The 57,671-nt window shown below is 70.8% G+C and carries 49 protein-coding genes (1 of these 49 running past the window's edge); 22 read left to right on the plus strand and 27 right to left on the minus strand.

The features are described 5' to 3' along the window. Positions 1-57 precede the first annotated feature (57 nt). Both xylB and E9998_RS15105 read right to left on the minus strand, forming a co-directional pair. Complete coding sequence (gene xylB / locus E9998_RS15100) at positions 58-1,446, minus strand: xylulokinase (protein WP_136530535.1); 1,389 nt, start codon at positions 1,444-1,446, stop codon at positions 58-60. Beyond that, complete coding sequence (locus tag E9998_RS15105) at positions 1,447-3,744, minus strand: TIM-barrel domain-containing protein (RefSeq protein ID WP_136530536.1); 2,298 nt, start codon at positions 3,742-3,744, stop codon at positions 1,447-1,449. A 266-nt stretch (positions 3,745-4,010) separates the two neighbouring features. On the opposite strand from E9998_RS15105, the gene E9998_RS15110 reads away from it, so the two are divergent. Then, complete coding sequence (locus tag E9998_RS15110; RefSeq protein WP_136530537.1) at positions 4,011-4,481, plus strand: Dps family protein; 471 nt, start codon at positions 4,011-4,013, stop codon at positions 4,479-4,481. A 68-nt stretch (positions 4,482-4,549) separates the two neighbouring features. On the opposite strand, the gene E9998_RS15115 is transcribed toward E9998_RS15110, so the two are convergent. Beyond that, positions 4,550-5,953: an endo-1,4-beta-xylanase gene (locus tag E9998_RS15115; protein ID WP_204745459.1), complete on the minus strand. Its 1,404-nt coding sequence runs from the start codon at positions 5,951-5,953 to the stop codon at positions 4,550-4,552. A gap of 203 nt (positions 5,954-6,156) precedes the next feature. Next, a complete protein-coding gene (gene leuS, locus E9998_RS15120; protein WP_136530538.1) occupies positions 6,157-8,973 on the minus strand; it encodes a leucine--tRNA ligase in 2,817 nt (938 codons plus the stop codon). 387 nt (positions 8,974-9,360) lie between these two features. On the opposite strand from leuS, the gene E9998_RS15125 reads away from it, so the two are divergent. The 6 genes from E9998_RS15125 (at position 9,361) to E9998_RS15150 (ending at position 19,240) form a co-directional block, all read left to right on the plus strand. Further along, the gene (locus E9998_RS15125; protein ID WP_240037632.1) at positions 9,361-10,365 is read left to right on the plus strand and encodes an AAA family ATPase; all 1,005 of its coding nucleotides are present in this window, start codon (positions 9,361-9,363) and stop codon (positions 10,363-10,365) included. 2 nt (positions 10,366-10,367) lie between these two features. After that, the gene (locus E9998_RS15130; RefSeq protein ID WP_136530540.1) at positions 10,368-11,612 is read left to right on the plus strand and encodes a DUF58 domain-containing protein; all 1,245 of its coding nucleotides are present in this window, start codon (positions 10,368-10,370) and stop codon (positions 11,610-11,612) included. Next, on the plus strand, positions 11,609-13,969 hold the full coding sequence (locus tag E9998_RS15135; RefSeq protein ID WP_136530541.1) for a transglutaminase TgpA family protein: 2,361 nt from the start codon (positions 11,609-11,611) through the stop codon (positions 13,967-13,969). The genes E9998_RS15130 and E9998_RS15135 overlap by 4 nt, the downstream gene beginning before the upstream one ends. A 10-nt stretch (positions 13,970-13,979) precedes the next feature. Continuing rightward, a complete protein-coding gene (locus tag E9998_RS15140; RefSeq protein ID WP_136530542.1) occupies positions 13,980-15,764 on the plus strand; it encodes a DEDD exonuclease domain-containing protein in 1,785 nt (594 codons plus the stop codon). A gap of 328 nt (positions 15,765-16,092) precedes the next feature. Further along, complete coding sequence (locus tag E9998_RS15145; protein WP_136530543.1) at positions 16,093-17,499, plus strand: zinc ribbon domain-containing protein; 1,407 nt, start codon at positions 16,093-16,095, stop codon at positions 17,497-17,499. Positions 17,500-17,512: 13 nt separating this feature from the next. Continuing rightward, positions 17,513-19,240: a RelA/SpoT family protein gene (locus E9998_RS15150; RefSeq protein ID WP_136530544.1), complete on the plus strand. Its 1,728-nt coding sequence runs from the start codon at positions 17,513-17,515 to the stop codon at positions 19,238-19,240. Between the two features lie 148 nt (positions 19,241-19,388). On the opposite strand, the gene qcrB is transcribed toward E9998_RS15150, so the two are convergent. The 4 genes from qcrB to ctaE form a co-directional block, all read right to left on the minus strand. Continuing rightward, positions 19,389-20,975, minus strand: a complete 1,587-nt coding sequence (gene qcrB / locus E9998_RS15155; RefSeq protein ID WP_136530545.1) for a cytochrome bc1 complex cytochrome b subunit — start codon at positions 20,973-20,975, stop codon at positions 19,389-19,391. After that, positions 20,972-22,093, minus strand: a complete 1,122-nt coding sequence (gene qcrA, locus E9998_RS15160) for a cytochrome bc1 complex Rieske iron-sulfur subunit (protein ID WP_136530546.1) — start codon at positions 22,091-22,093, stop codon at positions 20,972-20,974. The genes qcrB and qcrA overlap by 4 nt, the downstream gene beginning before the upstream one ends. Further along, positions 22,090-22,899, minus strand: a complete 810-nt coding sequence (gene qcrC, locus E9998_RS26785; RefSeq protein ID WP_275669517.1) for a cytochrome bc1 complex diheme cytochrome c subunit — start codon at positions 22,897-22,899, stop codon at positions 22,090-22,092. Before qcrC ends, qcrA begins: the two co-directional genes overlap by 4 nt. Positions 22,900-23,079: 180 nt before the next feature. Continuing rightward, on the minus strand, positions 23,080-23,682 hold the full coding sequence (ctaE, locus tag E9998_RS15170; protein ID WP_136530548.1) for an aa3-type cytochrome oxidase subunit III: 603 nt from the start codon (positions 23,680-23,682) through the stop codon (positions 23,080-23,082). Between the two features lie 264 nt (positions 23,683-23,946). Here ctaE and E9998_RS15175 point away from each other — a divergent pair, with 264 nt between their 5' ends. Further along, on the plus strand, positions 23,947-24,306 hold the full coding sequence (locus E9998_RS15175) for a hypothetical protein (RefSeq protein ID WP_420842444.1): 360 nt from the start codon (positions 23,947-23,949) through the stop codon (positions 24,304-24,306). Positions 24,307-24,329: 23 nt separating this feature from the next. Further along, a complete protein-coding gene (gene trpD, locus E9998_RS15180) occupies positions 24,330-25,391 on the plus strand; it encodes an anthranilate phosphoribosyltransferase (protein ID WP_136530550.1) in 1,062 nt (353 codons plus the stop codon). Positions 25,392-25,583: 192 nt separating this feature from the next. On the opposite strand, the gene E9998_RS15185 is transcribed toward trpD, so the two are convergent. The 3 genes from E9998_RS15185 to E9998_RS15195 form a co-directional block, all read right to left on the minus strand. Then, entirely contained in the window at positions 25,584-26,366 is a 783-nt protein-coding gene (locus tag E9998_RS15185; RefSeq protein WP_136530551.1) for a zinc ribbon domain-containing protein, read from the minus strand. Position 26,367: 1 nt separating this feature from the next. After that, a complete protein-coding gene (locus E9998_RS15190; protein WP_136530552.1) occupies positions 26,368-27,192 on the minus strand; it encodes a Nif3-like dinuclear metal center hexameric protein in 825 nt (274 codons plus the stop codon). A 155-nt stretch (positions 27,193-27,347) separates the two neighbouring features. Then, the gene (locus E9998_RS15195) at positions 27,348-28,586 is read right to left on the minus strand and encodes a helix-turn-helix domain-containing protein (protein ID WP_136530553.1); all 1,239 of its coding nucleotides are present in this window, start codon (positions 28,584-28,586) and stop codon (positions 27,348-27,350) included. A gap of 466 nt (positions 28,587-29,052) precedes the next feature. On the opposite strand from E9998_RS15195, the gene E9998_RS15200 reads away from it, so the two are divergent. Further along, a complete protein-coding gene (locus E9998_RS15200; protein ID WP_136530554.1) occupies positions 29,053-29,310 on the plus strand; it encodes a hypothetical protein in 258 nt (85 codons plus the stop codon). A gap of 295 nt (positions 29,311-29,605) precedes the next feature. Here the strand turns inward: E9998_RS15200 and E9998_RS15205 are convergent, their stop codons facing one another. Then, positions 29,606-30,400: a metallophosphoesterase gene (locus tag E9998_RS15205; protein ID WP_158299822.1), complete on the minus strand. Its 795-nt coding sequence runs from the start codon at positions 30,398-30,400 to the stop codon at positions 29,606-29,608. A gap of 187 nt (positions 30,401-30,587) precedes the next feature. On the opposite strand from E9998_RS15205, the gene E9998_RS15210 reads away from it, so the two are divergent. Further along, positions 30,588-32,609 carry a M3 family metallopeptidase gene (locus E9998_RS15210; RefSeq protein ID WP_136530686.1) on the plus strand — a complete coding sequence of 674 codons (2,022 nt, stop codon included), beginning with the start codon at positions 30,588-30,590 and terminating at the stop codon, positions 32,607-32,609. Between the two features lie 46 nt (positions 32,610-32,655). On the opposite strand, the gene E9998_RS15215 is transcribed toward E9998_RS15210, so the two are convergent. The 7 genes from E9998_RS15215 to E9998_RS15245 form a co-directional block, all read right to left on the minus strand. Next, positions 32,656-34,377, minus strand: a complete 1,722-nt coding sequence (locus tag E9998_RS15215; RefSeq protein WP_136530556.1) for a stealth family protein — start codon at positions 34,375-34,377, stop codon at positions 32,656-32,658. A gap of 232 nt (positions 34,378-34,609) precedes the next feature. After that, the gene (locus E9998_RS15220) at positions 34,610-35,308 is read right to left on the minus strand and encodes a 2'-5' RNA ligase family protein (RefSeq protein ID WP_136530557.1); all 699 of its coding nucleotides are present in this window, start codon (positions 35,306-35,308) and stop codon (positions 34,610-34,612) included. A gap of 99 nt (positions 35,309-35,407) precedes the next feature. Beyond that, positions 35,408-35,629, minus strand: coding sequence for a hypothetical protein (locus E9998_RS15225; RefSeq protein ID WP_136530558.1), 222 nt, complete (start codon positions 35,627-35,629; stop codon positions 35,408-35,410). Position 35,630: 1 nt separating this feature from the next. Continuing rightward, complete coding sequence (gene cydC / locus E9998_RS15230) at positions 35,631-37,421, minus strand: thiol reductant ABC exporter subunit CydC (RefSeq protein WP_158299823.1); 1,791 nt, start codon at positions 37,419-37,421, stop codon at positions 35,631-35,633. Next, positions 37,418-39,142, minus strand: coding sequence for a thiol reductant ABC exporter subunit CydD (gene cydD / locus E9998_RS15235; RefSeq protein ID WP_136530560.1), 1,725 nt, complete (start codon positions 39,140-39,142; stop codon positions 37,418-37,420). Before cydD ends, cydC begins: the two co-directional genes overlap by 4 nt. Beyond that, positions 39,142-40,137, minus strand: coding sequence for a cytochrome d ubiquinol oxidase subunit II (gene cydB, locus E9998_RS15240; RefSeq protein ID WP_136530561.1), 996 nt, complete (start codon positions 40,135-40,137; stop codon positions 39,142-39,144). Before cydB ends, cydD begins: the two co-directional genes overlap by 1 nt. Positions 40,138-40,149: 12 nt before the next feature. Next, entirely contained in the window at positions 40,150-41,562 is a 1,413-nt protein-coding gene (locus tag E9998_RS15245; protein WP_136530562.1) for a cytochrome ubiquinol oxidase subunit I, read from the minus strand. Between the two features lie 208 nt (positions 41,563-41,770). Between E9998_RS15245 and proC the strand changes: the two genes are divergently transcribed. From proC to E9998_RS15260, 3 genes are all read left to right on the plus strand, one after another. After that, positions 41,771-42,577 (plus strand): pyrroline-5-carboxylate reductase, encoded by an 807-nt coding sequence (gene proC / locus E9998_RS15250; protein ID WP_136530563.1) that lies wholly within the window; start codon positions 41,771-41,773, stop codon positions 42,575-42,577. A 197-nt stretch (positions 42,578-42,774) separates the two neighbouring features. Beyond that, positions 42,775-43,716: an NAD-dependent epimerase/dehydratase family protein gene (locus E9998_RS15255; protein ID WP_136530564.1), complete on the plus strand. Its 942-nt coding sequence runs from the start codon at positions 42,775-42,777 to the stop codon at positions 43,714-43,716. A 64-nt stretch (positions 43,717-43,780) separates the two neighbouring features. Next, positions 43,781-44,224: a GNAT family N-acetyltransferase gene (locus tag E9998_RS15260; RefSeq protein WP_204745461.1), complete on the plus strand. Its 444-nt coding sequence runs from the start codon at positions 43,781-43,783 to the stop codon at positions 44,222-44,224. A 38-nt stretch (positions 44,225-44,262) separates the two neighbouring features. On the opposite strand, the gene E9998_RS15265 is transcribed toward E9998_RS15260, so the two are convergent. From E9998_RS15265 to E9998_RS25400, 5 genes are all read right to left on the minus strand, one after another. Continuing rightward, positions 44,263-45,873 carry an endo-1,4-beta-xylanase gene (locus tag E9998_RS15265; RefSeq protein ID WP_136530566.1) on the minus strand — a complete coding sequence of 537 codons (1,611 nt, stop codon included), beginning with the start codon at positions 45,871-45,873 and terminating at the stop codon, positions 44,263-44,265. Positions 45,874-46,107: 234 nt separating this feature from the next. Next, on the minus strand, positions 46,108-46,590 hold the full coding sequence (gene bfr / locus E9998_RS15270) for a bacterioferritin (protein ID WP_136530567.1): 483 nt from the start codon (positions 46,588-46,590) through the stop codon (positions 46,108-46,110). Between the two features lie 160 nt (positions 46,591-46,750). Continuing rightward, positions 46,751-46,936, minus strand: coding sequence for a (2Fe-2S)-binding protein (locus E9998_RS15275; RefSeq protein ID WP_136530568.1), 186 nt, complete (start codon positions 46,934-46,936; stop codon positions 46,751-46,753). A 138-nt stretch (positions 46,937-47,074) separates the two neighbouring features. Continuing rightward, positions 47,075-48,085 carry a threonine aldolase family protein gene (locus E9998_RS15280; RefSeq protein WP_136530569.1) on the minus strand — a complete coding sequence of 337 codons (1,011 nt, stop codon included), beginning with the start codon at positions 48,083-48,085 and terminating at the stop codon, positions 47,075-47,077. Positions 48,086-48,119: 34 nt separating this feature from the next. Then, positions 48,120-49,130 carry a TY-Chap domain-containing protein gene (locus E9998_RS25400; protein ID WP_158299824.1) on the minus strand — a complete coding sequence of 337 codons (1,011 nt, stop codon included), beginning with the start codon at positions 49,128-49,130 and terminating at the stop codon, positions 48,120-48,122. Positions 49,131-49,243: 113 nt separating this feature from the next. Here E9998_RS25400 and E9998_RS15290 point away from each other — a divergent pair, with 113 nt between their 5' ends. The 8 genes from E9998_RS15290 (at position 49,244) to E9998_RS15330 (ending at position 53,848) form a co-directional block, all read left to right on the plus strand. Next, on the plus strand, positions 49,244-49,921 hold the full coding sequence (locus tag E9998_RS15290) for a DUF3159 domain-containing protein (protein ID WP_136530570.1): 678 nt from the start codon (positions 49,244-49,246) through the stop codon (positions 49,919-49,921). 99 nt (positions 49,922-50,020) lie between these two features. Beyond that, complete coding sequence (locus E9998_RS15295) at positions 50,021-50,698, plus strand: Crp/Fnr family transcriptional regulator (RefSeq protein ID WP_136530571.1); 678 nt, start codon at positions 50,021-50,023, stop codon at positions 50,696-50,698. Then, positions 50,695-50,928, plus strand: coding sequence for a hypothetical protein (locus tag E9998_RS15300; RefSeq protein ID WP_136530572.1), 234 nt, complete (start codon positions 50,695-50,697; stop codon positions 50,926-50,928). Before E9998_RS15295 ends, E9998_RS15300 begins: the two co-directional genes overlap by 4 nt. Positions 50,929-50,970: 42 nt before the next feature. Further along, on the plus strand, positions 50,971-51,489 hold the full coding sequence (locus tag E9998_RS15305) for a hypothetical protein (protein WP_136530573.1): 519 nt from the start codon (positions 50,971-50,973) through the stop codon (positions 51,487-51,489). A 64-nt stretch (positions 51,490-51,553) separates the two neighbouring features. Then, entirely contained in the window at positions 51,554-52,066 is a 513-nt protein-coding gene (locus E9998_RS15310) for a Pycsar system effector family protein (RefSeq protein ID WP_136530574.1), read from the plus strand. Positions 52,067-52,076: 10 nt separating this feature from the next. Then, positions 52,077-52,643 (plus strand): hypothetical protein, encoded by a 567-nt coding sequence (locus E9998_RS15315; RefSeq protein WP_136530575.1) that lies wholly within the window; start codon positions 52,077-52,079, stop codon positions 52,641-52,643. A 105-nt stretch (positions 52,644-52,748) separates the two neighbouring features. Continuing rightward, entirely contained in the window at positions 52,749-53,306 is a 558-nt protein-coding gene (locus E9998_RS15325) for a CDP-alcohol phosphatidyltransferase family protein (RefSeq protein ID WP_136530576.1), read from the plus strand. Beyond that, complete coding sequence (locus tag E9998_RS15330; protein WP_136530577.1) at positions 53,303-53,848, plus strand: hypothetical protein; 546 nt, start codon at positions 53,303-53,305, stop codon at positions 53,846-53,848. Before E9998_RS15325 ends, E9998_RS15330 begins: the two co-directional genes overlap by 4 nt. Positions 53,849-53,859: 11 nt before the next feature. Here E9998_RS15330 and E9998_RS15335 read toward each other — a convergent pair whose 3' ends face one another. The 3 genes from E9998_RS15335 to E9998_RS25900 form a co-directional block, all read right to left on the minus strand. After that, positions 53,860-55,848 carry a beta-galactosidase gene (locus tag E9998_RS15335; RefSeq protein WP_204745463.1) on the minus strand — a complete coding sequence of 663 codons (1,989 nt, stop codon included), beginning with the start codon at positions 55,846-55,848 and terminating at the stop codon, positions 53,860-53,862. A 102-nt stretch (positions 55,849-55,950) separates the two neighbouring features. Next, a complete protein-coding gene (locus E9998_RS25895) occupies positions 55,951-57,003 on the minus strand; it encodes an ABC transporter ATP-binding protein (RefSeq protein ID WP_204745464.1) in 1,053 nt (350 codons plus the stop codon). Next, positions 57,000-57,671, minus strand: partial view of an ABC transporter ATP-binding protein gene (locus E9998_RS25900; protein ID WP_204745465.1) — the 3' portion only. It continues 369 nt past the right edge of the window; the window shows 672 of its 1,041 coding nt (coding positions 370-1,041); its start codon lies beyond the right edge, outside the window; the stop codon is at positions 57,000-57,002. The genes E9998_RS25895 and E9998_RS25900 overlap by 4 nt, the downstream gene beginning before the upstream one ends.

Raw genomic sequence — 57,671 nt, forward strand, 5'->3', positions numbered from 1 at the left:
GAGAACTTGTCCTCGGGCACCGGTGCGAAATCGTCGTTCATCTGCTGTCCTTTGCTGTTAACGGTGCTTGGCCCAGGACGAGGTCTCGTCCCTGAGGGTCGCGTACTGGTCGGCAACCGGGCCGGCGGTGCCGGTGTACCGCTCGGTGCCGCCCGTCTTCCACTGTGGCGGTTCGGCCGCGCCCGTGAGCGCCCACGCCGCCTGCTTGGCGGCGCCGAGGGCCACGTACTCGGCCGAGGGGGGGACTTCGACGTCGACGCCGAACACGGTGGGGGCGATTCGGCGGACTGCTTCGGAGGCGGCGGCGCCGCCGATGAGGAGGACCCGGGAGGCCTCGAGGCCCTGGGCGGCCATCGCGGCGAGCCCGTCGGCCTGGGCCGAGAGCATCCCTTCGACGGCGGCGCGGGCGAGGTCGGCGCGGGTGGCGCCGGTGGTGATCCCGGAGAGGACGCCGGTGGCGTTCGGCCGGGCGGGGGTGCGTTCGCCGTCGAGGTACGGCAGGAGGGCGAGGCCTCCGGCTCCGGACGCGGCGGCGAGCGCGAGCGCGTCGAACTCGGCATGGTCCACACCGAGGAGGTTACGGAACGTGTCGAGGACGCGGGCCGCGTTGAGGGTGCACACCAGCGGCAGGAAGCGGCCGGTGGCGTCGGCGAACCCGGCGACGAGCCCGGAGGGGTCGTTGGCGGGGACCTCGGAGACGCCGAAGACGGTGCCGGAGGTGCCGAGGGAGACCGCGACGTCGCCGGGGCCGAGCCCGAGGCCGAGGGCGGCGCCGGCGTTGTCGCCGGTGCCGGGGGCGACGGCGGCGCCCCAGGTGGAGCGGCCGACGACCTCGTTCGGGGCGGCGACGCGCGGGAGCGCGAGTTCGCGGCCGAAGGCCTGGACGAGGCGGTCGGTGACGTAGGCGCCGGTGCGCGGGGACCAGTAGCCGGTGCCGGAGGCGTCGGAGCGGTCGGTGGTGGCCTCCGTGTGGGGGACGCCGCGGAGCTTCATGGTGAGCCAGTCGTGCGGGAGCATGACGGCGGCGGTGCGGGCGGCGTTCTCGGGCTCGTGCTCGGCGAGCCAGGCGAGTTTCGTGGCGGTGAAGGAGGCGGCGAGGACGAGGCCGGTGTCGGCGGCCCAGGCCTCGGCGCCGCTCTCGGCGGTGAGGCGCTCGGCCTGGGGGGCCGAGCGGGTGTCGTTCCACAGCAGGGCGGGCCGGACCACGTCGCCTTCGGCGTCGAGGGCGACCATGCCGTGCTGCTGGCCGGCGACGGCCACGGCGTCGGCGCGTTCGAGGAGGCCCTTGCCGGCCTCTTGGAGGGCCTCCCACCAGGCCTCGGGCGGGCATTCGGTGCCCTCGGGGTGGGAGGCCCGGCCGGAGTCGACGATCTCGCCGGTCTCGGTTTCGACCAGGAGGACCTTCGTGGACTGGGTGGAGGAGTCGACTCCGGCTACAAGGCTCATCTATTTACGCTCCAGCTCGGCCTTCACGGGCTTACCGACGACGTCGATGACGCTCACATTAGCGAGGTCCGCGGGACCGCTCGAAACCAGGGTCACAACAGTTTCTGAAACAGTTTCTACAGTGATGACGGTGTCGCCGTCGACGTCGGAGAGCACGATCCCCTCGGTCGGCGTCCCCCACACTTCGAGCGTGACGCCCTCGAAGGGCCCGTCGCCGAAGGTCGCGCCGGGCGCGACGCGCGGGAGGATCGCGCCGTAGCGCACGAAGACCGGGAAGGTCTCCAGGCCGTGCTTCGTGTCGATGTACCGGCCGCCCTCGTGGACCTCCTTGGTCCAGAAGTCGATCCACCGGCCCTCGGGCAGGTAGACCTTGCGCTCGCCCGACGGGTCGTTGACCGGGGCCACGAGCAGGTCGGTGCCGAAGCGGTACTCCTGGTCGGCGGTCCACGAGACCGGGTCGGCCGGGTCGTCGACGTTGAGCGCGCGCAGCACCGGCTCGCCGGTGCGCGAGGCGCGCACGGCCGCCGAGTAGATGTAGGGCGCCAGCGAGTAGCGCAGCTTCAGGGCCTCGACCGCGAGGCGCTCGGCCTCCTCGGAGAACTCCCACAGCTCGCGCGTGGTGGTGCCGTGGTAGCGCAGCAGCGGCGAGAGCGCGCCGAACTGGGCCCAGCGGATGTACAGGTCGTCGGTGGGGCGGCCGTTGAAGCCGCCGGTGTCGTGCGACCAGAACGGGACGCCCGACAGGCCGTGCGAGAGGCCGCCGCGGATGGTGCCGCCCAGGCCGGCCCAGGTGGTCTGGACGTCGCCGGACCACTGCGCGGGGTGGCGCTGGCCGCCGAGGAACGACGAGCGCGCCCACACGAAGTCGTACCCGTGGATCTCGCGGGTCACCTCGCAGACCGCGTCGTTGTACAGCAGCGTGTACACGTTGTGCAGCTCGGTGCCGGTCATGCCGTTGTGCGCCACCGCGTCGGCGGGCACGCCCTCGGCGAAGTCGGTCTTGTACAGGGCCGCACCGTCGCGCAGGGGCCCGCGCAGCAGGTCCTTCCACCACGCGGTGGCCTCGGGGTTGGTGAAGTCGACGATGCCGCAGGCGGGGAACGAGCCGTGCCAGGTGTCGGCCACGTACGTCTCGCCCTTGGCGTCCTTGAGGAAGTAGCCGGCCTCGTCGGCGACCTTGAACAGCGGGGACTTGTGGGAGATGTAGGAGTTCATCCACAGGCAGACCTTGAAGCCCTGCTCGGCCAGCTCGGCCATGAGCGAGGGGGCCTCGGGGAAGTTCTCGGGGTCCCACTGCATGTCCGACCAGTGGCCGTCGGTCTGCCAGAAGGTGTCGAGGTGGAGCACGTCGCAGGGGATGCCGCGACCGCGGATCTTCGCGGCCCGCTCCAGGACCTTCTCGCGGCTGTCCTCGAAGAAGCCCGAGGAGATCCAGGTGCCGAAGGCCCACTTGGGCGGCAGCGCCGGGCGTGAGGTGAGCCCGTCGTAGCGGTCGATGACCTCCAGCGGCGTGCCGCCGAGCACGAAGTACTCCAGGACGTCGTCGGGGACGAGGATCTCGACGGCCGCGTGGGTCTGCTGGGCCATGTCGAACTCGACGGGGGCGCCGGAGTTGACCAGGACGCCGTAGCCGCGGTCGGAGACGTAGATCGGGATGTTCTTGTAGGCGCGGATGGACTCCGAGCCGAACGCGTCGAAGTTCCACATGAGCGGGCGCTGGCCGCGCGCGTTCAGGGGCGCGAAGCGCTCGCCGAACCCGGCGAAGGCCTCGTCCGGTGCGGCCGTGAAGGACTCGTGGTAGGCGACGGGGGCGCCGTCGACGATGGAGCGGCCGAAGGGGAGCGTGCGCAGGCGGCCCGAGATGTCCTCTTCGCCGGGGTTCTGGGCGACGAGGGTGCGGCCGTCGGCGTCGGTGTAGCGCAGCGACCAGGGTTCGAGGGTGGCGACGGCGCGCACGGAGCCGGCGTCGACGACGACGGTGCCGTCCTCGGCGGTCACGGTCGCGTCGGCGTAGGTGCCGGCGTGGACCATCTCGATGATCCGCTCGGAGGCGGGGCGGGCCTGCGGGTCGGCGGACAGGCGCGCGCGGACGACGCCCTCGGCGACGGCGGTGAGGCTGACGTACAGCTCCTCGCCGGCGCTCGTGGCGGCCTTGAGGAGGACCGAGGCGGACTCGCGGGCCGCGACCTCGGCCCGCTGGACGGCCGACAGACCCTGCTCGCCCGGGGCGCGCTGGGGCAGCTCCGGGGGGTCGGCGACGAAGAACTCGCGGGCGACCAGCGGCGGGCGATAAGGCATTCGGTGCTCCTGCCTGTTCAGGGTGCGTACGGCGGCCGGGCCGGTGCGGCGCGACGTCCGTTAGTTTATCGACTAATCCAACAAATTGCGACCGGGGGCGATGGCTCTCAGTATTATCGGCGCCGCGGTCCGTCGCGGGGCCGTTTCGCCGCGCGCCGCCGAACCGGACCGCCCCGGCTGTCGCGGTTCGCCTCCGGACGGGCGCAGGACGACTAACCTGGTCGGTGCAACTGCCGGACCACGAGCGATTCCTGCGAGGTACTGAGATGTCGACCGTCCGCTCCAGTCTTTCCGACGAGAACCGCGATATCACCGCCGAGGCCCTCCAGGGCGCGCTGGTCGACCTCATCGACCTCTCGCTGGTCGGCAAGCAGGCGCACTGGAACGTCTACGGCAAGAACTTCCGCTCGCTCCACCTCCAGCTCGACGAGATCGTCGTGTCGGCGCGCAACGCCACCGACCTGGTCGCCGAGCGGGCCATCGCCATCGGCGTGAGCGCCGACGGCAGGGCCGCCACGGTCGCCGAGCACTCCTCGGTCCCCAAGATCCACGACGGCACCATCAGCGACACCGAGGTCGTCTCGCTGTTCATCGAGGCCTACGGGTCGATCATCGCCAACATGCGCGAGCGCATCGAGGTCACCGAGTCGGCCGACCCGGTCACCCAGGACCTCCTCATCGGCGTCACCGCCGAGCTGGAGAAGCAGAGCTGGATGTTCCAGGCCGAACTCGGCTGAGGGCTTCGCAGCCGGGGCCGGAACGCCGTCGCGTTCCGGCCCCGGCCTTTTTCTGCGAAGAGCAGGGTCTAATCGGCGGTGCAGGTGACCTGCGGGGCGGCGCTGGAGCCGGAGCCGACGAAGCCCCAGGCGTTCATCGTCTGCCCGGCCGCGATGTTGGCGTTCCAGCCCACGTCGCTCGCGGTCACCGAGGACCCGCTGGAGGTCACGGTCGCGTTCCACGAGCTGGTGATGGACTGGCCCGAGGGCCAGGTCCACGTGAGCGTCCAGCCGTTCACCGCGCCGTTGTCGGCGGTGATGAGCACGTTGCCCTGCCAGCCCGAGCCCCAGTCGTTGACCACGTCGATCTCGGCGGTGCAGTCGCCGTCGCCGGTGGGCGGCGGGGTCGTGGTGCCGGGGTCGGTGGTGGTGGGCTCCTCCGAGCCGTCGCCGCCGAGGGCCTCCAGCACCGCGTTGTAGGCCGGCTTCTTGCCGAAGTTGTCGTCGAACAGCAGCGGGGCGCCGTAGCCGGGGAAGACGCCGGGCACCCAGGAGTCGGCGTCGCGCAGGCCCCACACGGTGACGCCGGAGCAGTCGGCCAGCTCGGCGCAGATCGAGACCACGCGCTCGTAGTCGTTCGCCTGCTGCTGGAGCTCGTTGGCGTCGGCCGGCGTCTGGATGCGGATGTCGAGCTCGGTGATGCGGACCTTCAGGCCGAGGTCGATGAAGCGCTGGAGGTTGGCCTCCATGGTCGAGGGGACCTGGCCGAGGATGAGGTGCGACTGGAAGCCGACGCCGTCGATGAGGTTCTGGGAGTTCAGGCCCTGCGCGATCGTGTAGATCCGGTCGGACTTGGCGTTGTCGCCCTCGATCGAGTAGTCGTTGATGTAGAGGTCGGCGTTAGGGTCGGCCGCGCGGGCGGTCTGGAACGCGGTGGTGATGTAGCCGTCGCCGAGGGTGTTGCGCCAGAACGAGTCGCGCATGGCGCCGTTGTTGTCGCTCACGACCTCGTTGACGACGTCCCAGGAGTCGACCCGGCCCTCGTAGCGGTTGGCCAGCGTGTTGATGTGGTCGACCATGGCCGCCTGCATCGCCGAGGCCGAGAGGTTCTGGACCCACTGCGGCGTCTGGCTGTGCCACACGAAGGTGTGGCCGTGGACGGTCTGGTCGTTGTCCTCGGCGAAGTCGACGATGGCGTCGGCGCCCGAGAAGTTCCAGGAGTTGTCGCTCGGTTCGGTGGCGTCCCACTTCATCGCGTTCTCGGCGGTCAGCGAGTTGAACTCGGTCGCCACGAGGTTGCGGTAGGTCGCGTTGTTCTGAAGCTGGTTGGCGTCGACGGCGATGCCGATGTCGATCCCGGCCTCGTCGGCCGCGCCGCGGAGTGTGGTCTGTGCGCTCGCGAACTGGGTCGAGAGCCCGATGCCCAGGGCCGCGGTCGCGACGGTGACGACCCCCGCGATCAACGCACGGCGGCGTTTACGAGTGTGCAGCACTAATAGCTCCTCAGTCTGTGGCCGCGCGTGAGGGAACGAGGCTGTCGCAAAGGGGAGCGGAGCGCTCCCAAGGTAGGGCACAGCCTAGCGAATGTATAGACACGCGTCAATACTGAGGTGCGGTCGTCCCAGCACGCAGGCGCGGACCCGGATCGCTCCGGGTCCGCGCCTGTGGCCATATAGGACGAATCAGCGGAGGGCGGTCACTTCGCCACGATCGAGACCATCCGGCCGGCGACGACGATGACCTTCTTGACGTCCTTGCCCTCCAGGTTCGCCGCGACCCGCTCCTCCGCCAGCGCGGCGGCCTTGACGGCCTCCTCGCCGGCGTCGGCGCCGATCTCGATGCGCCCGCGCACCTTCCCGTTGATCTGGACCGGGTAGGTCACGGTGTCCTCGACCAGGTACCGCTCGTCGACCTCGGGGAAGGGCGCGTAGGCGATGCCGCCCTCGTTGCCCATGCGCTCCCACAGCTCCTCGGCGATGTGCGGGGCGATCGGCGCGACCATGGTCACCAGGGCCTCGGCCGCGGCGCGCGGCACCGGGTGCAGGCCGGTCACGTGGTTGTTCAGAGTGATGAGCTTGGCGACGGCGGTGTTCATGCGCAGGTGCTCGTAGTCCTCGCGGACCCCGGCGACGGCCTTGTGGATCTCGCGCAGGGTGGCGGCGTCCGGTTCGGCGTCGGCGACGGTGACCTCGCCGGTCTCCTCGTCGACGATGTTGCGCCACAGGCGTTGCAGGAACCGCTGGGAGCCGACGATGGCGCGGGTCTCCCAGGGCTTGGAGTCGGCCAGCGGGCCCATGGACATCTCGTAGACGCGGAAGGTGTCGGCGCCGTAGGCCTCGCAGACCTCGTCGGGGGTGACGACGTTCTTCAGCGACTTGCCCATCTTGCCGTACTCGCGGTTCACCTTCTCCCCCTTGTAGGTGAAGACGCCGTCGGTCTGCTCCTCGACCTCTTCGGCCGGGACGTAGACGCCGCGGTCGTCGGTGTAGGCGTAGGCCTGGATGTAGCCCTGGTTGAACAGGCGGCGGAAGGGCTCGCGGCTGGAGACGTGGCCCAGGTCGAACAGGACCTTCTGCCAGAAGCGGGCGTACAGCAGGTGCAGGACGGCGTGCTCGACCCCGCCGATGTACAGGTCGACGCCGCCGACGTCCTCGGCGTCGCGCGGGCCCATCCAGTAGGACTCGTTGGCCGGGTCTGCCAGGACCGCGGCGGCCTTGGGGTCGGTGTAGCGCAGCTCGTACCAGGAGGAGCCGGCCCAGTTGGGCATGGTGTTCAGTTCGCGCGTGTAGGTCCTGGGCCCCTCGCCCAGGTCGAGTTCGACCTCGACCCAGTCCTTGGCGCGGCCCAGGGGCGGCTCGGGGGCGGAGGCGGCGTCCTCGGGGTCGAAGGTCTTGGGCGAGAAGTCGTCCAGGTGCGGCAGTTCGACCGGCAGGTGGTCCTCGGTCAGGGCAACGGGCAGGCCGGTCTCGTCGTAGACGATCGGGAAGGGCTCGCCCCAGTAGCGCTGGCGGCTGAACAGCCAGTCGCGCAGGCGGAAGGTGGTGGCGCCCTCGCCGCGGCCGTGCTCGGCCAGCCAGTCGATCATGCGGGCCTTGGCGTCGGCGACGCTCATGCCGTCGAGGAACCCGGAGTTGACGGCGGTGCCGGCGGTGCTCGACAGGACCGCCTGGCGGTCCCAGTCCGTGCCGTCGGTGATGACCTGGACGACGGGGATGCCGAAGGCGGTGGCGAAGTCGAAGTCGCGCTCGTCGTGGGCGGGCACGGCCATGATCGCGCCGGTGCCGTAGCCGGCCAGGACGTAGTCGGCGATGAACACCGGGACGGTGTCGCCGTTGACGGGGTTGGTGGCGAAGCCGCCGGTGAAGACGCCGGTCTTCTGCTTGGCGTCGGCCTGGCGCTCCACGTCGGTCTTGGCGGCGGCCTGGGCGCGGTAGGCGGCGACGGCGGCGGCGGGCGTGTCGTGACCGCCGGTCCAGGCGGCGGGGGCGTCCGCGGGCCAGGACTCGGCGGTCAGCGCGTCGACCAGCGGGTGCTCGGGGGCCAGGACCATGTAGGTGGCGCCGAACAGCGTGTCGGGGCGGGTGGTGAAGACCCGGATGTCCCCCGCGTAGGTCGCGAAGTCGACGAACGCGCCGACGGACTTGCCGATCCAGTTGCGCTGCATGGACTTCAGCGACTCGGTCCAGTCCAGGCCGTCGAGGTCGGCCAGCAGCCGGTCGGCGTAGGCGGTGATGCGCATCATCCACTGCTTCAGGGTGCGCGTGTAGACCGGGAAGTTCCCGCGCTCCGAGCGCCCCTCGGAGGTGACCTCCTCGTTCGACAGGACCGTGCCCAGCCCCGGGCACCAGTTCACGGGCGCCTCGGTGACGTAGGCCAGGCGGTGGCCGTCGATCGTCCGGCGGCGCTCGACGTCGCTCAGGTCGGCCCAGGCCCGCCCGTCCTCGACGGTGCGCTCACCGGACTCGAACGCGGCGACGAGCTCGGCGATCGGGCGGGCCCGGTCGGCCTCGGCGTCGTAGTAGGAGTTGAAGATCTGCAGGAAGATCCACTGGGTCCACTTGAAGTAGTCGGGGTCGGTGGTCGCGAAGTCGCGGCGGTTGTCGTAGCCCATGCCGACCATGCGCAGCTGGCGCCGGTACCGCTCGATGTTCTCGGCGGTGATCTCGGCGGGCTGGCGGCCCGTGGCGACCGCGTACTGCTCGGTCGGCAGGCCGAACGCGTCCATGCCCAGCGGGTGCAGGACGTTGAACCCGGCCATGCGCAGGTACCGCGAGTACGCGTCGGTGGCGATGTACCCCAGCGGGTGGCCCACGTGCAGGCCCGCGCCCGAGGGGTAGGGGAACATGTCCATGACGAACTTCTTGGGCGCACCGGCGCGCGGGTGGTCGGGTTCGGCGAGGGCGCCGGCCGGGTTGGGCGCGCGGAACGTCTCCTCGGCCTCCCATCGCGCCTGCCAGCGCGGCTCGATCGCGTTGGCCAGCTTGGCGTCGTAACGGTGTGCGGGTTCGCTCATGACTCGTCCTGTGGTCCTGGATGCGGCTTCGGTGTGGGCCGGCGTTGCCCCGGAACGACCCTAGACAGCAAAAAACCCCTGGCATGCAGGGGTCGCCGTGCGGGTTCGATCCGACACGGCTAGATAAGAAGCTCGAAACGCCGAGACATGGCCACCATTGTACCGGAGCGCGCTTTCGGTGGCGCGCGACATGACGAGTGGGCGCGCACGGGTACGATGGCGAACAAGAGACAGTTACGGCGCACGGCGTTTCACGACGCGGCGTCCCGCGCATCCGGTACGCGGGGCCGGCGCCTCGCCGCACGGCGGTCCGCGGCGTCGTCCAGGCGCCGAGGCGGGTCTCGCCGCGGTGTCCCACCTCAAAAAAATTCGATCCCGGGAGGACCTTTGACCTTCGAGTCGTCCCCAGCTCAGCAGCCGCAGGGTCCGACGCCGCTCTCCCCTCAGGAGTTCAAGGCGACGGCCGAGGCGATCCTGACCAACGTCGAGTGGGTGATCGAGGGCAAGTCCCACACGATCAAGCTCGCGCTGGCGGTCATGCTGGCGGAGGGCCACCTGCTGCTGGAGGACGTTCCCGGTGTCGGGAAGACGCAGCTGGCGAAGGCGCTGGCCCGCTCGGTGGACTGCTCGGTGCGCCGCATCCAGTTCACACCGGACCTGCTGCCCTCCGACGTGACCGGCGTGAGCATCTTCGACCCCGAGAAGCGCGACTTCGTGTTCAAGCCCGGGGCGATCTTCGGCAACCTCATCCTCGGCGACGAGATCAACCGCGCGAGCCCCAAGACGCAGTCGGCGCTCCTGGAGTGCATGGAGGAACGCCAGGTCACCGTCGACGGGAACACGTACAAGCTGCGCAGCCCGTTCATGGTCATCGCCACCCAGAACCCGGTGGAGATGGAGGGGACCTACCCGCTGCCGGAGGCGCAGCGCGACCGCTTCACCGCTCGCCTGGGCATCGGCTACCCGGACATGAAGGCCGAGCTGGAGCTGCTGGACCGGCGCGAGGAGTACAACCCGCTGGACGCGCTGCGGCCGGTGGCCGACGCGGAGATGATCGTGCGGATGATCGCCGCCGCCCGCGCGGTGCACCTGGCGCCCGAGCTCAAGCGGTACGTGGTGGAGCTGGTGACGGCGACACGCACGAACGCGCAGGTGCGCCTGGGCGCGAGCCCGCGCGCGACGCTCCAGCTGCTGCGGTGCACGCAGGTGCTCGCCGCGATGGACGGGCGCGACTTCGCGCTGCCCGACGACGTGCAGCAGCTGGCCGTCCCGGTCCTGGCGCACCGGCTCATCCCGACCGCCGAGACGACGATGGGCGGGGGCGACACGAAGGCGATCGTCTCCGAGATCCTCAGGCACGTCCCGGTGGTGTCCCACCCGGGGAGGTTCTAGGCGTGGAGCTCACCGGACGCGGCAAGACGCTGCTGGCGGTGAGCGCGGTCGTCGGGCTCACCGCACTGGCGGTGGGCGAGGGCGACCTGCTGCGCGCCGCGCTCCTGGCCGCCGTCGCCCCGCTCGGCGGCCTGCTGATCCTGCGGTGGACCCGGCCCTCACTGGAGTCCAACCGGGTGCTGAACCCGCCGCAGGTCGAGGCCGGGCAGCCCACGCAGGTGCGCCTGGGCATCCAGAACATCGGCAGGCGGCGCCCGCCGGCGCTCATGCTGGAGGACCGCATCCCCTACCGGCTGGGCAACCGGCCGCGCCTGGTGCTGGAGCGCCTGGCCCCCGGGGCGAGGAGCGTCGTCAACTACACGATCACGCCCGGCACGAGGGGCGCCTACGAGCTGGGGCCGCTGACGGTGCGCACGGCCGACCCGTTCGGCCTGGCCGTCTCGGTGCAGGAGTTCCCGGTGACGACCGAACTGGTGGTGACCCCGCGCATCCAGCCTTTGACGAGCCTGCTGCTGCCGGGCGGCGCGGGGATGTCCTCAGGCGAGTCGGCCGCGCACGCGGTCGCGATCACCGGCAACGACGACATCGCCGTGCGCGAGTACCGGCACGGCGACGACATGCGCCGCGTCCACTGGAAGGCCAGCGCCCACCGCGGGCAGCTCATGGTGCGCCGCGAGGAGCAGCCGTGGGACAACAACGCGGCCGTCCTGCTGGACGTGCGGCGCGGGGCCCACCGCGGTGAACTGTCGAGCTTCGAGTGGATGGTGGACGCGGCCGCCTCGGCGACGGTGCGCCTCGCGCGCGACGGCATCGACCCGTGGCTCATCACCGCGCACCGCGACTTCGAGTGCCGCCAAGGCGACTACAGCCAGGCGATGCGGTACCTCGCGACCGTCGCCGCCGCCCCCGAGGCGCCGATCGCGCACATGGTCGAGAAGGCGCAGCGGCCCCGGTCGGTGTCGGGCATCATCGCGCTGCTGGGCCACCTGACGCCGGAGGAGGCCGCGGCGCTGGGGCGCCTGGCGCGGCGCGGCGGGGCCTGCACGGCCCTGATCGTCGACCCCGTGCGGTGGATTCCGAAGGCCCCGACCGGCCGGGTCGACCCGCGCGAGCAGGCCTTCGCCGAGCAGCACCGGGCCGCGGTCCTGGCGCTGTCGAACGCGGGCTGGCAGGTGATCCCGGTCGTGGCCGGGACGGAGCTGCGCCGGGTGTGGACCCGCCTGGGCGCGTGGAGGACCCTCGCATGAGCGGACAGCGGCACGCCACCATGGTCGCGGCCGTCACCCTGGCCTTGACGCTGACGCCGCTCCTGGGCGTCTTCGACGGCCTGGGGTGGACGTTCCCGGTGCTCCTGGAGATCACCGTGATCGCCGTGACCGGCTCGCTCCTGCGCGGGGCGGGGCGCGGCCAGGGCCTCCAGACCCTCGCGATGCTCGGGGCGCTCCTGGTGGTGCTCACCGCGGGCTTCGGCGGCGGCACGGCGCTGCTGGTGATCATCCCGACGCCGGGCACGTTCGAGCACTGGTTCGAGCTCGTCGGCACGGGCGTGGCCGACATCGTCGTGAACGCCCCCCCGGTCGCCCCCGAGGGCGGCATCCTCTTCCTCACGATGGTCGGGGTCGGGATCGTCGCGGTCCTGCACGACATGTTCGTGGTCGGTCTGCGCACCCCGGCGCTCGCGGGCCTGACGCTGCTGACGATGTACCTGGTGCCGGTCTCGGTCGCCCCCGAGGCGACCGCCTGGTTCTGGTTCATCCTCCCGGCCGTGGCGTACCTGTGGATCCTCGCCGACGACAACCTGCGGCGCGTCTCGGCGTTCGGGCACCGGTTCACCGGGACCGGGCAGCTGGTCGGGCAGGGCTTCCCGTCGCCGATGGCGCGGTCGGCGCGCTGGTCGGCGACGGCGTTCGTGACGGCGACGCTGGTGGTGCTGGCCGTGATCCCGGTGGACACGGACGGCCTGGTCGACCGGGTCGCCAGCGACTTCGGCGGCGGCGAGAACTACGGGCTCGGCGACGTCAACCCCTGGGCGCAGCTGTCGGGTTCGCTCAACCGCCCCGAGGCGGTCGACGTCCTGCGGGTCACCACGACCGACCCGAGTCCGCGCTACCTGCGGATGCACGTCCTCGACGAGCTGACGAACGACGGGTTCGGGCCTAACGAGTACGACGGCGAGGAGGACCTCGACGAGCTTCCCGGCGCCGGCGGCGAGGAGGAGTACGAGGCCGTCATCGAGAACCTCCAGCTGGAGGCCCCGGTCGTGCCCGTCTACGGCAGGCCCACGGACATCGACATCGACGGGGACTGGAACGTCGACGCCGACACCGACGTCATCGTCGGCGACGGCTCCGACATGGGCGACGTCGACTCCTACACCGTCACCTACACCGACGCGACGCCCGAGACCGCCGTGCTCGCCGCCTCCGGCGGCATGGACCCCGACGATCCGCGGTGGGCGGCCAACACCGACCACCCCGACGTCCCCGACCTGGTCGAGACGGTGGACGGCGTGGTCTCCGGCGCCGACTCGGTGCACGAGAAGGTCATGGCCGTCCTCGACTTCCTGTCGGTGGAGAACGGGTTCCGCTACTCGCTCCAGACCGCCGACGCGGGCTCGGACGAGGCCATCCTGGACTTCCTGGAGACCCGGGCCGGGTACTGCCAGCAGTACGCGGCCGCGATGGCGTGGATGCTCCGCGAGGCCGACGTGGCCGCCCGCGTGGTCATCGGCATGTCGCAGGGCAGCAGGGACGGCGACTCGTGGGTGCTGACGAGCCACGACTACCACGCGTGGGTCGAGGTCTACTACGACGGCCCCGGCTGGGTCACCTTCGACCCGACGCCCGCGGCGGGCGTGGCCGGCTCGGTGTCGTTCCCGTGGGCGGCCGAGCCCGCCGAACCGGTGGAGCAGCCGACCGACGAGACCGGCGCGACCGTCGAGCCCACCGAGGCCCCCTCGGAGGCCGACCCGTCGGCCGACGGCGCGAGCCCGCCGGCCGAGGGCGAGCCGACCGACGGCCCGACCGCGGCGGCCGCCGACGGCACCGGCGCCTCGGGGTCGACGTTCAACCCGGCCTGGCTGGCCCTGCTGCTCCTGCTCGCGGTGCCGTTCATGCCGGCGCTGTGGCGCGGTGGCATACGCCGCTCCCGGCTCGACCGAGGGCACCTGAACGCACAGTCGGCGTGGGCCGAGGCGACCGACCTGGCCGCCGACTACGGGGTGGTCCTGTCGGACTCGCTCACGCCCAGGCAGGCCGGCGGCGTGCTCGCGCAGGCCGCCCCCGGCGCCCGCGCGGCGGCCACCGCGCTCGGCTCGGCGCTCGCGCAGGACCGCTACTCCCCCAGGGACGCGCCCACCGAAGGGCTCGGCGACGCCGTCGAGGACCTGCGTACCGAACTCCACCGCCTCGCCGAGCCGCGGCAGCGGCTGCGGGCGCGGTTCTGGCCCGCGTCCCTGGCGGCGAAGTTCGCCCCCAGGCCGGTCGAGGGCGGGTCGGCGTTCGCACGCGGCTCCGCGAAGGCCTCGGCCACAATGCGGTCGGCGATGCGGCGGAAGCGACGTTCGAACAACCGCGGGGGCGGATCTGTCACAGGCCGCCCATAGAGTTGCCGACATGTTTGGAAGCGGTGCGGTCGGCGGCGGTGCGGCCCGAGCGGTCGGGGACGGGACGGCGTTCACGCAGCCGACCCTCGACAGCCTCGGGACGCCACTGTCCGAAGTGACGTTCTGCGTGGTCGACCTGGAGACCACCGGTCTGGCCGCCGACGCGTGCGGCATCACCGAGATCGGCGCGGTCAAGGTCAAAGGCGGCGAGGTCCTCGGCGAGTTCGGGACCCTCGTCAACCCCGGCGAGTCGATCGACCCGCGGGTGACGCGCCTGACCGGCATCACCGACGCGATGGTCGCCGACGCGCCGGGCATCGAATCGGTCCTGCCCGCGTTCCTGGAGTTCGCCCGCGGCGCCACGCTCGTGGCCCACAACGCCGGCTTCGACATCGGGTTCCTGCGCCACGCCTGCGAACTCACCGACACCCGCTGGCCCCGGCCGCCGGTGATCGACACGGTGGTCCTGGCGCGGCGGCTCACCGAGAAGAGCGAGGTCCCCAACCGGCGCCTGGGCACGCTCGCGCGGCTCTTCGGCTCCCCGGTGACCCCGAACCACCGCGCGCTCGACGACGCGCGCGCCACCGTCACGGTCCTCCACGGCCTCATCGAGCGCGCCGGCGGGCACGGCGTCGTCACCGACGCCGAACTCGTCGAGTTCTGCCGCGCCATCCCCTCCGAGCTCCAGCGGCGCAAGCGCCACCTCGCCGACGGCCTGCCGCACTCCCCCGGCGTGTACATCTTCCGCGACGCCGACGACCGGGCGCTCTACATCGGCGTCTCGGTCGACGTGGCCGCGCGGGTGCGCAGCTACTTCTCGGCCGCCGAGCAGCGCCGCCGCCTGCGCGACATGCTCGCCTCGGCCGAGCGCGTCGAGGTGATCGAGTGCGCGCACCGGCTGGAGGCGGGCGTGGCCGAGCTGCGGCTCATCTCCGGCGGCAAGCCGCCCTACAACCGGGCCGCGAAGTTCCCCGAGCACCGCAGCTGGGTGCGCCTCACCGACGAGCCGTACCCGCGCCTCCAGGTCTCCCGCAAGCCCCCCGAGCCCGGCGCGCCGCGCCTCGGCCCGACCTCGGGCACCACCGCCCAGGCCGCGATCGGCGCGATCGAGGCGGCCCTGCCGATCCGCTCGTGCCGCACCCGCCTGTCGGTCTCGCGCCTGTCGCCCTCGTGCGTGCTCGGCGAGATCGGCAAGTGCGCCGAACCGTGCCGCCACACCGTCACCGTCGAGGAGTACGCGGCCATCGCCGAACGCGCGGCCCGCGCGATGGACGGCGACCCCGCCCCCGTCGCCGAGGCCGTCGCCGAGCGGCTCGCGGAGCTGTCGGAGGCCGAGCGGTTCGAGGCCGCCGCCGAACGCCGCGACGAGCTCGGCGCCTACCTCGCGCTCGCGGCCGCGTCCCACCGCGTCAGGGACCTCGTGGCGGCCGGCGAGATCGTGGGGGCCGGTCGGGCCAAGGGCGGCGGCTGGGAGGTCGCGGTGATCCGCTACGGCCTGCTCGCCGGGGCCGTGAAGACCCCGCCCCGCGCCGACCCGATGCCGTACATCGCGCGCCTGCGCGCCACCGCCCGCGCCGTCGACCCGGTCCCCGACGCCGCCGACGCCGCCCACGCGGCCGAGACCCGCCTCCTCCTCGAATGGCTCGCCCGCCCCGACGTCCGCATCGTCATGACCGAGCACCCCTGGGCCAGCCGCCTCGACGGCGCCGAACGCTGGGACGGCACCGTCCCCCACGACCCGTCCCCCTGGCGCCGCGACAAAGGCGAACGCTTACCACATACTGGGACGTTGTAGCGAACGCTCCGCTGTCCCAACCACACCCACCGTGCCATCACCTGAGGCCGGCGCAACCCGGCGAATTGGACGTGAGTCGTCTCGCATCCATCTGTGACGCTTGAGCTTTCCACTGCAGGGCTCGCGCGAGTACTGTGTGCCATCCGCCGATGGCAGCGACCCCGCCGAAATCCGACAGTGTCTAGTGTCGATTCTCTCCAAGAATCGTTGTACAACTAGAATGCGGTCAACTTCGGATGCGGAGGAGCCTCAACACCTTGATGCCGTATCCGACGCCCCGACATCGTTACCTGAGTGCTGTTTCGAAACCCTCCGCCGGGAGCATCGAGTGAAGGTCACCCGAATCGCCTACTCCAGAAGCCTGAACCGCGGCAAGTACGTCCAGCTCGCCGAACAGGCTCAGCGGCTTGGTGCTGTTCGTTCAAAGGTCTGGCGCGAGTACGGCTCGATCCGGGGAGTCGGCATCCGCGACCGGCAGATTCGCGACCAGTGGATGTCGGACGGCACCGCCGCAGCGTTCGGCCTTCCGGCCAATGCGTGGAAGGAAACGCTCCGCGACTCGGTAGCCGATGTAGCCGCCAGCCGCGAAGCGGCAAAGGTCACGGTTCGCAAAGCGATTCACCATCGCACCGGTGACCTGGGCGAGCGGAAGAGGCTCTACACCGCGCTCAAACACGACAGCTGGGTATCCGACACCTACCTGCGGCGCCTGATGCGACGACACTGGAAGCGCTCGAGCAGCCGTGTCGCAAATCAGATCGTGGTTCGATCGGACGCCTACAGGGCGTTCCAACTCGCCGAGAACGGCGACATCTGGCTGTCGGTTCCCGGGCTCGAGCGGCGTCAGACCGTAAAGATCCCGTTGAACACCACTGCCGCCCCGAGCGGGACTCTCCGGTTGATCCTGCGGTTTGACCGGGTTGAGGTGCACTACCAAGTCGAAGCTACCGAGCTTGCGACTTCCAAGCGCCCCTGTGGGGTGGGAACGATCGGTGTCGACAAGGGCTACAGCGAAGTGCTCACGGACTCCGAAGGGGTCCGCCACGGCGTCCGCCTTGGTGAACTGCTGTCGAGCGAATCCGACCATCGCAAGGCCAAAAATGCGCGACGCGCCAAGCTCCGTGCCGTGGCCGCCAAGGCCCGCGAACTGGGAGACTGCGCGAAAGCCGATCGGATCGGGCGCAACAACCTCGGCACTGTCAAACACGACCGTCGAAAGCTCCGATTCGAACGGCAGGTGCGCACCGAGACCTTCACTGCAGTCCACCGCGTGGTCGACAAAGCGAGCCATATCGTCGTCGAAGACCTCGCACGTACTTTCCTTTCACGAAGGCGTTTGGGAAAGAACACCAATCGCCGCCTCGCAGCCTGGACCAAAGGCGTCACAGCCGAGGCGATCGCCAACGTGTCGGAGCGCAGAGGTTCTGCGCTCACCTTGGTCAACGCCGCCTATACCTCGCAAGTCGCCCCCTGCTGCAACGTCCTCGGACACCGCTCAGGGGACCGGCTTGACTGCACTCGCTGCAGGGCGGTATGGCAGGCGGACCATGCGGCCGCGATCAACGTTCTGAGGAGAAACGCCGACCCCGACATCGGCTTGTGGACCCCGCCTCCGCGGGTGAAGCAAATCCTCCAGCAACGAGATCGCCATCGGACCAGACTGCCGGTCCAGGACCCCAGCACCCTGGTGCGGGGAGCGAATCATCCAATCCAGGCCACCGCGCCCGGGAGATAGGAAGCAGGCTTTCATGTTGCGCGCATTGCTTTCGGCTACTCGGTCTGCCAAACCGGACGACCCGTGGGACCTCGCGGGAAAGGTCGGGCAGCTCGAATCGGCCCACCGTGCCCACTGCGAGCAGCCCGACATGCTCCTGGTCCGCCGCGCCTACCGCATCGCCGAGCAGATGCACCGCGGCCAGGCCCGCCGCTCGGGCGAGCCCTACATCACCCACCCGATCGCCGTCGCCACCATCCTCGCGAACCTCGGCGTCGACACCCCCACCATCGCGGCCGGGCTCCTCCACGACACCGTCGAGGACACCAGCTACTCCCTCGAAGCGCTCCGCGGCGACTTCGGCGACGAGATCGCCGTCATGGTCGACGGCGTCACCAAGCTCGACAAGATCCACCTGGGCTCCGCCGCCGAGGCCGAGACGTTCCGCAAGCTCGTGCTCACCGCCGGGCGCGACATCCGCGTCATGGTCATCAAGCTCGCCGACCGCCTCCACAACATGCGGACCATCAAGTTCAAGAAGCGCCCCAGCCAGATCCGCATCGCCGAGGCCACCAAGGACGTCCTCATCCCCCTCGCCGACCGCCTCGGCCTCTACGTCATCAAGCGCGAGCTGGAGGACATCGTCCTGGAGACCCTCGAACCCGAGGTCTTCCAGCGGATCAAGGAGCACCTCGGCTCCGAGTCCGACCGCAGCAGGCAGGTCGCCGTCATCGCCCCGCAGGTGCGTCGGGCGCTGCGCGAGTTCAAGGTCGCCGCGCGCCTGCTCGACCGGCCCCGCCACCCGTACTCGATCTTCCGCGAGATGGAGAAGCACCCCGGCACCGGCCCGGCCGACCCGCCGCGCCTGGTCATCGTCGTCGAGGGCCCCGCCACCGACTGCTACGCCGCCCTCGGGGCGATCCACAAGGTCTGGAAGCCCGTGGGCGGCAAGTTCCGCGACCTCATCGCCGCCAAGAAGTTCAACCTGTACCAGTCGCTGCACACCGCCGTGGCCGGGCCCGGCGGCACCGTCATCGAGTTCCTCATCCGCACCAAGGAGATGCACGAGACCGCCGAGATCGGCATCGTCGCGGGCCTGCGCCAGTCCGGCTCCAACCCCGTCGAGGTCCAGCTGCCGTGGCTCCAGCGCCTCCTCGACTGGCAGCACGAGGTCGCCGACTCCGGCCAGTTCCTCGACTCGCTCCGCTGCGACCTCGCCGACCAGGACATCCTGGTCTTCACCGGCGACGGCGAGCAGCTCCTGGTCCCCAAGGCCTCCACGCCCGTCGACGTCGCCTACTGCTCGGGCCCCTCCAAGGGCCACCGGCTCATCGCCGCCTACGTCAACGGCGAGATCGCCCAGCTCTCCCGGCCCCTGCGCGACGGCGACTCCGTCGAACTCGTCCTCACCACCGAGCAGCCCTACGGGCCCTCCAAGCAGTGGCTCGACCACGCCAAGACCCCCGAGGCGCAACTGCACATCAACGACTGGTTCGGCGCCGTCGACGACCTCGACTCCACCGGCGAACTCCCCGTGATCCCCATGCAGCGCTTCGAAGACGAACTCAAGGCCGGCAAGAACCGCCTCTGGCGCTCCCTCATCGCCCGCGGCCGCGGCCTCTCCGGCGAGCAGCCGCTCCACGGCGTCGCCTCCTCCCTCGGCTACCCCGACCTCGACTCCCTCTACCTCGCCCTCGCCCGCGAGAAGCTCGACCCCGACGAGCTCGCCGAGAAGCTCATCACCACCGTCGACCGCTACTGAGAACGGCCGCCGAGCCGTTCGAACACCGCGGCGTCGGACCCCCGCGGCACCATCGAATCGGGGGCACCGCGGATCGAGCATGCCTCGCGTTCACCGCACACCACGCGAAAAGGGCCCCGCCTCCCGGCGGGGCCCTTCCTTCGTCTCGCTAGTGCTTCCCGGACTCGATCTCGTCGCGCCGCTCGGCGCCGCCGTTGTCCGACGGCTCCTCGATCGACTTGAAGAAGCCCTTGTCGGCGGGTTCGAGCGCGCCGACGCGGTTCATCTTCTTCGGGACCACCCAGCCGTTGTACTCAAGCTCGGTGTGGCCGTGCTCGTCGGGCTCGGCGAGCGGCTGGTGCACCTCGTAGAAGCGGCCGTTCGGGTCGCGCATGAGGATGCCCGTCTCCAGGCCGTGCGCGAGCACCTCGCGGTCGTGCTGCTGGAGGCCCAGGCAGATCCGGTAGGTCACGTAGTACGTGATGATCGGCAGGACGACGATGCCGATGCGGCCCGCCCAGGGCATCGCGTTCAGGCTGATGTGGAACTTCTCGGCGAACACGTCGTTGCCGCCGGAGATGACGCCGATGATCCAGAAGACCACGACCATCATGCCCAGGGAGGTGCGCGCCGCGTTGTCGCGCGGGCGCTCCAGCAGGTTGTGGTGCCCGCGGTCCTTCGTGAACCGCCGCTCCAGCGCCGGGTACAGCAGCGGCAGCACCACCGACAGGCCCATGCCCGCGATCGCCGGCCAGAACACCGCCGGGAGCGTGAAGTACGGCGGCGCCCTGAACTCCCACGCCGGGAACAGGCGGATGAGGCCGTCCAGGTACATGACGTAGAAGTCCGGCTGCGAGGCCGAGGACACCACGGACACCTCGTACGGGCCGAACAACCAGATCGGGTTGATCTGGAACAGCCCCGCCATCGCCCCGATCACGCCCCAGATGAACAGCATGAAGCCGACCTGCTTCATGACGTAGTTCGGGAACATCCGGAAGCCGACCACGTTGTGCTCGGTGCGGCCCGGTCCGGGCCACTGCGTGTGCTTCTGCGCGAACACGAGTCCGACGTGGACCGTGATGAGCGCCAGCAGGATCAGCGGGAAGATGAACACGTGGATGATGTAGATCATCGAGATGACGTCGGTGCCGGGGAACTGGCCCCGGAACAGCGCCGCCGACGCCCACGGGCCGATGAACGGCACCGACTCGGTCATGCCCTCCATGATCCGAAGGCCCGTGCCCGACAGACCGTCGTCGGGGAGCGAGTAGCCGAAGAAGCCCTCGAAGAACCCGACCCAGAACAGCAGGATGCCGATCATCCAGTTCGTCTCGCGCGGCGCGCGGAACGCGCCGGTGAAGAAGATCCGGAGCATGTGCACCAGGATCGCCGCCATGAACAGCAGCGTCGCCCAGTGGTGCATCTGGCGCATGAACAGGCCGCCGCGCACCTCGAACGAGAGGTCCAGCGAAGACTCGTAGGCCTTCGACATCTCGACGCCCTGGAGCGGGACGTACGCGCCGTGGTACGTCACCTCGACCATCGACGGCTCGAAGAACAGCGCCAGGAACGTGCCCGAGAGCAGCAGCAGGATGAACGAGAACAGCGCGATCTCGCCCAGGAGGAAGGACCAGTGGTCCGGGAACACCTTGTTGAGCAGGACCCGCGCGGGGCCGGCGAGCTTGAACCGGTCGTCCAGCTCACCGCCGGCCTTCGTCAGCAGGCTGTCGCTCGTGCCTTTGCGGCGTTTCACTTCTCATCCTCCTCGGGGAGGGACGGGCGGTTCCAGAACGCCGGCCCCGGGGGCACCAGGAAGTCCGACGTCGCGATGAAGAAGCCCTCGTCGTCGACGGTCATCGGCAGGATCGGCAGGTGCCGGGTCGCCGGGCCGAAGACGGGGGCCGCGTTGTCCACCACGTTGAACTGCGACTGGTGGCACGGGCACAGCAGGCGCTGGCTCTGCTGCTCGTACAGGCTGGTCGGGCAGCCGACGTGGGTGCAGATCTTCGAGTAGGCCACGAAGTTGCCCCACAGGGCGTCCACGTCCTGGTACATCGGGTACAGGTTCCCGTGCAGGATCTGGGCGTCCTCGTCGCGCAGGTGGATCAGCAGGATCGGCGAGGTCGGGAACTGGTTGGTGGCGCCGTGGTCGATCGCCGGGAAGGCCGTGATCTGGCCGCCGACGGAGACCATGTCCGGGCGCACCATGGCGCCGTCCTTGAGCATGAGCCGGATCGGCTTGCCGTCGTTGTAGCGCTCGGCGTTCCAGCCGGTGACGGTGAGCATGTCGCCCGGGTCCTTGAGCAGCGCGCCCAGCGGGGCCACCGCGGCGAGGCCGAGCGGCGCGGCGCCCAGGAGGGCGGCCTTCACGAGGAACGGGCGGCGCTTGAGGCCCATGTCCTCGACGAGGCCGTCCACGGTCGCCTCGGCGATGCGGCGGTCGTCGGGCGAGGAGCCGCCGTCGTGGCGGTCCTGGACGAGCTCTTCGATCGGGAGGAGCTTCTTCGCCCAGGTGAGCACGCCGACCGCGAAGAGCAGCAGCGAGAGACCGAGCGTGGCGCCGAGGACCGGCGTGTACCAGGTCTCGGGGTCGCGCCAGGTCGCCGGGCCGTCATACTCCCAGGGCCACCAGATGTAGGCCACCACGAACGCGGTCGCGAACAGGCCCGAGAGGAGGAAGAACCCGCCGACGATGCGCTCCATGCGCTTCTCGGCCTTCGTCCCCGGCTTCGGGAAGCGCGGCTCGTAGTGAATGATCTCGATGTCGTCGCGGCGCAGGCCCTCTTTGTAGACCTCGAACCGCGAGAGCTTCGGGTCGCTCAGGTCGACCGATTCGGGTTCGGCGCGGTCGCCGTCGTTGTGGGCACTCACGATTTACCTGCAATCCAGAGCGTGGTCAGCAGGAGCGCGGTCATGCCGACCAGGAAGATGGCCAGGCCCTCGGTAGACGGGCCGAAACGTCCGAGGTTGAACACACCGCCCGGGTCCCGGTCATCGTTGACGATGAACTGGACGTAGGCGATGAGGTCCGCCTTCTGCTCGGGTGTGAGCTGGTTGTCGGCGAAGACCGGCATGTTCTGCGGGCCGGTGAGCATCGCCTGGTACAGCTCCTCGTTGGTGACGCCCGACAGGGACGGGGCGTGCGCGCCGGAGGAGAGTGCGCCGCCGCCGCCGGAGAAGCCGTGGCAGGAGGAGCAGTTGACGCGGTAGAGCTCGCCGCCCTCGCCGACGGTCCCGGCAGCCACGAGGGCGTCCAGGTCGTCGGGGACGACGTCGCCGCCGCCGAGGTACTCGATGTAGGCCCCGAGCCACTCGGCCTCTTCCTCGGTGAACACCGGGTAGTCCGAGTCGGGGGCCTGAGCGCCCTGCGCCGCCATCGGCATGCGGCCGGTGTTCACCTGGAACTCGACGGCGGCGGAGCCGACGCCGATGAGGCTCGGTCCACGGCCCTCGACGCCCTCGCCGTTGTCGCCATGGCAGGTAATGCAGCTCGTGTCGTAGAGCTCCTGGCCTTTGACGGCGTCCGCGTCGATGGCGCCGGCCTCGGACTCCTGGGCGTACAGACCCGGCGAGAACACCGAGTAGAGCCCTCCGACGATGACCAGTGCGCCGGTGAACCTGGCCAGCGCGCCGAGGCGCTTGCGCCAGCCTCGCCGGCGTTTCGCTGATGCAGCCACGGTTGTTGCCTCACCTTTATCTAGCTCTCGGACCGGGCGCGGACCTGTTCGGTCCTTGTCCGGCCGGCGGCCGCCTCCGGGCGGCGGCCGTCGCATTTCTCGGATGGGGCCTCGGCGCGGGGCCGGGGCCGGTTGCTGCGGGCCGGTGCGGTGTTCGCCGCGGCCGGCCGTTCTGGATCGCTACTGGAGGAAGTAGATCATCGCGAACAGCGCGATCCAGACGACGTCGACGAAGTGCCAGTAGTAGGACACCACGATGGACGCGGTGGCCTGGGCGGGGCTGAAGCGCCCCATCGTCGAGCGGATGAGGAAGAAGACGAACGCCGCGAGACCGCCGGTCACGTGCAGGCCGTGGAAGCCGGTGGTCAGGTAGAACATGGTCCAGTAGCCGTCCGAGGCGATGGTGTGCCCTTCGGAGACCAGGTTCCGGTACTCGTTGACCTGGCCGAGGACGAAGACGAGCCCCAGCACGAAGGTGACGGCGAACCAGGCGCGGAGCCGGTGCACGTCGCCCTTCTCGGCGGCGAAGACGCCGAGCTGGCAGGTGAACGAGGAGGCCACCAGGATCACGGTGAAGGTCAGCGCGTAGGGCACTTCGAGGTGCGGGGTGGCGTGCTCCCACAGCTCGGGCGCGGACGCGCGGATCGAGAAGTACATCGCGAACAGTCCGGCAAAGAACATGAGTTCGCTGCTCAACCACACGATGGTGCCGACACTGACGACGTTGGGCCGCGTCAGTGAGTGGATTCGGCTGGGGTCGATAGTTGCTTCGGCGGCAGTCACGGGCACATTATTACGGTCCGGCGGGCCCAAGCTGCGCATGGGGTGTGTTTTTCGCGCGTGTCGCGCGGCGGTAGGCTCTCCCCCTTCCCTCATCGTGTTCGCAGGTCATCCGTGGTTCGCCTACTTTGGGCACTCGGAAACGCGGAAGCGGCCGCGCCGGTCTTCACATTTCGGTGTGGCCGGTTTAATATGCGAGGCGTGACTACCTCAACGACCGAGTACGCCGTCCTGCTCTACAGCCATCGACCCGCGGTCATCGAACAGATGCGCTCGGCGATCGGCGACGAGCCGGTGGAGGGCGTCAAGATCGAGTACGCCGTCGCCGGCGAGTACCTGGAGGCGGTCGGCCTCATCGACAAGTTCGAGATCGACCTCGTGATCCTGGACGGCGAGTCCCAGCCGGCCGGCGGGCTCGGCATCGCCCGGCAGCTGCGCGACGAGTTCGACGAGCCGCCGACCCTCGCGGTGGTCGTGGCGCGCGCCGCGGACCGCTGGCTGGCGGCATGGTCGCGGGCCGATGCGGTGCTCATGCACCCGCTCAACCCCGTGACGACCGGCCAGACGGTTGTAGACTTGCTGGTCAACCGCGCAGAAAGCGCGGCACCGGCGCAGCGCGCCGCCTGATTCCTCCCTCGACTGGAGTCCTTATGTCTAGTGCGACCTGGCCTGATGTCCTCTCGCGGCTTTCGAGCGGCGACCATCTCGACGAGGCCAGCGCGGACTGGGCGATGTCGGAGATCATCGCGGGCAACGCCGACCCGGCGCAGTTGGCGGCGTTCGCGGTGCTGCTGCGCTCGAAGGGCGAGACGCCCGAGGAGATCGGCGCGATCGCGGGCCGGATGCTGGCCGAGACCACGCGGCTCGACCTGACCGACCTCGGTGTCGCGGTCGACATCGTGGGGACGGGCGGCGACGGCTCGAACTCGGTGAACATCTCGACGATGGCGGCGATCGTGGTCGCGGCGTCGGGCGTGCCGGTCATCAAGCACGGCAACCGTTCCGCTTCGTCGCAGGTCGGCTCGGCGGACCTGCTGGAGGCGCTGGGGGTGGACCTGGAGGCGTCGGCCGAGCGGGTCGAGGCCTCGGTGCGCGAGGTCGGGATCGGGTTCTGCTTCGCGCGCACGTTCCACCCGGGGATGCGCCACGCGGGCCCGGTGCGGGCGGCGCTGGGCATTCCGACGGTGTTCAACCTGCTGGGGCCGCTGACGAACCCGGGTCAGCCGGCGGCGGGCCTGATCGGTTGCGCGGACCCGGTGAAGGCGCCTTTGATGGCGCAGGTCTTCGCCGCGCGCGGCGCCTCGGTGTTCGTGGTCCGCGGCGACGACGGCCTGGACGAGATCTCGACGGCCGACACCACCTCCGAGTGGATCGCCTCGGGCGGGCGGGTCTCGCAGGGTTCCATCGACGTCAAGGAGTTCGGTCTGCGCAACGCCGGTCCCGAAGCGCTCAAGGGCGGCGACATCGACTTCAACACCGCCGCGGCCCGCAAGGTCTTCGCCGGCGACGCCGGCCCGGTCCGCGACGCCGTCCTCATCAACGCCGCCGCCGCCCTCGCCTCTCGCCAGGGCCTCATCGACGGTGCCGACCTCCACGACGTGAAGGTCCGCCGCGGCCTCCTCGCCTCCAACCTCGACCTGGCCGCCAAGGCCGTCGACTCCGGCGCCGCGGCCGCTCTCGTCGACCGCTGGGCCGAGTTCAGCAAGGCGTAGTCGAACCGAAGGGCGGGAAGCGCATTACGCTTCCCGCCCTTCGCATGTCCGACATAAGCGATATGTCCGCCCGGGGGACCCCTAGATTCAAAAATATGCCGCGCCTACGACATTCCGGGGCCTTTCGCGTTCCCGCTCGCGGGGGTGATCCGTTCGCGTCCGCGGTGCCGCGACCGGCGCGCCGCTCCCGCGCTAGGTGTACTTCTTGAGCTCTTCCTCGGAGGCGAGGGTGGTCGGCTTCGATTGGGGGAGTTCGGTGCGGATGAGGACGCAGCCGCATTCTTCGCAGCGGAGGACCTCGTCGATGGGGGCGGACTTGATGGGGATCATGTCGGCCGGGGACTTCTCGATGCGGCAGGAGCCGCAGCGGCGGCCGACGAGTTCGGCGGCGGCTACGGGCTGCTTGGCGTGGATGCGCTCGTAGAGCTCAACGAGGCGGTCGGGGATGTTGATGGCGAGGGCTTCGCGGGTGGAGCGGGCGTCGGCGGTCTCGGCGTCGATCCCGCCGATCTGGCCGGCGCGGTCGGCCTCGGCGTCGGCGAGGACGGCGCGGGCCTCCTCGACCTGGCGGCGGGTCTCGGCGAGTTCGGACTCGACGCCCTCGCGGCGCTCCATGAGCTCGATCTCGTCGTCCTCAAGGGTGCCCTGGCGGCGCGCGAGGGACTCCAGTTCGCTCTGGAGCCCTTCGAGTTCCTTCGCGGTGGCGGCGCCGGAGGCCATGCGGGCGCGGTCGGACTCGGCGCGCTTGGTGACCAGCTCGACCTCGCGTTCGACGCGCTCGATGTCGCGGTCGAGGTCGGCGAGGTCGCCGGAGAGGTTCGCGGCCTTGTCGGCCAGGACCCGCAGGCGCTGGCCGGCGGCGGCGAAGGTCGGGTCGGCGTCGAGCTTGCGGCGACGCTGCCCCAGCTGGCTGAGCTGGGTGTCGACCGCCTGGAGTTCGAGCAGTCGGCGCTGATCGAAAAGGTCGGCTTTCAACTCAGTGCACCCCGGGTTTCTGGTGGATGGTCCATGGATCGGTGTCGATGTCGGAGACGCGCACGTCCTCGACGAGGAGCGACAGACGCTCTGCAACAGTATCGAGCCACGGTCGTTCGGTCGCCCAGTGGGCGGCGTCGATGAGTGCCGGGCCGCTCCGGGCCAGGTGCTCGCTGGCGGGATGGTGTCGCAGATCGGCGGTGAGGTAGGCGTTCGCGCCGGCCTCGACCGCGTCGGCGAGGTAGGCGTCTCCGGCGCCGCCGCACACCGCGACGGTGCTTATGCGCCGGTCCGGGTCGCCGGCGGCGCGCACGCCCCAGACGGTGCGCGGGAGGCGGTCGGCGGCGAGCGCGACGAGTTCGGCGAGGGTGAGCGTCTCGGGGAGGCGGCCGATGCGGCCGACGCCGCGGCCGGTCCCGTGGTGCTCGGCGCCGTCGAGGGGGCGCAGGGGCCGGAGGTCGAGGAGGCCGAGCCGGTCGGCGAGCGCGTCGGAGACGCCGGGGTCGGCGACGTCGGCGTTGGTGTGGGCGACGTAGAGGCCCATGCCGGACTCGATGAGGGTGTGGACGAGGTCGCCCTTGTAGTCGGCGGCGGGGTCGAGGCTGGAGACGCCGCGGAGCAGGAGCGGGTGGTGGGCGACGATGAGGTCGCAGTCGGCCTCGATCGCCTCGATGACGGTCTCGGGGACGACGTCGACGACGCAGAGGACCCTGCGGACGGAGTTGCCGCCGCGACCGCAGACGAGGCCGACGCGGTCCCAGGCCTCGGCCCAGCGGCGCGGGTACAGGTCGTCGAGTGCCGCGGTGATCTCGCTGAGCGTGCGCATCCCCCGAGTGTATTGACGCGCGGGTCCGAACGGGACTCGGAGTCGCCGCGAATCCGCGTGCCCGGAGCGCGAGCAGCTTGGCTCCGGGCACGCGTGCACCTGTGGACGGTGCGGCGGTGGCGATCGGGCGGGCGAGGCGTCCCGGGCGGCGCGTCCTAGTTGAGCGCGCCGACCTCTTCGGCCAGGCGGCGCATGTCCTGCGCCGGTTCGCCCTTGGTGCGGTGGAGGATCTGGTCGATGAGTTCGATCGCGAGCGGTCGGCAGCGGATCTCGGAGGGCGCGTTGCGGTCCGCGGTCACGAGGTGTCGCCCCGCCATCGCGATGTCGCCGACCTGCACGCACGCCCGCGACATGTCGAGGTGGTGGTGCGCGCGGCGTTCGGCCACGAGGTCGGCCAGCGCGGCGGGCGGGATGCGGTCGTGGACGGCGAGGGCGTCGGCGCCCTCGCCGAGTTCGACGAACGCGGCGGCCCGGTGGAGCATGACGTTGGTGGGCCCGAACGAGGTGTAGTAGTAGTTGGCGTCCCTGCCAAGGATGTTGGCGGCGCGCGAGGCGCTGTCGAGCAGGTCGGCGCTGGTGGTGGCGTCGCCGGCGAGGGCGGCGGCCATGGCGCCCTGGAGCAGGAGCGTGCCGTAGACGCTGATCTCGGCGGGGCTGGAGGCCTCGCCGCCGGTCTCGGAGATGAGGCCGTGGGCGACTTGGACGTTGAGGTCGAGGGCGGCCTGGTAGCGGCCGAGTGCTCTGAGCGCGTTGGCGACCCGGGTGGTGGCGATGCCGGCCAGGAGCGGGTCGTTGCCGCGGTTGGCGGCGGAGATGGCGCGGTCGGCGGCGAGCCAGGCGAGTTGGGCCTCGCCGAGTTTGCGCAGGACCGTGGAGGCGATCTGGTAGACCTGGGTCATGAGTTCGGCGGCGTCGGCGCTGGTGCCGCCGACGGGCCGGTCCTCGGCGACGGGGGTGTCGCGCAGGAGTTGGATGAGCGATCGGGCGACGACCGGGTAGTGGCCCTTCTCGAAGGCGAGCCAGCAGTAGTTGACGGCGCCGCGCAGTTCGGGGATGGGCGTGGAGTCGATCGGTGCGGCTTCGAGGAAGCGGCCGAGTCGTTCGTAGCGTTCGAGGGACTGGCGGATGGATTCGACCTCGACCTGGTCGAGGCAGCCGCCGAGCCCCGGCCGGCGTTTGGGTTCGCGGCCGAGGAGTTGGCCGGCGTCGACGCTGAGCGCTTCCGCCAGTTCGGTGATGACCGAGTACTTGTCGAGGCGGCGCACGCCGCGTTCGATCTTGTCGACCCAGCTCTTGGACTTGCCGATGCGGTCGGCGAAGACCTGCTGGGACATGCCGCGGCGCTGGCGCCAGTAGGCGACGCGCCGACCCATCGGTTGCGTTTCGGACTCCATTGCAGACCCCACCGTCTAATAGGAGTTACACGTGGACTTCGGGAACCGTTCCCTTGGTGCCGGTGTCGTATGCGGTTGTGGCGGCCTCGTCATCAGGCGCCTGTTGGTGCGGGCCGCCCTGTTGGGGGGCCGTCGCCGCCTCGCTGTCGCCGCGCGGCCCTTCGGGGTGCGCTGCGGTCGGTGCGTCGGCGGTGCGCGGTCGTTTCGACCGGCGCGGTTTCCGGTGCCGCCGGGGCGGTCTCGCCGGTTTCGGCGTTCCGACACTATGTGTCTACCTTCTTTTCCGTTCCGGCACAACGTCCGTCATCTGCCAATGTCACGCTGTGACGGGTATTGGTCACAGTCTTCTCCTTTCGTCACGCGTTGCTGTCCGATATATGTGCTTATGCCGGGTTTCGATCGCCCGAAGGCGGGAAATCTGCACATGCAACGTGTCGATTCAAGGGGCTGACTCGTTGTGTCGGATATGAGACACCATCGAGTCCTCGCCCGCCGCGAACATCGGCGCGCGTTCCGCAGGGCCTTCACCACCGCCGCCCTCGCGACCGCCTCGGCCGCCGTTCTGGGCTACGCCATCGCCTTCTCGCCGCTCGCCGGCTGGGCCGCGCTGGGCATCGGCGGCGCGGTTGCGGCGAGCCTGTGGCTGGAGGCCCACGCGGGCCGCAACGCCACTCCCCCGCCCGCCGCGCGCTTCTACGCGTTCGGTCCGCGCGGCGAGGACTGACGGGACTCCGGGACCCGGGCAGCGCCCCCTGCTGACCTCGCAGCGGTGCCTCCCGCGCTGCGGGCGCTGCCCGTCCCGAAGACCTCCCCCCGGACGGCCGTCCGGGGCGCCGGTTGACCGCGGTGCGCCGTCGAGTGGTCCCATCCGGGACGGCGCACCGCTCAACGGGCCGGAACGGTGCCTCGATGCCGGTGCGCTTTCCACCCGCGGCGCCTCTACCCCACTGAGAGGCGCGCCTACGGCGAACGGCCGCCCGGAGCGTTCCGGGCGGCCGTTCGCGTCGTTCGGTGCGCGGTCAGTCGATCCTGATTACGAGGCACTTGCCGCCCTGGTAGACGCCGCCGTCCACGTTCAGGGCGAGGCCCTCGCAGTAGCGGCGGGCCTCGGTGACCTCGCCGGGGGTCAGCTCGGTCGTGTCGGGGATGGTCGAGTGGCCGTGGACGATCTCCTCGCCGCCGAAGGAGCGCAGCATCGACCGCACCCGCGCCGGGCCCTCGGCGCCCATGAACTCGTGGCGGCGCGTCAGCTCCCGGAACAGCTGCCACCACTCCTCGGGCTCGTCGGAGGACATGATCGCGCGGATCGCGGCGTTCACCGACTCCTCGGTGCGCCCGTACCCGAGATAGGACTCGGTGTCGGCGTGCACCAGCAGCGAGCGGCCCTCGACGTGGACCGCGCGGCGCGACTCCAGCCAGCTCACCTCGTCCTCGGTGAGGTCGCCCAGCTCGTCCTCGAAGCCGCCGTTGAGGACCCACCAGTGGAGGAACTGCCGGTCCTGCCCGTCCACGTCGGTGAACGCGACGTCGCCGAAGCGGCGGGAACCGAGCACGAGCACCTCGTGGTTGCCGATGAGCGTGTCCACCAGGCCGCCCTCCGCGGCCGCCGGCCCGGCGAGCGCGCGCAGCAGCCGCACGACCGCCACGCCCTCCTCGCCGCGGTCGAACAGGTCCCCCAGAATCCACAGGCGAGCGTCGCCGCCGGTCCAGCGGGACTCCTCGTCGACCAGTCCGCGCTCGCGCAGCGCCGCCACGAGCGCATCGTAGTGGCCGTGGACGTCGCTGGCCACGTACAGCGGACTCGTATCAGGCATGGCCCCGATATTAATCCGGCGCGCGACCGTTCGGTGAAGTTGTCGGCCGCAATCCCAATGAGCTTGCCGTCCGGCTAGCGGCCGGAATAGGATTCGGCCACCGCCCGACCGCGCGCGCCGACCGGCGCGCCCACGGCCAGGGCCGCCACCACCGCAGCGAGGAGCCTCCGTGACCGAGAACCCGTTCATGTCCAAGTCCGATCTGCCGTACTTCCTCCCCCGGTTCGCCGACATCGAGACCGCGCACTACCTGCCGGCCTTCGAGGCGGGCATGGCCGAGCAGCTCGACGCCGTCGCCGCCATCGTCGCCGACCCCGCCGAACCGACCTTCGCGAACACCGTCGTGGCCCTGGAGCGCTCCGGCCTCGGCATCCTCCAGCGCGTCAGCCTCGTCTTCTTCAACAAGATCTCCTCGGACACCGACGACGAGCTCAACGCCGTCGAGACCGCCGTCAGCCCCAAGCTCGCCGCGCACTCCGACGCCATCCTCATGAACGCCGAGCTGTTCGCGCGCATCGACGCGATCTGGAACCGCCGCGACGAGCTCGACCTCGACGAGCAGGACGCGCGCCTCCTCGAGCGCTACCACACCGAGTTCGTCCGCGGCGGGGCCGCGCTCGGCGCCGAGGACAAGGCGCGCCTGGCCGCCATCAACACCGAGCAGGCCGAACTCGCCTCCAAGTTCAACCAGCAGATCCTCGCCGACATCAACGACGCGGCCGTCCACGTCACCGACGAGTCCCTCCTCGCCGGACTCGGCGAGGACCAGATCGGCGCCGCCGCCGCGGCCGCGAAGGACCGCGGCCTCGAGGGCTGGCTCATCACCCAGTCGAACTTCTCGCTCCACCCCCTCCTGGAGGACCTGGAGGACCGGGAGCTGCGCGAGCGGATCTACAAGGCCACCGTCGGACGCGGCCGCGCCAACGCCCCGACCCTGCTGCGGATGGTCGCGCTCCGCGCAGAGAAGGCCCGCCTGCTCGGCTTCGAGCACTTCGCGGCCTACGTCGCCGCCGACGGCACGGCCGGGAACGCCGGGATCATCGCCGAGCGCCTCGCCGGGCTCGCCGAGGCCTCCGTGCGCAACGCCAGGCGCGAGGCCGCCGACCTCCAGCAGGTCATCGACGGCGAGGGCGGGGACTTCCCGCTCGCCGCCTGGGACTGGTCGTTCTACTCCAAGCGGGTCCGCCAGGCCGAGTACGGCTTCGACGCCGAAGCGCTCAAGCCCTACCTCGAACTCGACCGCGTCCTCGTCGACGGCGTCTTCTACGCCGCCGAGAAGGAGTTCGGCCTCACCTTCGAACTACGCGAAGACCTCACGGCCTACCACCCAGAGGCGCGCGTGTGGGAGGTCAAGGACGGCGGCGAGCCGCTCGGCCTGTTCGTGGGCGACTTCTTCACCCGCGACTCCAAGAAGGGCGGCGCGTGGATGAGCGCGTTCGTCGGGCAGTCCGACCTCACCGGTGATAAATCGGTCGTCATCAACAACCTCAACATCGTCAAGCCCTCCGCGGGCCAGCCCGCGCTCATCACCGTCGACAACGTGACCACGCTCTTCCACGAGTTCGGGCACGCCCTCCACGGTCTCCTCTCGGCCTGCCGATACCCCAAGACCTCCATGACCTCGACCCCCCGCGACTTCGTCGAGTACCCCTCGCAGGTCAACGAGATGTGGGAGGACTGGCCCGAGGTCGTGGCGAACTACGCCCGCCACCACGAGACCGGCGAGCCCGCCCCCGCCGAGCTCATCGAGCAGTGGAAGGCCGCCGGCAAGTTCGGCGAGGGCTTCGCCTCCACCGAGTACCTCGCCGCCGCCATCCTCGACCAGGCCTGGCACCGCCTCGCCCCCGAGGACGTCCCCGCCGAAGGCGACGACCCGTACGCCGCCGTCGAGGCCTTCGAGCGCAAAGCCCTCGAAGACGCCGGGATCTACCTGCCCGAGATCGCCCCGCGCTACCGCTCGGGCTACTTCGCGCACATCTCCATCGGCTACGCCGCCGGGTACTACTCCTACATCTGGTCGGAGATCCTCGACGCCGACACCGTCGAGTGGTTCAAGGAGAACGGCGGCCTCACCCGCGCCAACGGCGACCACTTCCGCGCGACCCTGCTCTCCAAGGGCGGCTCCATCGACCCCATGGAGTCCTTCCGCCGCTTCCGCGGACGCGACGCCGAGATCGACCCGCTCCTGGAGCGGCGCGGCCTGAAGTAGCCGCACGAGCGAGGGCCCGCAGCGTTCGCTGCGGGCCCTCTGCATCTCAGAGCGCCAAGGCCTTCTCGTACGGCGAAGCCACCGGGAAGTACGCCTCCAGGAAGCGCCGCATCATCGCCGATCGCTCCTCGGCCAGTTCGTCGGGCAACCCGGCGTCGTTGATGCAGAACGTCTCCCGGTCGCGCAGCTCCAGCAGCAGCTCCAGGCGCTCCGCGGCGTCCGGCATCCCCAGCTCCACGTAGGCGTCCCGCGCGTGCCCGGCGACCGCCCGGCCCGAGAACGACGCGTAGTAGTGCAGCAGCGTCACCGTCGAGACGTCCGAGACGTCCCGAAAGGCGCTGCGCGCCGTCCGCGCCATGTCCGCGTCGAACTCCTTCGCGACCTCCGCGAGCACGCTGCGCTGCAACGGGTACGGCACGTGCTTGAGCATCCGCGAGATCGTCCGCCCGAACGCCCGCTCCAGCAGCGCCCGGTCGTTCTTGAACGCCGCGTTCGGCGGCGAGTCGGCCCGGCTCACCGGGTCCATCCCGATGAACGTCTGCGCCGGGAAGAACCGCGAGAGCCCGTTCGGCTCGAAGAACAGCTGCGGCCCGACCGGGCGGCCGACGAACATGTCGTCGTTGAAGTACAGGAAGTGCTCCGAGAGCCCCTCGATGCGGTGCAGCTGCGTCTCGATCGCGTGGGAGTTGAACGTCGGCAGGCAGTCCGGGTCGTCGAACAGGTCCCGGTGGTCGACCACCGTGATCCCCGGCGCGTCCGCGTCCAGCCAGTGCGGGCGCTGCATGTCGGTCACCAGGTACACGTGGCGCACCCACGGCGCGTTCAGGTGCAGCGACCGCAGCGAGAACCGCAGCTCCTCGCGGTCGAGGTAGCGCGCCGCGCTGGCCGACTCGGGGTGGTAGGGCCGCTGCTCGGCCTCGGCGCGGCGCCGCAGCCACGCGTGGTCGGCGCCGTCGACCCACGTGTAGACCACGTCGATCGGGAACGCGACCTCGTCGGGGCCGGGCCGGGAGAACTCCGCGCGCGTCTGCACCTCGGGCAGCGCCGCGCGCGGGCCCGCGGCCAGCGGCGTGAAGCGGCGCCCGGGAGCCGACACCCGGGCGCCGTCGGCGCGGACGACCGGACTCACCCGGTTGTGCCTGGGCGCCAGCAGGTGCCCGTCGCCGGTGTCCGACCAGAACTCGACGTCGCAGCCGTAGTCCTCCCCGAAGACCAGGGTCCGCCCGGTGTCCGTCCACAGCCACGAGGCGCGCACCAGCGGCACGTCGCCCATGTCGGCGCGCCGCGCCCACTCCGGGCGCTCCAGGCCCAGCTCCGACTCCCGGAACGCCGGCTCGGGCACCGAGAGGCGCCCGCCGGTCGAGTCGCACAGCATCGCCAGCGCGGTGCACACCCGCTGCCGGTCGGCCGCGGCGGCGGCGAGGACGGGCCGGGTGAGGCTGAAGCCGGGCACGGCGAAGTAGTCGATGCCGGCCGCGGTGAGGATGGCGGTGACGATCTCCAGGTTGCGCCGCCACACTTCGAGGGGCGTGGGCGCGGTGAGGGCGTAGGCGGGGCGGATGTCGCCGTCGTGGAGGACGTGGTCGCTGGCGAGGTCGGTGAAGTAGCCGTACGGTTCGGTGACCTCGGTGCGGGTGGCGCCGTACGGGTCGGGATCGAAAGGACGGGTGGCGAAGGGGCTGGTGTCGACCAGGTCGACCGCCTCGTCGAGCGGGGGGACGAACGCGGTCGAACGGGTTGCGATTCGACGGTCATCGGCTGCGAACAATCGACACCTCCTGGCACTCACGGCTTTGGGCCGGTCCGGGTTCACCGGGGACTGCTACTGCGAACGTGTATTGAGCCGTTCGGCGGTGCCGCCCCGGGTTGGCCGGGGATCGTCACCGGCGCTTGGAGGTCGGGTCCGCGATGACCACGCCTGAACGCCGCGTGGCCGGGCTCTGACACATGTCTCAACAGTAGGCCACATGCGCGTGACGAAACAGTGTCGGATTCGCGTCTCAAGGGTCAACTCGTTCGGGCGCCGCCGTCGGCGGCGCCCGAACGTTTTTCGGTTTGCCTAGGCGCCCAAGGGGATTCGGGCGACGTGCTCCCACGTGTAGGTGGAGGCGTTTTTCCTCCGATTGGATGACTCGGACGAGATCCACACCGGTGACGGTGATTTCGGTCCTACCGGGGCGAACGTCGCGGAGCTTGTTCTGGATGGCCCCGCGGCGGGGGTCGGCGCCGACGTCGTCGGCGCGGTAGGAGAGCGAGACGTGGCCCGGTCCGCCGCAGGGGCGGCCGACGCGGCCGGGGACGACCTCGTCGACGGCGGCGACGCATTCGCCGACGAGGCGGTCGAAGCCGTTGCCGGGGAAGGTGTCGAGCATGATCGCGCCGGTGGCGGCGAGGGCGGGCCCGATGGTGAGCGGGAAGGCGGGGATCGCGGCGGCGCGGGCGCGGAGCCGGTCGATGAGCGCCCGGCGGGTCGCCTCGTCGATCGAGGCGGCGTCGCACTCGACGGAGGCGACGGTGGCGTGGAGCCATTCGTGCGGGACGGGCCGGTCGCCGGCGGCGAGGTCGATGACCTCCCGGTAGGACTCGGCCACGGCCTTGACCTGGTCGAGATCGGTCAGGTAGACGTGGAATTTGGTCCAGCCCTCGGGCCAGCGCTGCCCGGACGCGGGTGCGTCGGGCTTGCGCGCAGTCGTGTTCACCGCAGATGCCTTCGATGAGTGTCCAGAAGCGGCGCACCCGGATCGGGGGCGCTCGTCTCGGTCCTCCGCGGCCGTGCCCGGTGGGACCGAGATCGGAGTCTACACATCGCCGTCGGGGCTCGGCCTCGGCCGATCGGCGCGGCGCGGCCGCGCGATCTTGAGCGCGGCGCCGATGACGGCGAGGGCGATGGAGGCGGGGCCGAGGCGGTCGGCGAGGAGGTCGGTGAAGATCGAGAGCATCGCGAAGAGGAAGGCGATGCAGAGGACGAGATCGGCGAGGGAGCCTGGCTCGTCGATCGAGGGGTGTCGCTTCGTGTTCATCTCATGACGGTATAGCGGCCCTGCTCGTGTCGGGTGCCTCGGCGCGGGGGGCGGGGACGGGCGGGTCGAGGCGGATGACGCGGTCCACGATGCCCTCGGGGAGCGGGCGGTGGGTGACGACGACGGCGGTCTTGCCTTCGAGGGCGGCCATGGCGGTGCGCAGGACGCGTTCGGCGGTGGGTGCGTCGAGGTGGGCGTCGGGTTCGTCGAGGATGAGCACTTCGCGGTCGGCGAGGAGGCAGCGGGCGAGGGCGATGCGGCCGCGTTCGCCGCCGGAGACGGCGCGGCCGTGTTCGCCCAGGGGGGTCCGGAGTCCGTCGAGGGCGTCGCCGCCTGCGGCGCGGCCGAGGTCGTCGAGCCAGTCGCGCAGTCCGGCCCAGCGCAGGGCGCGGGCGAGTTCCTCGTCGGGGGCGCCGGGGCGGGCGAGGCGGAGGTTCTCGGCGAGGGTGGTGTCGAAGACGTGGGCGTCCTGTGAGCAGAGGCCGACGATGGCGCGGATGTCGTCGCCGTCGTACTCGGCGAGCTCGACGCCGCCGAAGCGGAGGCTGCCCTCGTAGGGCAGGAAGCCCATGAGGGCGGCGGCGAGGGTGGACTTGCCGGAGCCGGAGGGGCCGGTGACGGCGACGTGCTCGCCGGGCTGAATGGTCAGGTCGAAGCCGGAGAGGGCGGGGGCGTCGGCGCCGGGCCAGGTGACGCTGAGCCGCTTGATCTCGATGTAGGGCGGGCCGCCGAGCGGGTTCGGCTCGAAGTCCATGGGTTCGGCCGGGTCGGGCCGGGGTTCGGGCGCGCGGGTGACGTCGAGGAGGCGGCGGCCGCAGGCTTTGGCAGCGGCCGTCTGCTGAGCGGCGGCGGGCAGGGCGAGGACGGGTTCGAAGGCGGCGAGCGGCACGAGGGCGATGACGGCGAGGAGGACGCCGTCGAGGGTGCCGGCGTGCACGGCGGGGATGCCGGTCCACAGTGCGCCGCACACAGCGGCGGCCAGGGCGGCGAGGCCCGCGGCCTGACCGAGCCCGGCGGTCCAGGCGATGCGGGCGTCGGCGCGGCGCAGGCGCTCGTCGCTGTTGAGGACGTGTTCGAGGGCGGTCGCGTCGGTCCCGGCGGCCACCAGTTCCTCGCGGCCGTGGAGGCAGGAGCGGACGCCTTCGGTGAGGTCGCCGCGGGCCTCCGCGGTGGCGCGCGCGGCGGCACGGGAGGACCAGGCCGCGAGCGCGGGCCCGGCGAGGGCCGCGGCGAGGAGCGTCGCGGCGAGAATCAACCCGGCGGCGGGCAGGAGTGCGGTCTGGAGGGCGACCGCGCACACGGCGACGACGATCGCGCTCGTCAGCGGCAGCGCGCCGCGCAGCCAGCGGTCGCCGACGCCGTCGACGTCGTCGACGAGCCGCGCCTGGAGGTCGCCCGAGCGCCACACGGGGAGCCCGGCGGGGGCGAGGCGGACGAGCTTGCGCCACACGGCGGTGCGGAGCCGTTCGAGGCCGCGGAAGGCGGCGTCGTGCGAGACGAGGCGCTCGGCGTAGCGGAGCACGCCGCGGCCGATCCCGAAGAGCCGCACCGAGGTGATGGCGACCATGAGGTACAGGATCGGCGGCTGCTCCCAAGCCCTGGAGACGAGATAGGCCGCGACGGCCAGAAGCGCGAGTGCACTGAGCTGCGCGAGCGCACCGAGCACGGCACCGAGCCCGAGCCGCAGCGCGATCGGGTTGCGCCACGCACCCCTGCGGCGCGGTGCGGTCTGATGGACGGTCCCTTCCGGGACGGTCTCCTGAAGGACGGTCTCGTGCGGTGCCTCGTTCAACAGTCCACCTCTCGGTCGGCGATGGCCCGCACCGCGGGGCGGTGGGAGGCGATGAGGACGGTGCGTCCGTCACGGTAGGGCGCGAGCGCGTCGAGGACGGCGCGTTCGGTGTCGGTGTCGAGGTGGGCGGTCGGCTCGTCGAGGAGGAGGACGGGCGGGTCGAGGAGGTCGGCGCGCAGGAGGAGGCGGGCGAGGCCGACGCGGGCGGCCTCGCCGGCGGAGAGGCCGGCGCCGTTCGCGGCGACGCGGCGGTTCGCGGCCGGGGCGTGGGCGGCGGCGATCGCGCGGGCGACGGCCGGGTCCGAGGCGGGCCCGGGGACGGCGAGGCTCACGTTCTCGGCGACGGTGCCGTCGACGAGGACGGGGCGCTGCGGGAGCCACGCGATGGAGCGGCGCACCGTGGCGAGGTCGAGATCGGACAGGTCGGTGTCGTCGAAGGCGATCGATCCGGATGCGGGCGTGCGGAAGCCGACGAGGGCGGCCATGAGCGTGGACTTGCCCGCGCCGGAGGGGGCGGTGAGCACGGTGGTGCGCCCGGCCGGGATCGTCAGGCTCCGTTCGGGCAGCGGGCCGCGGCCCGGATAGGCGAAGACGGTGCGGCGGAACATGATCGTGGGCGCGCGGTCGAGCGTGGTGCGCATGGCGGGGACGCTGGTGAGGGCGGTGGCGGCCGAGCCCTGCTGGGCGGGCGCGCCCGTGGCGACGGGTTCCGGCTCGGGTTCCCCGCGGCGTTCGGCCGGTTCGGCGAGGATCGCGAAGACGCGTTCGGCGGCGGCGAGGCCTTCGGCGCTGGCGTGGTAGTGCGCGCCGACGTTGCGCAGCGGCAGGTAGGCCTCGGGGGCGAGGATGAGGACCAGGAGCGCGGTCTGGAGTCCCGCGGCGCCCGCGAGGCCGCCGTCCACGAGCTGGACGCCGACGGTGACGGCGACGACGGCCACCGACAGGCTCGCGGCGAGTTCGAGGACGAGCGCGGAGCAGAACGCGACGCGCAGCAGGGACATCGAGCGGCGCCGGTAGTCGCCGGTGGTGGCGCCGATGGCGCCGGACTGCTTGGCGGCGCGGCCGAAGGCCTTGAGGGTCGGCAGGCCCGCCACGAGGTCGGCGAAGTGGTGGGCGAGGTGCGCGGTGGCGTCCCACTGGCGTTCGGCGCGGGCGCGCGTGTACAGGCCGATGAGGACGCCGAACAACGGGATGAGCGGCAGCGTCACGAGGACGATGAGCGCGGCGGGCGGGTAGGCGGCGAGCATGACGGCGACGACGGCGACCGGCACCAGGGCCGCGAGGACGAGCTGTGGCAGGTAGCGCGCGAAGTAGTCGTCGAGCGCGTCGAGGCCGCGCACCAGGAGCGCGGCGGTCGCGCCGCTGCTGCGCCCGTCCGAGGGCGTGCGCATGAGGTGTTCGAGTGCCTGGCGGCGCAGGCCGGCCTTGATCCCGGCGGCGGCGCGGTGCGCGGCGGCCTCCTGCACCGAGGCCAGGAGCGCCCGCGCGCCGAGCACGGCCGCGAGCGCGACGAGGCGCGGCGTGAGGGCGGCGAGGTCCTCGCCGCCGGCGAACGCGCCCGCGATGAGGCCCGCGATGAGCCAGGCGCCCGCGATGACGCACGCGGCCTGGGCGAGCCCGAGCGCGGCGCACACCCCGATGTAGGGCGCGGCCCCGCGGGCGCGGTGTAGGAGGCGGCGGTCGAAGGCGCCGCCGGTCGGTCTCGTTGCGAGCGTGGTCATCAGGCCGGAATCCGTTCGACGGCGACTCTCTTGCGGAACACCCAGTACGTCCAGCCCTGGTAGAGCAGGACGACGGGCAGGAATATGAGGGCGGCCCAGGTCATGATGCCCAAGGTCTTGTCGGTGGCCGCCGCGTTCTCGCGGGTGAGGCTGTTGGCGGGGTCGCCGGTGGAGGGGAGCACGTCGGGCCACAGCGCGCAGAACAGCGCCGCCGAGGCCAGGCCGATGGTCAGCGCCGTGGCGGCGAACGCCCAGCCGCCGCGGCCGGTGTAGTCGAGCGCGAGGCCCGCCAGGAGCGCGAGCACCGCGAGGACGACGAGCGCGAGCGTGAGGCCGTTCCCGTGGGCGAGCTGGGTCCACAGCAGGAACGCCAGGGCCGGGACGGCCGCGGCGGTCCCGATCTTCAGGCCGAGTGCGCGGGCGCGCTCGGCGAGGTCCCCGGTGGTCTTCAGGTGCAGGAAGTAGGCGCCGTGCGCGGTGAACAGGGCCAGGGTGGTGAGGCCGCCCAGGAGCGCGTACGGGTTGAGCAGGCTCCAGAACGAACCGGTGTGGTCGAAGTTCGCGTCGAGGGGGACGCCGCGCACGATGTTCGCGACGACGACGCCCCACAGGAACGCGGGGACGATCGATCCGGCGACGATGCATCGGTCCCAGCGGCGCCGCCAGCGCTCCCCGTCGCCCTTGCCGCGGTACTCGAAGGCGACGCCGCGGACGATGAGTCCGATGAGGATGAGGAAGAGCAGCAGGTAGAAGCCGGAGAACAGGCTCGCGTACCAGTGGGGGAAGGCGGCGAACATGGCGCCGCCGGCGGTGATGACCCAGACTTCGTTGCCGTCCCAGACGGGTCCGATGGTGTTGATGAGGGCACGGCGCTCGCGGTCGTCGCGGCCGAGGACCGGCAGCAGGACGCCGACGCCGAAGTCGAAGCCCTCCAGGATGAAGTACCCGGTGAACAGGACGGCGATCGCGATGAACCAGAAGGTCGTCAATTCCATGTCGGTCCCCGGTCAGTAGGCGAATGCCATCGGGCGGTCGGCGTCGTCGCCGTCGGGCGGGCCGGAGCCGGCGAGGGCGTCCTCCTCGCTCGGCGGTCCGGCCTTGGCGTACTTGAGGAAGAGCTTGAGGGCGAGGACGGCGAGGACGAGGTAGACGAGGGTGAAGCCGATGAGCGATATCGCGACGGTGGGCGCGCCGACGCGCGGCGAGACGCCGGAGCTGGTCTCCAGGAGGCTGAAGACGACCCACGGCTGGCGTCCCATCTCGGTGAAGATCCATCCGGCGCTGTTGGCGAGGAACGGGGTGAGGGCCATCCACATGGCGACGGGCCAGAACAGGCGGTGGCGGGGCATGCGGCCGCGGCGGGTGGACCACCAGACGATGACGGCCATGGCGATCGCGAGCATCCCGAAGCCGATCATGAGCCGGAAGGACCAGTAGGTGAGCGGGATGTAGGGGACGTAGTCGCCGGGGCCGAAGAGCGAGTTGTACTGGGCGTTGAGGTCGTTGATGCCTTCGACCTCGCCTTGGAAGGAGCCGGTGGCCATGAAGGAGAGGAGGCCGGGGATCTCCAGGATCGGCGTGCCGGTGCTCCCGTCGAGCGGGCCGATGGTGAGGACGGAGAACGGCGCGTTCGAGGTGGTCTGGAACAGCGCTTCGGCGGCGGCCATCTTCATCGGCTGGGTCGCGGTCATGACCTTGCCGAGGGAGTCGCCCGAGAGGATGAGGCCGAGGCCGCCGACGAGGGTCGTCAGGATGCCCAGGCGCATGGCGGGGCGGTGCACGTCGAGGTCGCGGCGGTGTTGGAAGTGGTAGCCGGAGACGGCGACGACCACGACGCCGGCGGTGAGCCAGGAGGCGAAGACCGTGTGGGGGAAGGCGGCGAGGGCGACGGGGTTGGTGAGGACGGCGCCGAAGTCGGTGAGTTCGGCGCGTCCGGCGGTCTCGTTGATCTGGTAGCCGACGGGGTTCTGCATGAAGGCGTTGGCGGCGAGGATGAAGTAGGCGCTGGCGAAGGAGCCGAGGGCCACGAGCCAGATGCAGGCGAGGTGGAGGCCGGGCTTGAGGCGGTCCCAGCCGAAGATCCAGATGCCGATGAACGTCGATTCGAGGAAGAACGCGACGAGGGCTTCGAAGGCGAGCGGGGCGCCGAAGATGTCGCCGACGAAGCGCGAGTACGCCGACCAGTTCATGCCGAACTGGAACTCCTGGACGATGCCGGTGACCACGCCCATGGCGATGTTGATGAGGAAGAGCTTGCCCCAGAACTTGGTCGCGCGCAGGTAGGCGGTCTTGCCGGTGGTGCGCCAGAGGGTCTGGAGGATGGCGACCAGGAGCGAGAGTCCGATGGTGACGGGCACGAACAGGAAGTGGTAGACGGTGGTCACGCCGAATTGGAGCCGGGCCAAGTCCAGAACGTCCATATCGCCCCGTTCGCCGTTGTGTGCCTGCGTCCGATTATCGTGGCAGCCGGGCCGCCCGCCGGGGGACGAAACGCTCAACCGGACAGTTTTTCGCAGTTGTGGGGCGCGGTGTCCACCAGGCGGTCGGCGGGCCCCGGCCGGGCGCGGCGCGAGGCACAATCGATGGGGCGTTCGACGGCAAGGTTTCACGACGGCGGAGGGAGACGGCATGCGGACGGTCGCGGTGCTGGGCACGGGGAAGATGGGGCAGGCGATCGTGTCGGGCCTGCTGCGGGCGGGCTGGTCGCCGGAGTCGGTGATCGCGACGGCGCGCAGCGCCGAGCGGGCCGCGGAGCTTCGCGAGGCCTACGGGATCGGGGTCGAGTCGAATCCGGACGCGGTGCGCCGCGCGGACGTCGTGGTCGTCGCCGTCAAGCCGCAGGACGCAGGGTCGCTCCTAGAGGAGCTCACGGGCGCCTTCGACGGGACCGCGCCGGTGGTGAGCATCTGCGCGGGGCTGCCCGTGGCGTTCTTCGAGAAGCGTCTGCCGGACGGGACGCCGGTGGTGCGCGCGATGCCGAACACGCCGGCGCTGGTGGACGAGGCGATGACGGTGCTCTCGCCGGGCACGCACGCCGACGCGGCGTGCCTGGAGGCGGCCCTGGAGCTGTTCAAGCCGCTCGGGCGGACCCTCGTGGTCGACGAGAAGCACCAGGACGCGGTCACCGCGATCTCCGGTTCGGGCCCGGCGTACTTCTACTACCTGGCGGAGGCGATGACCGAAGCGGGCGTCCTCATGGGACTGCCGCGGGCGGTGTCCTCCGAGCTGGTGGCGCAGACGGCGCTGGGGGCGGCGCGGATGCTCCGCGAGAGCGGCAGCTCCCCCGTCGAGCTGCGCGAGGCCGTGGAGTCCCCCGCGGGCACGACGATCAGCGCGGTGCGTCAGCTGGAGAACCACCGGGCCCGCTCGGCGGTGACCGACGCGATCGAGGCCGCCCGGGACCGGGCCCGCGAGATCGCCGACGAGTACGCGTGAGGCGTTGAGCGGCGCCTGAGGCGCAGAAACGCAGAGTCACCGAAGGCAGAGCCCGGACGCGGTGCGTCCGGGCTTCTTCGGCACTTGAGGTAGATCACTGATCTGAAAAGAGAGCGGTGCTCTTGACAGTGACGGGGCGGCGTGCGATCGTTGACCGCAACAGAGAGCACTGCTCTCGTTTTAGAGAGGGACACCCCATGACCGACCACGTGATCCTCGGCAAAGGCCAGATCGGCACCACCGTCGCGGCGATCCTCGCCGAGCGCGGCGCGCGCGTCCGCGTCCTCAGCCGCTCCGGCGGGAAGGACGCGCCCGGCGTCGAGCACGTCGCCGTCGACGCCCGCGACGCCGCCGCCCTCACCGCCGCCAGCGCCGGGGCCGACGTGATCTACAACTGCGCCAACCCCGCCGGGTACCACCAGTGGGCCGAGGAGTGGCCGCCGATGTTCGCCGCGATCCTCGCCGCCGCGAAGGCCCACGGCGCCTCCCTGGTCAACACCGGGAACCTGTACGTCTACGGGCCCGTCGCGGGGCCGATGACCGAGTCGACCCCGCTGCGCTCCCCCGGAGCCAAGGGCCGCATCCGCATCCGGATGTGGGAGGACGCGATGGCGGCGCACGAGGCGGGCGACCTGCGGTTCACCGAGGCGCGCGGCTCGGACTACTTCGGGCCCGGCGCGCTCGCCGACGCGATGCTCGGCGAGCGGATGGTGCGCCCGGCGATGGAGGGGCGGACGGTGGACGTCTTCGGCGATCCCGATGCGCCGCACACCTTCACGTACATCCCCGACATGGCCCGGGCGCTGGTGCGCCTGGCCGGGGACGACCGCGCGTGGGGGCGGCCGTGGCACGTCCCCTCGGCGCCGCCGGTCTCGATGCGCGAGGCGGTGGCGGCGCTGGGGCGCCTGGCGGGCGCCGAGCCGAAGGTGCGGCGGCTGCCGTGGTGGGTGCTCATCCAGGTCGTGGGCGCGTTCAAGCCCGCGATGCGGGGCATGGCCGAGACGCGGCACCAGTGGGACGGGCCGTACGTCATGGACTCCTCGGCGTTCACCGAGGCGTTCGGGGACGAGGCGACGGGCCTGGACGAGGCGCTGGAGGCGACGATCGCGTGGTGGCGCCGGCGCCTGGCCGCGGCGTGAGATCGGCGACGAGCACGCGTGAGCGTCCACCCGCGCGGACGCGAACGCTGCTCTAATGGCTGGTATGAGCGAGATACGACAGGCGGCCTTCGGCGAACTCGACGGCGCGGCGGTGTTCGGACTGGCCCGGTTGCGGCAGTCGGTGTTCGTGGTGGAGCAGGAGTGCGCCTACCCCGACCTGGACGGCCACGACACCGATCCCGAGACCAGGCACTTCTGGATCGAGGGCGGCGAGGGCGCGGTGGCGTGCCTGCGGCTGCTGCGCGACAGCGCGGTCGGGGGCTGGCGGATCGGGCGGGTCTGCTGCGCGCCGTCCGAGCGCGGCACGGGCCTGAGCGGGCGGCTCATGGCGGCGGCGCTGGCGGCCGTGGGGCCGGGGGCCGAGGTCGTGCTCGACTCGCAGACGTACGCGGCGGGGTTCTACCGCAAGCACGGCTTCGAGATCGACGGTGAGGAGTTCGTGGAGGACGGCATCGCGCACGTCCCGATGCGCCGAGCCGGGAGGTGACCGGGAGCGGGGCCGAGGCCCCGCTCCCGGACGGTGTCTTAAGGCAGCGGTTCGAGTCGGGTCGGGTCCACGACGCCCCAGTAGGCGGCCTTGGCCTGGAGGCGGTCGTCGAAGAGCAGCGGTGCCTCGTGGGGGCGCGAGACCGGCCAGGTCCGCAGCCACGAGACGGCGTCGTAGAGGCCCCACATGGTCACCGACTCCAGGTCGCAGGCGCGGTCGCGCAGGACCTCGAAGAGCTCCTTGTAGTACCAGCCGAGGGCGATGAGGCGCTCGGGCGGCGTCGCGGGCAGGCTCTCCTCCATGTGGTCGGAGACGGAGACGTCGAGTTCGGTGACGGCCTGGAGCACCCTGAGGCGCTTGAACGCGTCGATGGTCTCGCCGAGGAGCTGCGGGTCGCGCTTGTAGTCGACGTGGGCCTGGTGGCCGACGCCGTCGATGGGCACCCGCTTGCGCTTGAGGTCCTGCACGAGGTTGTAGACGGCCTCGCGCTTGTCGGGGAACTCGGTGTTGTAGTCGTTGAGGAAGAGCTTGACCTTGCGCGGGAAGGCCTTGCGGGCGATCTTGAAGGCCTCGGCGATGTAGGAGCCGCCGCCGAAGACCTCGTACCAGCGCGAGCGGCGCAGGCCGTCGGTCTGCTCGGGGTCGACCACTTCGTTGACGACGTCCCAGGCCCACACGCGGTCGCCGTAGTGGACGGCGAGGGCTTCGGCGTGGGTCTTGAGTCGGGCGAGCAGGAGCGCCCGGTGCTCGGGCGTGCTCTGGAGCGGGTTCCCTTCGGCGTCGTTGAACCACCATGCGGGGGTCTGGTTGTGCCACAGGAGGGTGTGGCCCCAGACCTTCATCCCGTTGGCCTCGGCGAAGCCGACGATCTGGTCGGCCCTGGTGAAGTCGAAGACGCCCTCGGTGGGCTGGATCGCGTCGGGTTTCATCTGGTTGCCGGTGGTGACCTGCGCGAAGTGCCTGGCGAGGAGTTCGGCGGGTTTGCCGACGACTTCGAGGGGCTCGACGGCGCAGCCGATCGGGAAGTCGTCTGCGAGGACGTCCTTGAGCGGCGGGAGGTCCTGGATCTCGGGTTCGACGATCCTGGTGAGCGTGAAGGCGTCCAGGAGGATCGGGGTGAGGCTGGAGGCGGATTCGACGTAGAACTGGAGTCGGTCGGCGGGGGCGCTGATCGAGTAGGTGCCGGTGAACTCGGTCCAGGCCTCGGCGGTGACGGCGGTGTTCCATTTGACGGTGTCGTAGCTGGAGGTCCCGCCCGCGTCGCGCTGCACGGAGGTGCGCAGGTCGGCGGCCTCGGTGCCCGAGGGCAGGCGCAGGAGCACCCGCAGCTGGTAGCGGACGCCGACCTCGATGTGGGCGGTGATGTCGATAGCCGCCCCGTTCCAGGTGGCGGTGCGGCCTTCGACGAGGAGGTTGGCCTCGGCGTTGACCGAGACGGCGGCGGCGCCGCGTCCGGTCCAGCCTTCGGTGGTGCCCGAGGAGAAGTCGGTCGCCAGGAGCAGGTCGTCGGCGTGTGCCGGGCTCGCGGCGAGGGCGATGAGGCCCGCGGGGAGGACGGTCGCGCTCGCGGCGAGCGAGGCGGCCGAGAGGATCGCGCGGCGGCTGGGGCCGCCGCGGGGTTCGATGGGTTGCGTTGGGGGGGAGGCCATGTCGGCTCCTTCGCGTCGTGAGGGTACGGCGCGGTCGGCGGGGGTCGGGGGTGCCGGCCGCGACCATTCGAACCGAAAGTTTCGGAAACTTCCATTCAAAGTATTGATATGTTACGATCATCGCGTCGGCGCTGTCAAGGCGGCGACCTACCACTGTGGCGGAGATGTGAGGGGCTCTGCCGCAAGAAGAAAGGGGGCCGGCTGAAAAGCCGGCCCCCGCCTTCGTCTCTCAGGCTACTCGCCCTCGGGCTGCTCGATGAGGGTCTGGATGTAGAGCGCCTCGCCGATCTTGGCGATGAGGTCCAACTGCGTGTCCAGGTAGTCGATGTGGTGCTCCTCGTCCTTGAGGATGCCTTCGAAGAGGTCCCGCGAGACGTAGTCCTTGACCGACTCCATGTGCTCGATGCCCCGCTTGAGGCGGTCGATCGCCTCGACCTCGACCTCGCGGTCGCAGCGGAAGACCTCTTCGACCGAGGAGCCGATCCGCAGCGGGAAGAGCCGCTGGTAGTTCGGCATGCCGTCGAGGAACAGGATGCGGTCGGTGAGGATCTCGGCGTGGCGCATCTCGTCCATCGACTCGGACCTGGTGTACTTCGCCAGCTTCGTGTAGCCCCAGTTCTCCTGCATCTTCGCGTGCAGGAAGTACTGGTTGATCGCGGTGAGCTCCGCGGTCAGCTGCTCGTTGAGGAATTCGATGACCTTCTTGTCGCCCTGCATGGATTCCGTCCTTCCCGGTCCGTAGATCGCCGGTCCCGTGGCCGACGGTCCCACACTAGGTCCAGGTCGGGGCCCATTTCCAGCCAGGAATGCCTAAAATAGGACAACCTATCCTAAGGGAGGACAACCTAAAGCACCGGGCAAATCCCGATAAGAGGGCTCAAGCCGCCGCCGGAACGGCATCGGTGAAATAGGTCTCGATCATGTCGACCAGGCGCTCATGGCAGGTGCCGCAGCTCGTGCCGGCGTCGCAGGCCTCGCCGATGGCCTCTTCGGTGCGCGCGCCCGCGCTGATGCAGTCACGGACTTCGCTCTCGTGGACCGCGTGGCAGATGCAGGCGTACACGCACCGACCTCCGGACTGGTTAGGCTCGACTAAAGAAGGTATGCCTAACCTACCTTCGGGCCGGGCCGCCCGCAACCCCCGTTCCGGTGGACCGCCCGCGCCCGTTCGGGCGACCCGCGACCCACCGGCCCGTACCGATCAGGACGCCAGTTCGCCGAGCACCTTCACCGCGTGCTCGATCCCCGCGTCGTCCACGTCGTAGTGCGTGAGCATCCGGCCCCAGTCGGGCCCGAGCACCGAGATCCGCACCCCCTGCTCGGCCGCCGCCGCGGCGAGGGCGGCGATCCCCGGCACGCGCACGATCACGATGTTCGTCTCCACCGCCGAGGCGTCGCAGAGCCCGAACGGCTCCAGCGAACGGGCCAGGTGCAGCGCGCGGGCGTGGTCCTCGGCGAGCCGGTCGATGTGGTGCGCGATCGCGTAGCGGCCCGCCGCGGCCAGGAAGCCCGCCTGGCGCATCCCCCCGCCCAGGCGCTTGCGGATGACGCGGGCGCGCTGGGCGCGCTCGGCGTCGGTGACCAGCAGCGAGCCGACCGGGGCGCCCAGGCCCTTGGAGAGGCACACCGAGACCGTGTCGAACAGGCGCCCGTACTCCTCGAAGGCGACGCCGGACGCGGCGTGGGCGTTCCAGATCCGGGCCCCGTCCAGGTGCAGCCCGAGGCCGTACTCGTCGGCCAGCGCCCGCAGCTCGCGCAGGGACTCGACGGGCTGGACGGTGCCGCCGCCGATGTTGTGGGTGTTCTCCACCGCGATCGCGCGGGTCACCGTCGCGTACGGGTTGGGCCGGTTGATGAGCGGCTCGATGAGCGGCACGTCGAGGCGCCCGCCGGGCGTGGACCAGGTGCGGGTGGTGATGCCGCCGAGCGCGGCCGCGGCGCCCATCTCGTAGTTGACCACGTGCGCCTTGACGTCGCACAGCAGCTCCTCACCGGGGCGCACCAAGAGCTGGAGGCCGATCTGGTTCGCCATCGAGCCGGTGGGTGTGAAGACCGCGGCCTCCTTGCCGAACAGGTCGGCGACCTCGGCTTCGAGGGCGTTCACGGTGGGGTCCTCGCCGTAGACGTCGTCGCCGACGTCGGCGGCCGTCATGGCTTGCAGCATGGCCGCGGTGGGCCGGGTCACGGTGTCGGAGCGCAGGTCGACGATCATGCTCCGACCTTAACGCGAAGCGCTTGCCGTGCGACTAGTAGGCGTCGGCGCCGTTGCCGATGCCGAGCACCGGGAGGTACATGCGCTCGCCGTCGGCGGTGAAGCCGTCGTAGACGATGTCGAAGAGGTCCTGGATGCCGAAGGCCCGCAGGGCGTCGACCATCATGTGGGCGGCCTGGCTGGTGGCGGTGCGGTCGGTCGAGTTGAAGCTGCGCGACCAGTTCGGCTGCGCGCCGCTGGGGGCGCGGAAGCCCATGCCCGGCAGGTTCGACAGGCCCGAGCGCCAGGCGCCGTTGACCGCGGCGCTGGCCTCCACGCGCAGTCCCCCGTCGACGAACGCGGCCACGTAGCGGGCCGACCAGTCGCCGGTGCGCAGCAGGACCGTCCCGGAGGTGTCGACCACGGGGACGTCGGCGGCCATGTCCGTCAGGAGCGAGGAGAGGCGCTCGGTGAACTCGCCGATGTCGGTGCAGTTGGGCTCGGGCGGGTGCTGGGAGGCGCGGGCGTAGGCGGCCCAGCCGGACACGTCGCCCTTGCCGACGGCGTGGGCCTCCAGCTGCTCGAACAGCTCGGGCGAGAGCAGGCGCAGGGTGACGCCGCCGTGGAAGCGGCGCAGGTGCAGCTCGAAGAGCAGGCCGTCGCGGTACCAGCGGACCCACGGGCCGCCGTCGCCGCCGCGCACCTCGGGGGCGCCGAGCTCGTTCATCATGGTGCGCAGGACTTCGCGGAAGATGAGCGTGCGGTGGTTCTCGCCCTGGCGGCCGCGCTCGGCAGAGCGCAGGACCATGACCTCGATGGAGTAGAAGTCGGCGCGGCCGGTGACGGGGGTCTGGGGCGGGATGGAGTCGGCGATGGCGTTGCCGGTGTCGTAGCCGGTCTCGGCGCGCCACATGCCGATGTCGACCTCGGCGGAGCGGACCTGCCAGCCGAGGTCGGTCATGCCGCGCTGGAGGTCGGCCTTGTTCCAGCGGCCGAAGTCCGTCTTTCTGGCACGGCGGAGCAGGTCGACGAGCTGCGCTTCACTGATCCGATGTGTGCCGAGCATCCGGTACCGTGCCAATCCGTCCGTAGATGGGGCTGCGGGCCTGACGCCCGGCGTGCCACTGCGGTTAGGGTAGCCTTGCCTTCCGTAACGGGTTGAGAGGTAAGGGTCGGGAGTTGTCCGATACTGTGCGGCAAGACACGCTCGTCAGCCTACTAGGCGGCAGGCGCGGCGCCTTCGACGCCACCGCCCCGCTGGTGGTGTTCATCCTCACCTGGCTGCTGACCGGCGACTCGATCGCCTGGGCCGCAGGGGCCTCGGTGGCGTCGGCGGCCCTCATCGCCGCCGTCCGCCTCGCCCGCCGCGAGCAGCCCCGCGCGGTCGTCCTGGGCCTCCTCAGCGTCGCCGTCGCGGCCGCCCTCGTCCTCTACACCGGACGCGCCCAGGACATCCTCCTCCCCCGCATCGCCGTCAACGCCGCCAGCGCCCTCGTCTGGGCCGGCTTCATCGTCTTCCGCCGCCCCCTCCTCGGCCTCATCGTCGGCGGCCTCCTCGGCCAGCGCACCCGCTGGCGCCTCGACCCCGACCTCCTCCGCGCCTACTCCGCCGCCTCCTGGGCCTGGGTCGCCATGTACGCCCTCCGCGTCGCCGTCCTCACCCCGTTCTGGAACAGCGACTCCGACGACCTCGCCGTGGTCGGCGGAGGCGTGGCCCAGATCCTCCTCTCCTGGCCCCTCCTCGTCCTCTGCCTCGCCGTCAGCGGCTCCATCATCAAACTCGTCCTCCCCAAGGACCACCCCGGCCTGAGGCACCCGGTCCTCCTCGCAACCGAGGCCGAGCGAACCGCACCGTAGACCCCAAGCGCCCCAGCAAGTCTCGAATCCCTGTCGGAAAAGCGACACGCCGCGTTCCGATGCCGGGAATTTCCTTGTGTGTAGTTCACACTTAAGAACATGCCGGATCCCACACAGTCGAATGGATTCCTCACACAAGAGGAACTCGACCTCCTCCTGCCCGGCGCCCACCGGGTCAGGTATCCGGCCGGCACCGAACTGGTGCGGGAGGGGGACGCGTCGGACTTCGTCCTGTACCTCCGCCGCGGCCACGTGAAGGCGCTCACCGGCGACCCGAAGTCGATCGTCTACATCTGCAAGCCCGGCGGGATCATCGGCGAGATCGCGGCGATCCGCGGCGTACCCCGCACCGCGGACATGGTCGCGATGAACGAAGTCGAGGCCGACCTCATCCCCGGGGACATGTGGTGGGAGTTCGTCCTGACGAACAGGCGCGTCACCGAAGCCGTGATGCGGCACCTGGCCGCGCGAATCATCGCCAAGGAGATCCCGCGAAACGAGTCGGTGACCAGCAGCGAGAACAAGATCGCCAAAGGCCTGCTGCGACTGGTGGACGCAGGAATCGGTGAAGAGGCGTCGGACGGCCTGCACATATCGGGGGTCACACAACGGGACCTGGGATCGATCAGCGGCCTGTCCCGCGAGTCGGCGTCGGCGGTCCTCGGCCGGCTCCGCGCCGACGGCGTCCTCACGACAGGGCGCGGCAACCTCACCATCCACGACCTGAAGGCGATCGAGACCCTGTCGAAGCGCGACCGACCGCCGTTAAGGCGGTGACCGCCATGCTCCCCGTCGAATGGGGTCCGGCGGCGATGTTCGCACTCGTCGCGACTCCCCTCACCATCGTGCTGCGCGCCTGGATCAGGCATCGCAGCGACATGTTCCGCGAGCGCGCGAAAACCGAACGCCAGCGACTCGCCCTGAGAAGTACCGTGCCCGCCGAGCGCCCGGACATCCTGCGCGCGCTGCGAGACCTGGATTCGCCACCCGACCGCGGCGAGGAATGAGCCGCGGACACATTTGCCCGAAAGCATTGGAAAGGTCCCGCCGTGGCGGATGCCCGCAGGATGACTCATGACGGCGCCCAACTCATCGGATTGGTCTGGAGACTGGTCAGGGAAGGCGTCTTCAACCGGGACGATTTCGTGATCACTGGAAGCGCCCGAATGCTCGCGACCGGACATCGAAGACGGCTCTCGGACATCGACATCGTGGCCCGCGGCGAAACCTGGAGGCGGACCGTGGAGCTGGTGCGGTTCGGCCAGGGTTACACCGAGCGAACGGCGATAAGCGGGGCGAAGGTGGTCCGGCTCTGCGAAGGCATGGTGGAGGTCTGCGACCACTGGTTCATGCCCGAATCCGACACTGACGAACTCATCGACCGCGCTGACGACATCGAGGGATTGCGGTACATGTCGCTTCAGGACCTGAAGGCGTACAAGGAGCACCTCGACCGTCCGAAGGACCGCATCGACCTCGCCCTGCTCGAACGCAGGACCCGGCCCGCCGCCGCAACCCTGCCGACCTGCGCGCTCCCGGAGCGAGGCAATCAGCTCGTAGGAGTCTGAGCGGCGCAACTCGACCCCAAAATCCCGACACTTTCTGCGATACTGTTCGGAGGCAACGGGATCCATGGAGGTCAACATAGAGCAGGCGCATTCGAAGACCGTTGAGACGGCACTTCACGAGATCCATCGGCAGGCCGACGGCTCCCGACACATGATCTCCAACGCCGATACGAAGGCGTCGCTCCTGGCAGCAGGAACTACGCCGCTCGCTGGGCTCCTACTCGCGGCGCCTTCGTTAACGGGTTCGTCGGACACCGCCAGCACCCTTGCATGGGCTGGCGCAACCTTCATGTTGGCAGGCATCGGATGTCTGGGAGCGGTGGTTTGGCCTCGCCTGCCAGCTGGTGACACCGGCATTCGCGCGAGTGCCAACCAGCCCCCCGAGGTGGTTGCGCAGAGGATCCTCAAAAACTACGGCGACTCAAAAATGCTCCTGGCGGCCAGCGCTAAAGAGCTCAGCGTGCTGTCGACGCTCGCTCTCATAAAGTTCAAACGGTTGCGAGCGGCCATGGTGTGCTTCGCGATCGCCGCCGTGCTCATGCTGGCGACCGCGATCGCGTTCGCGCTCTCCGGCTGAGGGGAGATCGGTGTTCAGGGTTGAGTGGGTGCATCCCGGGGTCAGGGCTGCGGAAGAGGCCGAGGAGCTGTTCGAGGACTTCATGACCTCGTATGCGGCTGGTGGACCGTGTGAGTTCACGACGCTTTACTGGGCCGCGAGGGCTCTGGAGAATTCGTATGTCGTGGGCAGGATCTCGGGGTTTCCCTCCGGCGAGGTGGAGTTGTGGGACTCGGACGTCGTCGACATGCTCATGTCGGTCGAACAGGCGCTGGAAGCGTTGCGGTCCTGCGGGGACGGGCGGTTGGAGTTGTACTGCCAGAGCGCGGGAAAGGACATCGTGGTGCTCGGCGGCGCGGAGGAGGTCGAGTTGTATCTCGTACCGAGCTTCGAGCTGCTCGGCGTTGAGGGGGAGAGTTTGCGCGAGCGGCTGAGCAGGTCTGGCTTTCCGCGTGTTAGTTGCGGGCGTGAGTATCTCATCGATCATCTCGGCGAGGTCTGTAGCAAATTCGCTCGGGCCGCCGTCGCCGTCGATCCCCGGTTGGCGGGGCATGAGCCGGTTCGGCGGTGGCTGGTGGGGGTTGGCGGGATGGAATAGGATTTCGCGTTGTAAGTGATGGCGCGAGGTTATGGCGGTGGTGGAATGGTCCGGGAGGCTGCCGCCGAGGCGTCGGGGGTTGGGACTGCGGCGGGTGGGGCGTCGTTGTTGAACGTGCCCAATGGGATCACGCTGGTACGGACGCTGGCGGGGGTCGTGCTGGCGGTACTGGCGATCGTTGAGGCGAGTGTGCCGCTGGCGGTCGCGGCGTATGTCGTGTACTGGGTCGGGGACATGCTGGATGGGCTGTCGGCGCGGCTGCTCGGGCAGGAGACGCGGCTCGGGGCGGTGTTCGACATCATCTCGGATCGGGCGTGCACGTCGCTGTGCGCGGGAGCGCTGCTGGTGCTGCGGCCCGACATGGCGGTGCCGCTGGGGATCTTCCTGGTGCAGTTCATGGTCGTGGACACGATGCTGAGTCTGGCGTTCCTGTACTGGCCCGTGGTGAGCCCGAACTATTTCTATGAGGTCCACCGCGGGGTGTACCGGTGGAACTGGTCGCCGCCCGCCAAGGCGCTCAACACGGGCGGGCTCGTGGTGCTGGTGCTCGTCTCGCCCACGCCGCTGTGGCCCGCGGCGCTGGCGGTGGCGGTGCTTGTGGTCAAGGTGGCCTCGCTCGTGGCGGTGGCGAAGATACTTCCGGCGGAGCCGGAGCGCGGGTGATCGCCGCGTACCTGGCCACGTGCCTGACGGGGCTGGTGTCGGCGTTCCTGCCGGTGACGCCGGTGGAGCCGTACCTCGTGGGCCTGGTGGCCGCTACCGGTTACGGGGCGCTGGGGCTGGGGGTCGCGGCGGCGGTCGGTCAGACGGCGGGCAAGACCGTGATCTTCCTGGGCGCCCGCGGGGCGTTCAGGTCCGAGCGGCTGCGAGCGTGGATCGCCAAGGCGACAAGGCATCGCGAGAAGAACGCGGTCGCCGCGGGCGGCGCGGCGCCGCCGGACAGGCCGGTGCGGCGGCGCGCGGCACGGGTCCTCAAGCCCGTGGGAGCGGCGGCGAGGCGGCTCACGGTGCTGCTGGACCGGCCCGCGCTGGTGGTGCCGATCCTGTTCCTCAGCGCGATGACGGGGCTGCCGCCGCTGCTGGCGACCAGCGTCTACATCGCGGGAACGCGGATCAGCACGCCCGTGTTCGCGGTGGTGTGCCTGGCGGGCCGGTCGGTGCGGTTCGTGGCGATCGCCTACGCGCCGCAGCTCTTCCTCGACTGAACGGACGCCCCCTAGCGCTCCTTGATGACGGCGCTCTCCCCCGGGCCGAGCGTTCGCGAGGAGTCCCAGGGTTCGCCGGTGAGGAGGTCGGTGCCCTTGGCGGGCACGGGGACCGTGTCGTCGGTGTGGTTGATGGCGAAGACGTATGAGCGGCCGTCCTCGTGGCTGCGGCGCACGAGTTCGAGGCCTTCGGCGCCGCCGTCGAAGTCGGGGGCGAGGCCGAGGCGGTCGAAGAGGGGGTCGAGGTCGACCGGGCGGGTGGAGAGGTACCAGACCTCGCCGCGGCCGAGGCGGCGGCGGAAGAGCGCGGGGGTGCCCGGGTAGTCGGCGAAGGAGGCCTGGACTTCGGCGTCGAGGGCGTGGGCGACCTCGGTCCAGGTCCGGCCCTCGGTGCCGTCGTCCAGGGCCACCGTGGCGCCCTTGGCGACCGGGACGAACTCTTCGACGCGGACGCCGATGAGGTCGCGGAGCGCGCCGGGGAGGCCGGGGTGGACGTGGTCGTTGCCGTCCACGATGCCCGAGTAGGGCCCGACGACGAGGGTGCCGCCGTTCTCGACGTAGGCGCGGAGGTTCGCGTCGGTGTCGAGCAGGTACAGGTGCGGGGCGAAGACGTACTCGTAGCCGTCGAGGTCCCAGGCGGGGTCGGCGAGGTCGGCGGTGACGCCGCGGTGCCACAGGGCCGAGTGCCAGCGCCGCAGTTCGGGGTAGGTGTCCATGTCGGCGGAGGGCTGGCCGGGGGTCTGCGCGGCCCAGACGGACTCGAAGTCGAGGAGGATCGCGGCACGGGAGTCCACGGTGGAGCCCTTGACTTCGGCGATGCGCTTGAGGCGGTCGCCGAACTCGACGATCTCGCGCCAGACCTTGGAGTCGGTGCCGCCGTGCGGGAGCATTGCCGAGTGGTAGCGCTCGGCGCCGTAGCGGGAGGCGCGCCACTGGAAGAACATGGCGCCCTCGGAGCCGCGGGCGACGTAGGAGAGGGAGTGGCGCAGCTGGTCGCCGGGCTTCTTGGCGAAGTAGCCGCGGCGCCAGGCCGAGGAGTTCGAGGACTGCTCCATGAGGAGCCAGGGGCTGCCGCCGGCGAGGCCGCGGGAGGCGTCGGCGCCGAAGGCGACCTGCGCGGGCCAGGGGATGGGCCCTTCGGGGATGAGGTAGTGGTCGGTGGCGACGAGGCGGCGCGGGCCGGTGACGTGGGGGCCCCAGCGGTGGTAGTCGACGGCGGCGAAGTCGCCGGAGACCATGAGGTTGGTGGTGATGGGCTTGTCGGGGCTGTGGCGTTCGATCGCTTCGGCTTCGGAGCGGAAGAGGTTCAGGAGGGCGTCGGAGCAGAAGCGGCGCCAGTCGAGGACGAGGCCGGGGCTGGGGGTCTCGGCGCACAGGCGCGGGGGCAGGACCTGGGACCAGTCGGTGTAGGTCTGGGACCAGAAGGTGGTGCCCCAAGCGTCGTTGAGGCCGTCGAGGTCGCCGTGGCGCTCGGCGAGCCAGGTCTGAAAGGCGGCGGCGGAGGCGTCGCAGTGGCAGGACCGGTAGTACTCGTTGCCGACGTGCCACATGGCGAGCGCGGGGTGGTCGGCGTAGCGCTCGGCGAGGCGGCCGGCCATCTCCACGACTGCCGCTTGGTAGGCGGGGGCGCTGGGGCAGTATTCGGCGCGGGCGCCGTAGTGGAGGCGGTGGCCTTCGGCGTCGACGGGGAGGGACTCGGGGTGGGCCTGGGAGAACCAGGGCGGCGGGGAGGCGGTGGCGGTGGCGAGGTCGGCGCGCACGCCGCCGGCGGCGAGGTGGTCCATGACGTCGTCGAGGCGGGCGAAGTCCCAGACGCCGGGGGCGGGGTTGATGCCGGCCCAGGCGAAGATGTTGACGCTGACGAGGTTGACCCCGGCTTCGCGCATGAGGCGCAGGTCCTCGTCCCAGACCTCGCGGGGCCACTGCTCGGGGTTGTAGTCGCCGCCGTAGGCGAGGCCGTCGACTTGCGGGATGATGTCGGCGTTCCGGTTGATGTGCACCGAGGGTCCTTCACTGTCGTTCGCGGCGGTGTGGTCGGCGGGGCTTGGTGGTGCGTCGGGTGCCGGCCGGCCGCGCCGTGACAGCGCTTGCCGACCGGGCCCTCAGGATTCTGCCCCGACGATTCCCTGCAAGTCAAGCTCTTCGTGCCTGACGCAGCGCACGGCGTGGCCCGCGTCGGAGTCCGGACCGCGTTCGAGGGCGATGGCGCCGGTGTCGCACCGGCCCTCTTCGGCGTGGCGGCAGCGGCGGGCGAAGGCGCAGCCCGGCGGCGGGTCGGTCGGGTCGGGCAGCTCGTCGGGCAGGAGGATCCGCCCGCCCCGGCCGCGCAGCGCGGGGTCGGGGATCGGCACGGCCGACATGAGCGCCTCGGTGTAGGGGTGGCGCGGGCGCTCGTAGAGGTCGGCGGTGTCGGCGAGTTCGACGATGCGCCCGAAGTACATGACGGCGACGCGGTCGGCGAGGTTCTCGACCACCGACAGGTCGTGCGAGATGAACAGGTACGTCAGGCCGTACTCGCCCTGGAGTTCCCTGAGCAGGTTGAGGATCTGGGCGCGCACGGACACGTCGAGGGCGCTCACCGGCTCGTCGGCGACCACCAGGCGCGGGCCGACGATGAGCGCCCGCGCGATGTTGACGCGCTGGCGCTGCCCGCCGGAGAACGCGTGCGGGTAGCGGTCCATGTAGTCGGGGCTCAGGCCCACGCGCCGCATCATCTCGGCGATGCGGTCCTCCAGTTCGGAGCCGCGCGCCTCGCCGGTGGCGACGAGCGGGTCGCCGATGATCTGCCGCAGCGTGAACCGCGGGTTCAACGACGAGAACGGGTCCTGGAAGACCATGCGGATCTGGCGCCGGTACGGGGCCCGCTCGCGCCCGTTCATGGCCGTGAGGTCGGCGCCGTCGAACAGGACCGAGCCGCTCGTGGCCTTCTGGGCGCCCACGATGGTGCGCCCGAGGGTGGTCTTGCCGCAGCCGGACTCCCCCACGAGCGCGAGCGTCTCCCCCGGCCGCAGGGCCAGGTCGACGCCGGTGACTGCGTGGTTCTCCATCGTGGTGCGCCCGAGCAGGTTGCGGCGCACCGGGAAGCGGACGTGGAGGTCGCGGACTTCGAGCAGCGGCGGGGCGCCGCGCTGGGCGGGGATCTGCGGTTCGGTCACGCCGTGGCTCCTTCGGTGTCCTCAGAGGGCGCGTACAGCACGCACTCGGCCGTCCGGCCGCCGCCGAAGTCGACTTCGGGCGGGTCGTCGAGGTCGCAGCGTCCGGCGATCGCCTCGGCGCAGCGGGGGTGGAACGAGCACCCGGTGGGCCGGTGCAGCGGATTGGGCACCGCACCCGGGATGGTCGGGAGGTCCCGGCCCCGGTCGCGGCCGAGCACCGGGACGGAGGCGAGCAGCGCCTTCGTGTAGGGGTGCTTGGGATCGGCGAAGAGCTCCTCGACGCCCGCGCGCTCGACCACGCGGCCGAGGTACATGACGGCCACCTCGTCGGCGAGCTCGGCCACGACGCCCAGGTCGTGGGTGATGAACATGACCGCCATCCCGTGCTCGGCCTGGAGCGAGCGGATGAGGTCGAGGATGCGCGCCTGGGTGGTGACGTCGAGCGCGGTGGTCGGCTCGTCGGCGATGAGCAGGGACGGGTTGGCGCACAGGGCGATCGCGATCATGGCGCGCTGGCACATGCCGCCGGAGAGCTGGAAGGGGTAGGCGTCGACCCGCCGGTGCGGGTCGGGGATGCCGACGGAGTCGAGCAGTTCGATCGCCTTGGCGCGAGCGGCCTTCTTCGAGAGGTCGGTGTGGATGCGCAGGGTCTCTATGAGCTGCGCGCC

Source organism: Glycomyces paridis (assembly GCF_004912155.1).
Classification (GTDB): domain Bacteria; phylum Actinomycetota; class Actinomycetes; order Mycobacteriales; family Micromonosporaceae; genus Glycomyces; species Glycomyces paridis.

Coding starts and splice junctions, on each gene's coding strand:
- E9998_RS15195 (WP_136530553.1), bottom strand. CDS start 28,586: ATGGAGTCCGAAACGCAACCGATGGGTCGGCGCGTCGCCTACTGGCGC.
- cydB (WP_136530561.1), bottom strand. CDS start 40,137: ATGGAATTGACGACCTTCTGGTTCATCGCGATCGCCGTCCTGTTCACC.
- E9998_RS15105 (WP_136530536.1), bottom strand. CDS start 3,744: ATGCCTTATCGCCCGCCGCTGGTCGCCCGCGAGTTCTTCGTCGCCGAC.
- E9998_RS15310 (WP_136530574.1), top strand. CDS start 51,554: ATGGAGGTCAACATAGAGCAGGCGCATTCGAAGACCGTTGAGACGGCA.
- E9998_RS15200 (WP_136530554.1), top strand. CDS start 29,053: ATGAGACACCATCGAGTCCTCGCCCGCCGCGAACATCGGCGCGCGTTC.
- leuS (WP_136530538.1), bottom strand. CDS start 8,973: ATGAGCGAACCCGCACACCGTTACGACGCCAAGCTGGCCAACGCGATC.
- trpD (WP_136530550.1), top strand. CDS start 24,330: ATGTCTAGTGCGACCTGGCCTGATGTCCTCTCGCGGCTTTCGAGCGGC.
- E9998_RS15260 (WP_204745461.1), top strand. CDS start 43,781: ATGAGCGAGATACGACAGGCGGCCTTCGGCGAACTCGACGGCGCGGCG.
- E9998_RS15150 (WP_136530544.1), top strand. CDS start 17,513: ATGTTGCGCGCATTGCTTTCGGCTACTCGGTCTGCCAAACCGGACGAC.
- E9998_RS15205 (WP_158299822.1), bottom strand. CDS start 30,400: ATGCCTGATACGAGTCCGCTGTACGTGGCCAGCGACGTCCACGGCCAC.
- E9998_RS15245 (WP_136530562.1), bottom strand. CDS start 41,562: ATGGACGTTCTGGACTTGGCCCGGCTCCAATTCGGCGTGACCACCGTC.
- E9998_RS15225 (WP_136530558.1), bottom strand. CDS start 35,629: ATGAACACGAAGCGACACCCCTCGATCGACGAGCCAGGCTCCCTCGCC.
- E9998_RS15110 (WP_136530537.1), top strand. CDS start 4,011: ATGTCGACCGTCCGCTCCAGTCTTTCCGACGAGAACCGCGATATCACC.
- E9998_RS15140 (WP_136530542.1), top strand. CDS start 13,980: ATGTTTGGAAGCGGTGCGGTCGGCGGCGGTGCGGCCCGAGCGGTCGGG.
- bfr (WP_136530567.1), bottom strand. CDS start 46,590: ATGCAGGGCGACAAGAAGGTCATCGAATTCCTCAACGAGCAGCTGACC.
- E9998_RS15135 (WP_136530541.1), top strand. CDS start 11,609: ATGAGCGGACAGCGGCACGCCACCATGGTCGCGGCCGTCACCCTGGCC.
- xylB (WP_136530535.1), bottom strand. CDS start 1,446: ATGAGCCTTGTAGCCGGAGTCGACTCCTCCACCCAGTCCACGAAGGTC.
- E9998_RS15295 (WP_136530571.1), top strand. CDS start 50,021: ATGCCGGATCCCACACAGTCGAATGGATTCCTCACACAAGAGGAACTC.
- E9998_RS15175 (WP_420842444.1), top strand. CDS start 23,947: ATGCGCTCGGCGATCGGCGACGAGCCGGTGGAGGGCGTCAAGATCGAG.
- E9998_RS15280 (WP_136530569.1), bottom strand. CDS start 48,085: ATGATCGTCGACCTGCGCTCCGACACCGTGACCCGGCCCACCGCGGCC.
- E9998_RS15190 (WP_136530552.1), bottom strand. CDS start 27,192: ATGCGCACGCTCAGCGAGATCACCGCGGCACTCGACGACCTGTACCCG.
- cydD (WP_136530560.1), bottom strand. CDS start 39,142: ATGACCACGCTCGCAACGAGACCGACCGGCGGCGCCTTCGACCGCCGC.
- E9998_RS15210 (WP_136530686.1), top strand. CDS start 30,588: ATGTCCAAGTCCGATCTGCCGTACTTCCTCCCCCGGTTCGCCGACATC.
- proC (WP_136530563.1), top strand. CDS start 41,771: ATGCGGACGGTCGCGGTGCTGGGCACGGGGAAGATGGGGCAGGCGATC.
- E9998_RS25400 (WP_158299824.1), bottom strand. CDS start 49,130: ATGCTCGGCACACATCGGATCAGTGAAGCGCAGCTCGTCGACCTGCTC.
- E9998_RS15265 (WP_136530566.1), bottom strand. CDS start 45,873: ATGGCCTCCCCCCCAACGCAACCCATCGAACCCCGCGGCGGCCCCAGC.
- E9998_RS15255 (WP_136530564.1), top strand. CDS start 42,775: ATGACCGACCACGTGATCCTCGGCAAAGGCCAGATCGGCACCACCGTC.